Here is a 57,545-nt window from a genome sequence, read left to right on the forward strand (position 1 = left end):
CACATAGGATCTCCGGGTCCTGCGATACCGATGACCGAGATATCTTGTCTAAATTTAAATAGATTTTCTACGTATTCCACGGCCTCGTCCGGGCTTTGCACCCTCCCCGTTACGCCGGGGCGATTTTCGTTGGCGCAGTCGTAGATGCGGTTGCAAAAATTGCATTGGATATTGCAATGTGGCGCTACGGGAAGGTGCACGCGCCCGTAGGCGGCGGACGCCTTTTTGCTAAAGCAGGGGTGGTTGTCGAAAGAGGGTTTGGCGAAAAAATTCATCAATCTTTTTTCCTTCCGAATTTGATGGCGTCCACGTGGCAAACATCCATACAATCGCCGCAGTTCGTGCAGTTCATCTCGTCGGGCCTAGTGCCCATTTCGCATTTGCGCAAACAGGCGTTGCAGTTATCGCAAGCGTCTGTTTTATAAACGCGAAATATTGAAATTTTACGCAGCAGCTCCATTATGCCGCCGCTCGGACAGGCGAAGCGGCACCATAAATTTGCGACGATCAAGGACGCGGCGATGAGGGCCACGACGACGGCAGTGCGAACCGCCCAGTACCAGTCGGAAAATTTAAAAGACATGATAACGGCGTTTAGGTACTCGTCGCTGGTGCGGATAGGGATCATGACGCGAGGGTTACCGTAGATAAAATATACGCCCGCGCTAAGCAAAACGGCTAGAACCATGCCTATTTGCGCATATCGTAGCTTTCTATTATTTTTTAGCTTAAGCTTAAAAGCGGCAAATTTGCCGAGCATTTGATTTACGAATCCGCCCGGGCAAAGCCAGCCGCAAAACGCGCGCCCAAGGAAAATAACCAGCACGGGGATAAATAGCCAAAAGCCGAAAAACACAGTCGCGATCCGCCCCCAGCACGTAACGATCGGACAGGATTGGCAGTTTACGAAAGGCACGATAAAAGGGCATCTAAAAATCCCGTAATACGCCCATTGTCCGATCGCGCCTATAAAAATCAGCTGGACCAAGCGACGAATTTTAGTTAGCCTAGAGACTTTTTTCATCTTTGCCATATTTACTATACTAAACATCTTTTACACCAAACCTTTCTATGAGTTCGAGCCCGCGCGCCGAATGGATGGAGGTAAAGCCGTGTCGCTCGAAAATTTCCTGCCCCTCCACGGAGCAAACGAAGTCCGCGAAGTCGTCGGCTAGCTTCTCGTCCTTTACATACTTCATGATATTTAGCGTAAAGGTAAGCGGCCCCGGCGGGATGAGTTTCTCGTCGATAGGCATATATTCGATCTTGTCTTTAAACCTATCGTGCGTCGTTAGGCGCTTTTCGATTATGGACGCATCGCCCTTTCCCTCTACGAGATCGCACATCATCTGGATGACACATGAGCCGTTGGCGACCATATTTTTCATAACGGGCCCCGTGAGACCTGAGTTTTTCAAAATTCCCTTTACCGGTCCGCTACCCGGAGGCGAAGCCCTTAGCGGCAGCATCACCCGCACGCTGGGCTCTGCTAGATCCTTTAGATCGCGAATACCCGCGGGATTTCCTTTCGGCACTACTAAAACGTAGTCGGTAAAACACAGCGGTCTAAAGCGGAGGCTAAGCCCTGCTTTGCGTAGTTTTTGAGAGAGCTCCAAAACGCGAGCGCCGAAAACCTCCGTCTTACCCTGCAAGGCCAGTAGCGACTTCCCGAGCGCACCCGCAAAGGCGCCGGTGTACTGGATATTATGTCCCGTTTTGGACTCGTACGCTGCGTTTATCTGCGCAAAAGCCTCGGATAGTCCTCCGCACGACCAAACCTGCAACGAATCGGGCTTAAACGGCGTATAGCCTGCGAGCATCGCTTCAGGTCCGGCGATGGCTGCCGCTGCCAAAGCTCCTTTTAAAAAGCCGCGACGAGATTCATCTATCTCTTTAAATTTCATGCAATCTCTCCTTTCTTTGGATTGTTAAATTTACAAAGCTCTTTATTTTAAAATTTAGAGCGACCCGCTTAAAGCAGTTCTATAAACGCTTCTAGACGCGTGCGAATTTGCCCGACGTCCTGTTTGGAGTAGTCGGTCTCCAAACTCATATAGTTCGCTCCCGCTTCGCGGCTTGCCTCCTTTATTTTTTCGTCTCGATCGCGTAGGTGTGGCAGTCCACGACGTCGACGACGCCGTCCGCTTGATACTCGCGGATAAATTCCTTGATAATATCGCCTCTGGCGTCGTTTTGATACATCACCGAACATGGAATTTTAATGTAGCGCTCGGCGATATTTGCGACCAGATCGCCCTTTGTTTGCACTTAGCGAGGACGGTCTCGGCAAAAACAGTGCATAGGGGCTTAGTTTGATCGCGGGATTTTTGCGGGCGGTTTTGTAAATTTCGCTTAATTCTAGCCCCAGGCGGCCCGCACTGATCTCTAAAAATTTACCCGTGCCCGCCGAGCACTTGTCGTTCATAATAAAATCCGCTGGTTTGCCGTTTTCTATTTTGATCGCTTTGGTGTCTTGCCCGCCCACATCGATGACGGTGCAGTCTTGCTCAAATAAAAAGTGTGCCCCAGGCCCGTGGCATAAAATTTCGCTCATGCTAAGCTGCGCGTACTCCACGCTAACGCGTCCGTAGCCCGTAGCCGTCACGAAGCCCCCTGCGTAGCCTTTTTGCTCCAAATTTTGCTTGATCTGGTGCACGACCTTGACCGCGCTAAAGCCGCTTGGCAGCAAAAATAGCTCACAAAATTCGCCGCGCTCGTCCATAACGGCGACCTTTGACGAGGTAGAGCCGATGTCGATACCGATAAAATGCATAAAATTTTAAATCCGTCGAAAAATATTTCTACGCCGTAGAACTTTGATTTGAATGTTAGTCTTTTTAAGCTTTTAGACTGCTGAAATTTAGCGTAGGCTTGCGGCGCGGATAAAATTTAGCTTTGCGCCGCATTTGAATTGGTTTTAAATTTAGATTTAAATTTAGCGCTCGCGGGCGATTAAAATTCCGCTTAAAATCACCACCGCAATGCCTGCTAGCACGATCGGACCGGGCAGCCGGTCGCCTAGCATAATGCCGAGTGCCATGCTAAATAGGATGTCGCTGTAGCTGATCGCGGCGACTATGCCCGCTTTGCGTGAAGCGGCGTAGGCGCGCGTCATGTAAATTTGAAAGTAGATACCGCTGACACCCAGAAGCGCCACGAGCACCCAGCCAAAAAGGCTTGGCGGGTTGAAGTAAGCGAGCTTCGCTAAATCCGCGCCGCTGAAAAGTCCTAAAATTTTAACCTCGCTACCTTCAAGCACCCAGCCCGTTATCATCATCGTAGCACTTAGAAAGGTGGCGGACGAGACGAAAACCAGCACGATGAGGTTGGTGGCGTAGTGTTTGCGAAGCTCGCGCACGCTCGTGTATGCAAGCCCCGCGCACATGCCGCCGAAGATTCCCACCGCGTCGGTTACGCTGATGCCGATGTGCGGGCGCACGACGAGTAAAATTCCGCCAAAGCCCAGCAGTATCGCGAACCATGCCTTGGAACTTAGCTTTTCGCCTAAGAAAAACGCCGAAAATAGCGCGGTGAAAATGGGTGCCGTCTTTTGGAAGGTAAAAGCGGTGCCAAGATCGATGTGAGCGATATTATAAAAGGTCGCTAAGATACCGCAGCTGCCGATAAAACCGCGAAACGCGAGTAGCCACGGCTTGCCGCCCGGGCCCAGGTTTTTTACCCGCCGTAGCGAAAATAGCACGATCGCGATGCCTACGACGTTACGGAAAAATACGATCTCGGCGCTACTCATCCGCTCCGCCATCACCTTGGCTAGCGCGCCGTTTAGCGCGAAATAAAAGCTCGCTACGAGCATATAGTAAACGCCAAGATGTTTCAGCCAAAACGCGGAGTAAAGCTTCTGCTTCATCGCGCGCTACTTTCGGTTCGCCACGAGCGCGCCCGCGACGATGATGAGCGCCATGCCCCCAAGCGCCATGAAACTGGGCAGGGCGTCGCCTAGCAGCAGCCCAAATAGCGTCGAAAAGATGATGTCTGCGTAGCTGATCGTAGCTACTATGCCCGCTTTGCGCGTCGCGGCGTAGGCCTTGGTGACGTAGGTTTGATAAAACAGCCCCAGCAGCCCCAAAAGCACGGCAAAGAGCCAACCCTGCGCGTTTGGAATTTTAAATTTGCAAAGCATAAAGCTCAGCGCGGGCGCGTCTATAAATTCCGCCGCGATCATAAGCGCTACGGGCATCAGCGTGCCGGCAAGAAGCGCAGAGAGGATGATCGTATCGGAGCTATAGTATTTACGTAGCCCGCGCACGGAGGTAAACGCCATCGCGGCGAATAATCCGCTTAAAATTCCAAAAATATCGCTCGGTTGCAAGCCAAACTGCGGCTGAATTACCAAAACGATGCCCACAAATCCGAGACAGACCGAGAACCAACCCATCGCGCCGAATTTTTCGCCGAGGGTAAAGTACGCGATGATCGCCGTCCAAATGGGCGCCGTTTTTTGAAAGGTAAATGCCTCGCCGAGGCTGATATTAGCGACGTTATAAAAAAATACTATTAGCCCCAAAATCCCGATAATGCCGCGAAACGCGAGCGTAAAAGGATGACCGCCCTTGTTTGCGAAGCGCGCCGTACGGGGACGAGCCTTGATTTTATAAAGCAGGATCAAAAGTCCGGGCAGATTGCGAAAGAGCACGACCTCAAGCGATGAAATTTGCGCACCCAAAAGCTTGGCAAAAACGCCCGTAAGAGAGTTGTAAAAGCACGCCATCAGCATATAATACACGCTTAGATGGTGCAGAAAGAAGTTGTTGTATTTCATCGCGACCCTTTAAATTTGCGGAATTATACACGCATAATGATTAAATTTTAATATCCCGCCGTTTTAATATTTCGTCGCGCCATCTGCTTTTGCGCGCTTGGACGTGACGGCTCGGTTTTGCACTTCGGCGCTTGTATGCGCAAAGCAGTAAAATTTACGCAGCTGCGGGTTTACACGCCTTCGCGCGTTCTCGCCCGTTTTTGTGCTTTGACCGCTAGCTTTCGCACTTAGACCGAGGTTTTAAAATTTTATAAAATTTCGTGTAGCCCCAGTTTCGCGTCGTCCGCGGCGACGGATCGCGCGTTTTGATGCCTTGCGTCCGTGCGGCGTCCCGCTAGTGCCGCTGCTCGCGTATGTGAGCCGCAAGCGCATCTCGTCGAATGCGTCCGTCGCGCTGATGTCTATGCGAGCTGCGGTAAAATTCCATAAAATTTAGCTCTTAAATTTTATAAAATTTTGCCGCTTAGCTCCGCGAGCGAGCGCGTAGAATTTGGCTTTAATCTATTTTTGGTTATAATCACGCCAAAAACTACAAGGACGAACGTGAAAAGTTTGATCATCATCGGGCGCCCCAACGTCGGCAAGTCGAGCCTTTTTAACCGCCTAGCGGGCGCTCGCATCGCCATCACGAGCGACGTTGCGGGCACGACGCGCGATACCAATAAAGCAGAAGCTGAAATTTTCGATCGTCGCGTGCGCGTGATCGATTCGGGCGGTCTGGACGACACCTCCGAGCTGTTTGTGCGCGTGCAGACTAAGACGCTAAGCGAGGCAAAGAGCGCGGATTTGATAATCTTTATGACGGACGGCAAGCTGCTTCCAAGCGATGATGAGCGGCGGATATTTTTCTCGCTGCAAAAGCTCGGTAAGCCCATTGCCCTAGCGGTCAATAAGATCGACGGCAAGCGCGATGAGGAGCGCAGCTGGGAGTTTAACGAATTCGGCGTTAAATTTTTCCCGATCTCCGTCTCGCACAACAGCGGCATCGACGAGCTCAAAGAGTGGATATACGGCTTTTTGGATCCCGCGCCCGTGCAGCAGGACGAGGATGAAATTTTTGATGATTTTATAGAGGGCTTTAACGACGAGGGCGAGCCGAAAGAGGGGCGCGACGAGGAATTTTATGCAGACAAGACCATCGGCGTGGGCATCATCGGGCGGGTGAACGTCGGTAAATCGAGCCTTCTAAACGCGCTTGTCGGCTCGCAGCGCTCGGTCGTGAGCGATTATGCGGGTACGACGATCGATCCGGTGAACGAAAGCACGGAATTTGGGGGGCGTACGCTTGAGTTTATCGACACGGCGGGCATTCGCCGCCGCGGTAAGATCGAGGGCATCGAGCGCTTCGCGCTAAATCGCACCGAAAAAATTTTACAAAACTCCGACATCGCGCTTTTGGTGCTTGACGCAAGCGAGCCGCTAAACGAGCTGGACGAGCGCATAGCGGGGCTTGCGGCTAAATTTGAACTAGGTCTAATCATAATTTTAAACAAATGGGATCTTTGCGAGCGCGATTACGACGAGTTTTGCCGCGATCTGCGCGATAGGTTTAAATTTCTTTCCTACGCGCCGATCATCAGCGTCAGCGCGACGGACAGGAAGCGGATACATAAAATTTACCCGCTCATTTTGGAGGTTTATTCAAATTTCACGCGCAAGCTCGGCACCGCAAGGATCAATGAAGCGGTAGAAGCCGCGATAAAGGCGCATCCGATACCTCGCGAGCGGGGCAAATCGGTTAAAATTTACTACGCCGCGCAGATCGGCTTTGCGCCGCCGAAGATCGCTCTTGTGATGAACCGCCCGCAAGCGCTGCATTTCAGCTACAAGCGCTATTTGATGAACAGGCTGCGCGCGAGCTTTGCTCTTTCGGGAAGTCCGCTAGTGCTGCTGCCGCGCAAAAAAGGGGAGAGCGATGAAGAGCGGTAATATCGTGCTCATCGGCTTTATGGGGGTCGGCAAGGGCACGGTAGCACGGGCTCTGGCTGCGCAAAGCGGGATGTTTGCGCTTGATTGCGACGATATGATCGAAAGCTACGCCAATAAAAAGATCGGGCAAATTTTTAAAGAGCAGGGCGAGCAGAGCTTTAGAAAGATGGAAGAGGGTCTTGCGAAATTTTTAGAAAAGTCCGTCCGCTGCGCCGTGATCTCCACGGGCGGCGGCTTTTACGCCGTGAAAAATTTAAATAAAATCGGTACCGTCGTGTATCTGAAATCAAGCTTTGAGGGGATCATTAATCGCTTAAAAAATAGCGAAAACGCGGAGAAAAAATTTGCCAAGCGTCCGCTGTTAGCGGATCTGCAAAAGGCCGCGGCGCTGCACGCTCAAAGAGACGGGGCATATGAAAAAAAGGCCGATATCATAATCGACGTCGAAAATAAAAGCGTAAAAAAGATCGTAAAAGAAATTTGCTCCGCCTGCGACGGGCTGAATTTAAAGGGGAAAAAGATGTCTAAGCAGAAGTGCTCCGGCGGCGGCAAAAATTCCGAGCCGCACGGCAAAGAGGGTAAAAACGATAAGCTTAAAAAGAAAGAGGCGCTAAAGCAAAAGCTGCGTGAGCTGCTGGAGGGCTTAGAGCGCGAGGAAATTCCAAAGCGCGTAATCGCGTGGCACTTCGATCTTTACGAGCCTTACGCGCTGCAGCTGGCGGGATCGAGCAGCTACGACGGGGATGACGACGACTGGGCGTGCGAGGACGAGGATGAATTTTATCCCGAATATTCACGCCTGCAGCTTGAATTTTTAAATGAGCTTTCGTGGCGACAGGTTTTAAAACTGCTCGTGCAGGCTCTGCGCGAGCTGCGAGAGCAGATGCCAGATGCAAAAATTTTTAAGTGCAAGCACGTCGCTGCGGGCTTCGTAGACGGCGATCTGATTTTGATTTAAAGGAGCAACGATGAGAATTTTAACGGGTCTTCAGCCCAGCGGCAAGCTGCATTTGGGCAATTACTTCGCGAGCATCAAGCAGATGGTAGATGCGCAAAACGCGGGCGAGCAGATGTTTATGTTTATCGCAAACTACCATGCGCTCACGTCCGTAAGCGACGGCGCAAAGCTTAAAAATTCTACCTACGAGGCCGCCGCGGCGTTTTTGTCTCTCGGGATCGATCCGAAAAAGACGGTATTTTGGGTGCAAAGCGACGTAAAAGAGGTGCTGGAGCTTTACTGGATTTTAAGCGGATACACGCCGATGGGGCTGCTCGAGCGGGCGCACGCCTACAAAGACAAGATCGCCAAGGGCTTTGAGAGCAAGCATGATCTATTTAGCTACCCCGTGCTGATGGCGGCGGACATCCTGCTATACAGCGCAGAGGTCGTGCCTGTGGGCAAGGATCAGATCCAGCACGTCGAGATCGCCCGCGACATCGCGCTTAAATTTAACAACGCCCACGGCGAAATTTTAACTATTCCGCAAGCGCGCGTAAACGATGAAGTGGCGATCGTGCCGGGCACGGACGGCGCCAAGATGAGCAAGAGCTATGGCAATACGATCGATATTTTTGCAGATGCCGCAACGCTAAAGAAGCAAATTTCAAGTATCGTAACGACCTCCGAGCCGCTAGAGGCGCCTAAGCAGTGGCGGGGGTGTAATGTCTATAATATCGCGAAGCTGTTTTTAAGCGAAGCGGAGCAGGCGGAGCTGCGGGCTCGCTACGAGCGCGGAGGCGAGGGGCATGGGCATTTTAAGGCGTATCTGAACGAGCTCGTGCTTGGCTACTTTAAAGACGCGCGAGATAAATTCGAATACTATCAAAGCCACCGCGAAATTTTGGATGAGATGCTAAGACAGGGCGCGCAAAGAGCGGCTGCGACGGCTGCTTCATTGATGCAAAAGGTTCGCGCCGCCGTGGGGATTTATCGCTAAGGAGAGTGAGATGACGGATTATGCTAGAGAAATTTTATCTGACGGCAAGTTGCTTCGACAGAAGCTGGAAATTTTCTTGCAAACTCCTAGCAAGGTTGAAATTTACGCACGCGCCTGCGAGAAATTTTTCGCCGCGGGCAAGCAGCGCGAGTTAAATTATGTAAGCACGTGGAGTTGGTGGGGATTTTTCGGCACGCTGTTCTTTTTTCTGTACCGCAAGGAGTATAAAATTGCCGCAGCCCTATTTGCCGTTGTATTAATTTCCTGCTTTATTCCGTTTTTGGATGAATATGATAGAAGTATAGGAATGGCAATTAGCGTCAGTAGCGGAACTATGGCGAAATATTTCGTTTGCGATAGTTTTGTTTCATTGTTAGATAAGCAGGACGACGAAGCCCTAAGACGGGGCGGCGGCGTGAATAGATGGGCAATATGGCTCGCGGTAATATTTTACGCTTTTGTCGCAATTGTGTTTGCGCTAATAATTTCAAACGGCGGCAAAATTCAGTAGTTTTAAAGGGCTTCCGCACTCAAAATAGCTAAATAAATTTTAAAAAGGAGTAAGAGTGAAGGCGATCGTAACGGTGATCGGTAAGGATAAAGTTGGCATTGTGGCAGGCGTTTCGGCTAAGCTCGCGCAGCTTGGGCTAAACATAGACGACATCAGCCAGACGGTTTTGGATGAGTTTTTTACGATGATGGCGGTGGTTTCCAGCGAGGAAAAGCAGGACTTCACGGCTCTAAAGGGGGAGCTAAACGAGCTAGGCAAAAAGCTAAAAGTAAAGATCAACATCCAAAGCTCGGCGATTTTCGACGCCATGCACAACATCTAAGGCGCACAAATGGACATCAAAAACGTAACCGAAACGATCGCGATGATCGAGGAGCAAAATTTCGACATCCGCACGATCACGATGGGCATCAGCCTGCTTGACTGCATCGATCCCGATATAAACAAAGCCACGGAGAAAATTTACGCCAAGATCACCGACAAGGCGCGCGATCTAGTAAAGGTCGGTAATGAAATTTCAGCAGAGCTTGGCATCCCGATCGTAAATAAGCGCGTCTGCGTAACGCCGATCGCCATCATCGGCGCGGCGACAAACGCTACCGACTACGTCCCGCTTGCTAGAGCGATGGACGAGGCGGCGCAAAAGGTCGGCATCGATTTTATCGGCGGCTTTTCGGCGCTAGTGCAAAAGGGCTACGCAAAGGGCGATAAAATTTTAATCGACTCCATCCCCGCCGCGCTCGCCGCGACGCAAAAGGTCTGCTCGTCGGTAAATATCGGCTCGACCAAGACGGGCATAAATATGAGCGCCGTCGCCGACATGGGGCGCGTGATCAAAGAGACGGCGAGACTTTCCGATCTTGGTGCAGCAAAGCTAGTCGTGTTTGCCAACGCCGTCGAGGATAATCCCTTCATGGCGGGCGCATTTCACGGCGTGGGCGAGGCCGAAGTCGTCATAAACGTGGGCGTATCAGGCCCCGGCGTCGTTAAGCGCGCGCTTGAGAAGGTGCGTGGAGCGAGCTTTGACGTGGTCGCCGAGACCGTGAAAAAGACGGCGTTTAAGATCACGCGCATTGGACAGCTCGTCGGTCAAATGGCGTCCGAGCGACTGGGCGTAAAATTTGGCATCGTCGATCTCTCGCTAGCCCCAACCCCGGCGGTGGGCGATTCGGTCGCGCGCGTGCTTGAGGAGATGGGGCTAGAGCGCGTCGGCACGCACGGCACGACGGCAGCTCTAGCGCTGCTAAACGACGCGGTCAAAAAGGGCGGAGTGATGGCCTGCAACCAAGTAGGCGGGCTTAGCGGCGCGTTTATCCCCGTCTCCGAAGATGAGGGCATGATCGCTGCAGTGCGCGCAGGATCGTTAAGCTTAGAAAAACTCGAAGCGATGACCGCGATCTGCTCGGTGGGGCTTGATATGATCGCGATCCCGCAGGATACGCCTGAGCAGACGATCGCCGCGATCATAGCCGACGAGGCCGCGATCGGCGTCATAAATCAAAAAACGACCGCCGTGCGCATAATCCCCAAAGGCAAAGAGGGCGACACGCTGGAGTTTGGCGGGTTGCTCGGTAGTGCGCCTGTGATGAGCGTAAATAAAAACTCATCCGCCGATTTCATCGCTCGCGGCGGCCAGATCCCAGCACCCATTCATAGTTTTAAAAACTAAATTTAACCCGCTTAAGGAGGAAAGATGAGAGCGTTTGCGTTATTTGCGGCGGCTTTGCTTTTTAGCGGCTGCTCCATAATCTCGGCATTTTATAGCAAGGAGAAAAAATTCGAGCTGGCGGGCTTGGGGCAAGACGGGGTCTATAGGACTTCGGACGGCAGCGCAGACACGCTAATAAAAATAACGTCCGCCCGCACAAAAGAGGGCGAGCCGTATCGTATAATCCACACGCTGGAAATTCCTAAAAATTCTACCCAGACGGATTTTGATAGCAATGATAAAGAGGTATTTAAAATAGACTGCTCAAAGAATTATTGCGAGCCTAAATACGACGAGGAGCCGAAAAGAATCGCCATTTCTTGGCCTGCGCCGAATGGGGGCGGCGTTTTTGACGGCGTCATATATCTAAAAAATTTACGGCTCGTAAAGGCGTATTAAATTTGCGGATTTAAAAGCGAGTAAAATTCTAAGTCGCCGCGATGGAATTTTTGAGCTTTAAATTCTGTGCTGCGGACGTGGAATTTTGAGTTAGAATTTCGGCTTGAAATTTCGGCTTGAAATTTTACGGCGCGATCCCCGTGGCGAGCTAAAATTTTAAAATTTCGCCGTAAGGCGAGGCGTCAAAATTTCATCGCCGCTTGCGGCGGACAGCGGCGGGACTTTTGAAATTTTAAAGCGGCTTGCATTGAAATTTCAAAATTTAAAAGCAACCTGCTTTGTTATCATTGCTCGCTCGCTTAAGAAGCGGCGAAATTCTATTTCAGCGGGGATTAAACACAGCGCGCGAAAACGGGCACAGCATCGAAATTTTAAAAAACGACGCGAAAATACGAGGCGGAAATAAATGCAAAAAATGGCTTGGGAATTTGGCGAGCTTGAAAAGGTCGCGACGGACGAGGGCTTTATTTGGTACGCGGAACTGGCGCTAAAAAGCGAAAGCTTCGGCGAGGTGCTGTTTTGCCTCGTGTCCGCAGATACGGCGGATGTGGACGATGAGACGATTTCGCTTGCTCGGCGGATCGCCCGAGACATCGATCGGTACGTAAAAGATGCTCTTGTCTTCCTGCGAGACGAGCTTAGGCGCGAGTATCGTTTGGGCGAGGATGAGCTTAGACTGCTTGACGTGCCCGTTTGCGATCTGCCGTTTGGGTTGCCGCAATGCACGTTTTACGCGCGCGATACGCAGTGGCTGATGAGATTTGCCGAGGGCGTGCTTGATATTTGCGAGCCTTTCGGCATCGGGGTGATTTTCGAGGGTGAAAGACCGCTGCGCGTGGAAAATTTAGAGCTTAGCAGAGAGTATTAACTGCGGATAAAATTTTAAATTTAGAGGCGATTTTGAAATTTATACAGCGCGAAAATCGGCGCACTCTCGCGGATAAATTTAATTGCGGCTCGTTGTCGTTTTTGAAATTTTGTGGCGCACTGTAGCGGCTAAATTTCATTTCCCGCGCTGTGTCGCGCAAATACTTCGTTCGTGCCCTTAAAAGCGAGCGTTTATGACGGCGGCGCAAATTTAGGTGCAGGCAGTCTTGGAATTCTGCGAAAAATTTTGAAAGTATCCGCGCACAACGGCGCGTAAAAAGTACGCGCAAACTCGGCGTCTGGGTGCATAGCCGCTCATAGCCACTACGGATTGAGTGAGCGAAGTAACAGAATTTAAACGCGGGGCGCGCGCGGGAAAAAGTCGAAGATAGGTGCGGAGAGATGCAAAAAAAAGCGAGAAAAAAGCGTAAAGGCGCGCGGCGGTATAGAGTGGGGTAGTGCGACTGCCGCAAATCGGGCTCGTAAATTGCGGATCGAAAGCGAGCTGAAACAAAAAGTTCGGCGCGCAAATTTGCGGATAGGGAAGTCGACGAGAGCAAAAAGTTCGGCGCATAGATTTACGGATCGGGCGTTTAGGAAAGGACGGTACGCGCGCCGCGAATTTAGCGATTTGGCGCGTAGAACGCGAATCAAAAGGCGCCGTAAGCAAAGAGGCGCGCAGCGAAATTTTGCGCTCCTTGAAATTTTATAAAATTTTGCCGCAAAATTTACGCTTTTTAAAATTCTATAAAATTCTGCTTGCAGAGCTTGCCCGTGAAATTTTTAAAGCTCTTGGCGGTCTGTTTTGAAATTTATAGATGAGATCGCTACGCAGGGGCCACCCCGCAAAATTTAAGATCAAAGCGGGCCGAAAGTAAAATTTAAAACGCAAGTAAATTTAGCTTGTAAATCGCTGATCAAGTGTCCTGCGCGGCAGTGGGCGCGGAGTGAAAATTTAGCGAGAAAATCGATGTATAAATTTTGCGCGTAAACCATCTTAAATTTAACGAGTAAATTTTAAAACCGCTCTCGCAGAATTCACGCCCAAATTTACGCTCTATCTCGCAGCATTTAACGCGTAGATCGCGTAAATTTATGTTCTGCCTGAGACGGCATTTGGCGCGTAAATTTCGCTCTGTGCTACGCCTGCAAATTTCACGCTCCGCCAGATGGAATTTAACGCGCAAATTTCACGACGAAATTTCAGGGCGTTTTTGAGCCTTGTGGCTTATAGCTTCCTAAGCTTTGCGATCTCATCGCGCAGCGCAGCGGCCTTTTCAAACTCCAGCGCGGCCGCGGCGTCGAGCATCTGCTTGCGAAGCTCCTTTACGATCTTGGCGCGCTCGGCAGCGGGCATCTTCTCTAAATTGGCACCCTTTCTTAAAATTTCGGTGCCGTCCTCGATCTTTAGGCTCTCTTCGATATTGCGGCTAGCAGAATGCGGCGTTATGCCGTGAGCGCGGTTGTATTCATCTTGAAATTTACGGCGTTTTTGGGTGATGTCGATCGCCTCTTGCATCGAGGCGGTGATCTTTTTGCAAAACATCACGACCTGTCCGTTCACGTTTCGCGCGGCCCGCCCCATCGTCTGAATGAGGCTCGTGCGCGAGCGCAAAAAGCCCTCCTTATCGGCATCCATGATCGCGATAAGGCTTACTTCGGGCAGATCGAGCCCCTCGCGGAGCAGATTTATACCGATTAGCATATCGTATTCGCCGCTGCGCAGGCCGCGGATGAGCTCGTTGCGCTCGATCGCATCGATGTCCGAGTGCATATATTTGACCTTAAGCCCAAGTTCCAGATAGTATTTGCTCAGCTCCTCCGCCATCTTTTTGGTTAGCACGGTCACTAAAATCCGCTCGCCGCGCGCGATGACCTCCTTTGCCATATCGTGTAAAATTTCGACCTGGTTGTCGCTGTCTTTTAAGATAATCTGCGGATCAAGTAGCCCCGTCGGGCGCAGTATCTGCTCATATACAGCTCCACGGCTAAGATCCAGCTCGTAATCATTGGGCGTTGCGGAGACGAATAGGAATTTAGCCTTTTTATTGATAAACTCATCAAACATCAGCGGGCGGTTATCAAGTGCACTAGGCAGGCGAAAGCCGTATTCTACGAGCGTTTCTTTGCGGCTGCGATCTCCTGCGAACATACCGCGAAACTGCGGCAAGCTCACGTGGCTTTCATCGACGATGACGAGGTAGTCCTTGCCCTTGCTCTCGTAGTAATCAAAGAGCGAATAGGGCGTCTCGCCCGGCTTTTGACCGGTCAGATAGCGCGCGTAGTTTTCGATCCCCTTGCACATCCCCGTAGCGCCCAGCATCTCAAGGTCAAACTCCACTCGCCCTTTCAGCCGCTGCGCCTCTACGAGCTTGCCCGCGTCCTCGAAAAATTTCAGTCTCTGCTCAAGCTCCTCCTCGATCCCTTTGATCGTTGATTTCAGGCGCTGCTCGCCCACGATGAACTGGCTCGTCGGGTAGAGAATAAATTTTTTGACGCTCTGAGTCTTTTTGTTTTCGAGCACGTCCAGATGATACATCGCCTCTATCTCGTCGCCGAAAAACTCGACCCTAAACGCCTCATCGTTAAAATATGCAGGGTAAATATCGATCACGTCGCCGTTTACGCGAAAATTCCCGCGATCAAAAAAATCGTCGTTGCGTTTGTAACCCATATCGACGAGCTTGCGAAGCAAAAATTTGGTGCTAAATTTTGATCCGATCTCAAAAAACAGTACCATGCCTTTATATTCGGCGGGATCGCCCAGGCCGTAGTTTGCCGAAACCGACGCTACTGTGATGATGTCGTCGAAGCTTAGCAAGCTCGCAGTGGCGCTTAGCCGCAAGCGCTCGAGCTCTTGGTTCACGTCGCTGTCCTTTTCGATGAAAAGATCCTGCCTGGGGATGTAGGCCTCGGGCTGATAGTAATCGTAGTAGCTGATGAAATACTCGACGTGATTTTGCGGGAAAAAGCCCTTAAATTCGCTATAAAGCTGCGCCGCGAGGGATTTATTATGCGTCATTACGAGCGCCGGAATTCCAAGGCGCTTGATGATATTTGCCATGCTGAAAGTCTTACCTGAGCCGGTAACTCCGAGAAGAGTTTGGTATTTGTTGCCGCTTTGAAAGCCCGCCACGATGCCTTCGATCGCTTTTTCTTGATCCTCGCTCGGAGAGAATTTGCTCTCGATTTTAAAATTTTGCAAAATTTTTCCTTTTTTAAAGCCAAAATTGGGTAATATTTTCATTTAAATTATATCAGAAAAGGCGAAATAATGGAATCAATCTTTGACGAAGAGAAAAAGGTCGAGGGCTTAAGCAATAAAGTAGCTGAGCTGATTAGACGCTATAGCGAAGCTAGAGACGAGAACGAAAAACTACGCACAGAGCTAGCGACGGTCAAGGCGCAAAACGAGGCTTTGGGAATGCAGCTTGGCACGCTTGAAAATGATCTGGCATATCGCAAGATGAGCGATGAGGATCTAAGCAAGCAGATCGACGATATTTTGGCAGGCGACAATTTAGGCGAGAAATGAAAGAAATTTCGGTTCAGCTGACGAGTAAGTCTTTGACGAAAAAATACGCGATAAGCCTGGATGATGACTTTGCGAAGGTCTTCGGTAGGGACTGGCGGATTTTAACTCGCGGCAGCGATCATTTGGATGCGGGCGAACTGCTTGAAGCCTATATCCAAAAAAGCTATGAAAATTTTATGCTGAACAAAAAAATAGATGCCTTGGTAAAGGACATCGACGAAGGAGTAAAATGATGAAAATGAAAAAAGGTGCGGCAGTAGGCGGCGGCGTTAGCGGAATAATATTTTTAGCGATCATAATTTTCGTGATAGTAAAAATAATATATCCTAAATTAAGCGGTGCTAAGGATGAGGTTTTAGTAAAAGCTTATGCAGTCGAGCTTGAAGGTGTATTTAAGGATATACAACGCGACTACTTAAATCAAGGAAATTTTCGCGAGCTAAAGAGCATGACGGGCTCCAGACAGTTTAGTGATAGCGATCTAGAAAAAACCGTCACTTTAAATCAATCCTTTGACTACGGCGTAGGACCGAAGTTAAAAAACGATATGATCTTTTGCGCGACGATCACCTTGCGTCAAGATAGTGATGGATATTTTTTCGAGACCTCGAATATCAACCGCAACAGGGAGCGATGCGAAGCATTTCATAAAGATACGACTTATATGAAGCTAAACGGCTTTAGGATAGGCAAATAATTTTTAAAATTTAATCGCGTTACTGCTATGGATTCGTAAAGCATCCGTGCAGCATAAGCGCGATAGTACTAGTGAAGTGCGTAGCCGTACGTCGGCTCGCACCTCGTGTCAAAAACATGCTAAGTCTCAAGAATTCATCTTTATAGGTATTTTTTTAAAATTTAGCTTTAAAATCGGCATTTTTGCATTTATATTGACAGCTTATCGGCTAAAATTTTAATCATATTTTAGTTTATAATTTATAGCGGTCGTGATTTATGCCATTGCGGTTAAATTTATGAGATGGGTGCTTTGAAGCTATGCCCCTCGCATTGCGCGGCGATGTGAGCTGTGGCTGGATCTGCGAAAAGCGCCTTATAAAACAAGCGTATTAAAGCAAAATATCAAGATCATCTTAAATTTATGAAATTTGTACCCCGAAAACGCGCGGAATTTTATCGGCGCGGGCTTGGGCGTGAGTTTTAAAATTTTCATATAATTTTTATCAGAGATTCTCAATTGCCGATTTAATCCAACTGCGTAAATAATCTAGCTGCTGCGGCGTATGGAACCAATGCTCGCCGTTTTTCATAACGCTTAAGTCGCAGTCGAACTTCTGCGCAAAATTTCTAACGATACAAAGAGGCGTCATATCGTCGTTTTCTGCATATAGAATTCTACTGGGCGTTTCCCACTTAGTGATCGGATTGTTCAAAACAAAACTCCAATATTCCCAAAAAAGCGGTTGCCAGACAGGGGTCAAAATCATCCGCTCTTGCTTTAATCGCTCCTCGCTGACGCCAGCCTTACGCATAATATTTGAAATAACGTATTTCATATCAAGTATCGGCGAGAGGAAGAGGCAGTCGCTAAGCTTTTCGTCGCGGAAGCTTTGCAGGCCGAGCCATGCCCCTAGGCTAACGGCAAACAGCGCGACCTCGTCCCAGCGCTTCTTTGCATACGATAAAATTTCACGAAATTCCAAAATAGCGCGCTGCGGATCGCAAGAAGTGGGCTCGTGTCGCCTCTGTCCGTGCCCGGGCAGATCAAAGCTAATAACCTGCCAGCCTTGCTCGCAAACAACGGAAGCCAAAAGCTCCGCATCCTCCTTGCTTCCGCATTGCCCGTGAGCGTAGATATAAACCTTTTTCGAGCAGCTCCCCCAAACGGCGGCGGGAACGCCACGTATCTCAATCGCGCTCTTTTGCATTTTTCGTTCCTTTAAATTTTTTGCGTCGATACCCGCATTTTGCGGCAATGCTACAAGAAAAACCATAAATATTGCCAAAAATTTAATAGCACACCCTGCTAGACTGCCTGCGATTAGCGATAAATTTTTAAAATTTTACGCGCGAGCTGCGTCTAGCGCTTTGTTTTAAAATTTAGCCGCACAAAATTTTAAGCGGCGGAATTTTTGCGCTGCCACTAAACGCGCCGTATCCGATAAATGCGCTATGTTCCAGACAACCGTGCAGCGTCCGCAAACGTGCTGTGTTTGCTGCGATCCCCCCAAAAAAAAGCTTAAAAAATCAATCCTGCGGCGCCGAGCTTGACCCCCAAAGAGATAACTATCAAAACTCCAAGTCCTGCGAAAAAGCCCGCCAGCACGTCATCTAGCATCACGCCGAGCCCGCCTGGTACGTCGCGATCCACGCGTCCGATGATCGAGGGCTTGCAGATGTCAAACGCCCTGAAAAACAGCAGCGCCAAAATCATCGCGACGATCGATATCCTGCTGCTCTCAAAGCCCGCGATCAGCTCCCGCAGCGGCAGCGAAAAGATCTCGCCCGCGGGCGCGGCGACGCACATCGCGATCCACACCCCCACGACTTCGTCGATGACGATCTCGCTGTTATCGTGCGAGCAGGTCCGCTTCTCGTAATCGCCTACGATCTTAAGCGAGACGAAAAAGACGAGGCCGGCGCACAAAAACAGCGTCACCTCGCCCGCTAGCATCAAGACCGCCAGCCCCGCTATCCAGCCTGCGATGCTGCCCCAGGTGCCGGGCGCGGGCTTTAGCAGCCCCGCGCCGAAAAATGTAACGAAAATTTTATCCATAATTGTCCTTTTAAATTTTGCTTTTTAAAATTTTACCGCTTATTTTAATTAGGGCATCTGCTCGCGTGCGAAAATTTTAAATTTCGTTCGTGCATGTAAAATTAATTTGCCCACCCGCACAAAATCAGTTCTACCCGCTCGTCACAAAAATTTCGCTCACTAACGTATGAATTTTAAAATTTTAAAATTTTGCTCGCCTGCGTGGAGATTTCAAACCCGTCCGCAAACGCACGGCATTTTGCGCGAGCGAGCAGTCGTTGCGCCTCGCCCAAATTTATGCACTGCGACTTACTGCGAGCATCTGGCTAAATTTAAACTTGCTCGTCGAAAGCTTAAAATTTAGATCCGCTACACTGCTAATTTACGCATATGCCGCACCTTAAAATTTTAAATCCGCTTCGCCGCACGAATTTATTGCGTCGTTATAAATTTGCTACGTACCCGCGTCTTTAAGATTTAAAACCTCTTTTATCGCACCACTAATGCTTTAAAAATTTAGCTTCGTTGCGCCACAAAATTTTACGCCAAATCTGCATTCGCCGCTCTTTATGCTATAAAATTCCACACAGTCCTTTCTTTCCGCACTATGAAATTTTACTTTACGTCTAGCCGCCGTAAATTCTAACGCCGCGAAATTTTACCTTCTGCCTAGATGCCGCGAATTCCTCGTCATTTTTGCGTTGCGCCCTCGAGAGCTACGTCTTTAGCGCGCTGGTTTGGTACAGCTGCATCAGCTGCTCGTAAAACTCGCTCTCGCCGTGGCTCTGCAAGATCCCGCTATTTGGAAAAAGCTCGTCGTAGAGCTTTTGTAGATCTGAAAACCGCGCGGGAAAAAGCTCGCTTAAAATCATCGCCGAGATCTCTTTACGCATAAAAATCGCGGGCGGCAAAATCCCCGCGCGCAGCAGAGCTTTGAGATTTTGAGTGCGGTAATGCACGTGATGATGAGCGCCGTGAGGGCAGTTTTTGGTGCTTACGAGCACCTTGCACTTCTCGCAATAGACGTATTCTGGCATCAGCAAAATCTCTATTTCGCCGCGCTTTTGATACTCGTCCAGCACCGAATGCACGCCGCCGCCTTCGAAAAATAGCTCCATATTTGCGTGATTTTGCCCAAAAATTATTTTGTTTATACCTAAATTTTTTGCGATCGCGCATTGCAGGGCGGGCTTGTCGTCAAAAATCGCAAGCGAGCCCAGATCGATCATCATGGCGCGTTGTGCGACCAAAAAATTTTGCAGCAAATAGCTTAGCGTTTTTTTGCGTAGTTCGTAGGGCAGGGCATCCGCGCTGCTCGTGCCGGTTAAAAAAATCACCACGAAATCCGCCTTATCGATCATATGCCTAATCAGCCGCTCATGCACGCGGTGGATCGGATCAGCGCAAGTAAAAAACGCTGAAATTTTAGGCGCAGCAAGCGAGCTTGCGACTTTTTTTATGCGCGCGATTTGCTCTGCAAGCTCATTTTTTAGCAGCGTGATGCGCCCTTGCACCGCAGTTTGCTCTGCGTACGCGTTTTGAAACACCGAGCCTGCGATCTCGCTTGCGCTTGGAGCATAAACGTCGCTAATTTCTATGCGCGCTACAAGCTCGCAATAGGTGGGATTTGCAGCGGAATTTTTGATGAAATTTTCGGTGGAATTTGAGATAAAATTTCCCGCTGAATTTGCTACGGATTTTGCATCTGCGCTACAAACGCGATTTATCGCAGAATTTTCGGCAATGCTCCGCGCGGAATTTGCCGCAGAATTTACACTGGAGCTTTTCGCCGAATTCAAAGTGGCGTTTTTCGCAGATTTTGTATCTGCGCTGCAAGTAAAAGTTTGATCATAGCACGCAGCAAGACTTTCTATATGGTCTAAGCCCTCGCTTGTGGCGTTTATAGCGCTTTGCGCACTTGCAGTGCGCGCGAAATCCGTGCCGCTTTTCGCAAAGCTCTGCTCGTTTTGCGCCGCGGCAGAAACTCCATCCTGCAAGTTGCGCGATTCTTTAGCTAGCAAATACGCACCACTTTCGCCGCTAAGCGAATTTTTGGCGCATTCGGCTATGCCGTCCTTTCGGAGATAAAGCTCCAAAATATCGCCCTTTTTTGCGTCCGCGCAGGAAAAAACGAAATTTATGCCGCATACGCTTAGCTTGCTTGGGCGCAGTAGCTCGCAGCTCTTGCCGAAAGCGCCGTTTGCGAGTAGGCTCAAGACGTTTAGGTCGGAGCGCGAGATCACTATCTTGCGGATTTGCGTTGCGCTATTATTTGCGCCTTTGCCCTCGCTTCCGGCTTGCTCTGCTTTTAAATTTCTTGCCGCGCCCTTAGCTCGCGCCTCGTCTTTTCTGGCATTACTAGCTTTTGACATTTTTAAATTCCGCATCGTTTTTAAATCACGCTTTGCTTTTGAGTTCCGTGATGCTTTTAAATTTTGCTTCGCTTCTAAATTCTGCGCCGCGTCACTCGAAGCTCTTGCGGCGTTTAGAGTTTTTGTGCCGCTTAAAATTCCTTCACTTTCAAGCGGTTTTATTTCGTGCAAATCGTCCGCATCGTGCGAAATTTCTATCTCGCCTGCGATCCGTACCGGATGCGCGTGGCTATTTTTTTCTTGCGATGCCATATTTTTTCCTTTTCTCCCAAAGCGATTTTCGAGAAATCCCAAGTGCCGCCGCCAGATCGGAGTCGAAATACTCGTCTTGGTGCGCTACGATCGTGAGCTTTACGTATTCTTCGATGCTTAAAATTTCACTGCGTTCTTTGCTGTTGCCAAGCGTAATTTCGTCGTTAAAGCCCTTTTGCGCGCCGATGGATCCGGCAATTAGGCGCATGGATTTGGTTTTGCTTATAAATTTTTCCTTCTGTGCGCCGCTTAGGCTATCAAAATCTGGTGCGTAAAAAATCTCCGCGCCGCGTTCTAGCGGCTCAGGGTCTTGTGCGGATAAAATTTTAAGGCGCGATTTTAGCGCAAGCGCGATCTTAAATACCGCCGCAGCTCGCGCTGCCGCATCGCCGCGCAAAAGAAGCGGAAATTTTATCTGCGCTAAACGCGCGGGCGGTATTTCGCACGAAAGAGAGATCTCTTTAAGCAACGCTTCGTAGGCTTCGTTTTGTGATTTTAGCGAGCGAAACTGCGCGTAGTGCTCGATCTTTTTGATGAGCTCCTCTATCATAAATGGCTTTTGGATATAATCCGTAGCGCCCGCTTTTACGGGGCTTAGCACTGTTTCGCTATCGACGTAAGCGACCATTAAAATTATGATCGAGCGCCTAAATTTCTCGATCAGCGGATAAAAACTCGCGCCGCTCCAGCTCGTAGAGAGCAGTACTGCCTCAAACTCCTCTGCAAGGCCCGCTGCGGCCGCCAAACTCGCCACGTTAGTGCATTCATGCCCCAGCGCGCCCAGCTTGTTTGCGATACTTTGAGCAAGATAGCTTTCGCTTTCGATTATTAAAATTTTCATGCGCCCCGCACCTTTGCTGCGTGCTTTTGCCAGTTGTAAAATTTCAAGCTTACCGCAGCCTGCGCGGCGATGCCTTCGCTTCTGCCCGTAAATCCCAGCCCTTCGGTCGTGGTCGCTTTGACATTGACGCGCGCGCAGTTTAAAATTTCGCTTAAAACCTCCTGCATCTGCGCTTTGTAAGCGCCGATCTTCGGGCGTTGCGCGATGATCGTAATATCGGCATTTACGAGTTCATAGCCGTAGCCTCTGACGCGCCGCATTACCTTTTGTAACAGCTCCTTGCTGTCCGCGCCTTTAAATTTGACGTCGCTGTCTGGGAAGAGCTCGCCGATGTCGCCCAGCATCGCTGCACCGCAAATAGCGTCGATTAGGGCGTGGATCGCTACGTCGCCGTCGCTGTGCGCGATCAGCGCGAACTCACACGGAATTTTCACGCCGCCGAGCACGATGCCCGCGCCTTTTTCAAGCGCATGCACGTCGTAACCCGTACCGCAGAAGATATCACGCGAGCAGGGTTTTAAATTTAACGCCGCTAGATCGCTTACGCGCGTGATCTTAAGCGCGCCCGCTTCGCCTTTTATAAATTCCAACCGCCCGCCCGCGCTACCGACTGCCGCGCTATCGTCGGTAAAAATTTCGCTTCCCTCAAGCGCCTTTTTAAGTAGCGCCGTGCGCGAAAGCTGTGGCGTTTGGATGAGGCGTAGCTCCTCTCGCTCCACAATGCGCTCGCCGAGATAGGTCGTATCATTTACGCCAAGATATGGGCTGATACAGTCCGCACTGCCTAAATTTTGTATCAGTGAGGAGATCAGCTCGGGCGAAATTTGCGCGCGGGCCACGTCGCTTACGAGCACGAGCTCGCTCTCTACGAGCCGCAGCGCGTTTTTTAGCGAGCTTTGGCGATTTGCGCCACCTGGGGCGAAGTGAAATTTTAAATTTGCAGAGCCGCATTCATCTGCGTCGCATTCGACTTGAGCTTTAAAATTTTCCGCGCCCCGCGGCTTGCTTGCGTCGTTTAGATCATCTGCGCCGCATTCGATCCTGCCCTGCTTTCTTTGAAATTTATACTCGCTCGTGTCGTACTCCGCGCTTTTGCCGCGCGCCGAAGCCGAGCTGCACGCATAGAGGCGCTCGCAATAGCTCACGTCCTCCTCGTTCACGGCGATTACGATCTTTTTAAATGGGTGCGCCCGCGCAATGCTCTGCGCGACGTATTGCCAAAGCGGCAGCTCGCCCACGCGCAGCCACTGCTTTTTGACGCTCAGCTCAAACCTGCTTGAATCGCCCGCGGCGAGCAAAATCAGCGATATATCTTTCAAATTTTATCCTTGAAATTTTGTTACGAAATTATACGTATTAAAAATGAAAGCAAAATTAATCGCGGCTTGCGCGCTGAAATATCTTAAGCTTAAGCGTAAATTTACGCGGCGCGGCGCGAAATTTCAGCTTACGTTACGAAAATAAATGGCAAAAGAAAAGTAAGGATTAATGAAATTTGTTATATTATACGCGCATTTTTAAGAAGCGAGGCGAAAATGACCGAAAGCTGCGTAACGCAGATCTATTTTGCAAAAAGAGGCGAAGTGACGCCGCAGATGAGAGAGGTCGCGCAAAGCGAGCGCATGGACGTGCGGGCCTTGTGTGATCTTATCGCGCAAGGAAGAGCGATCATCCCCGCAAACGTTAATCACAAAAGTTTAAAGCCCATCGGCATCGGACGCGCGCTGCGGTGCAAGATCAACGCAAACATCGGCTCTTCGGGCACGACGAGCGATATTGAGGGCGAGCTGGAAAAGCTTGAAGCGTGCTTAAAGTACGGCACCGATACGGTGATGGATCTAAGCACGGGCGGCGATTTGGATGAGATCCGCGCTGCCATAATCGAGCGCTCGCCTGTACCCATAGGCACGGTGCCGATCTATCAGATGGTCCATGAGCTGGGCGATATCAAAAATTTAAAAACGAGCGCTATTCTTAGCACGATCGAGAAGCAAGCGCGGCAGGGAGTGGATTATTTCACGATCCATGCGGGCCTTAAGCTCGAGTTTATGCCGCTGCTGTCCCGTCGCAAGATGGGCATCGTAAGCAGGGGCGGCTCGCTGATAGCGTCGTGGATGATGAAATTTCATAAGCAAAACCCCTTCTACGAAGCGTTTGATGAAATTTGCGATATCTGCGCCGCCTACGACGTATCGCTATCTCTGGGAGACGGCTTGCGCCCGGGTTGCTTATACGATGCGACCGATAGGGCGCAGCTTAGCGAGCTTGAAATTTTAGGCGAGCTAGCCCTGCGCGCGAATGAAAAAAACGTGCAGGTGATGATCGAGGGTCCGGGACACATTCCGTTTAACGAGATTGAGCTAAATATGCAGCTAGAGCGCAAGATCTGCCGCGACGCGCCGTTTTACGTGCTGGGGCCGCTTCCCACCGATATCGGTGCGGGCTATGATCATATCAGCTCGGCTATCGGCGGGACGATGGCTGCGTATTGCGGTGCCAGCATGCTCTGCTACGTAACGCCCAAGGAGCATCTGGGGCTTCCCAATGCAAGCGACGTCAGAGAGGGCATCATCGCGCATAAAATCGCCGCTCACGCCGCGGACGTCGCGCTAGGCAAAGCGGGCGCGATAGAGCGCGATCACGCGATGAGCGATGCGAGGTATGGTTTTGATTGGAACAGGCAGTTTGAGCTTAGCTTCGATCCTGCGCATGCGCGCGAGCTGCATGATGAGAGCCTGGGCGATGAAATTTACAAGGGCGCGGAGTTTTGCTCGATGTGCGGACCGAAATTTTGCGCATATAAAATCAGTAGAAATTTAACCGAAAATAAGGAGAAAGAATGAGTAAAGACGAAGTCTTAAATTTGCTTAAGAGCGTGATCTATCCAGGCTTTTCTAAAAGCATCGTGGATTTTGGATTTGTAAAAGAGGTCGAGATCGGCGATAGAATTTTCGTAGGGATCGAAATCCCCAGCGCCAAGCCGGAGATCGCAGCAGAGCTCAGATCGGCGGTGCAAAAGGCGCTCGGCGCGGACGTAGAAATTTTAATCAAACAGCCCAAGATCGCCGAGGAAAAGAGCAACTCTCGCAGCGGCAAAAATATCGCGCCGCAGATCAAGCATTTCGTGATGATCAGCAGCGGCAAGGGCGGCGTAGGCAAGAGCACGACGACGCTAAATTTAGCCATCAGCACGGCAAAGCTAGGCAAGAGGGTGGGGATTTTGGATGCCGATATTTACGGGCCGAATTTGCCGCGAATGATGGGCGAAGATAAAACGCAAGCAAGCGTCGTTGGGCAGAAGCTAAAGCCGATCTTAAGCCACGGCGTGGAGATGATGAGCATGGGCGTGCTGATGGAGGAGGGCGCGAGCCTCATCTGGCGCGGCTCGATGATAATGAAGGCGATCGAGCAGCTGCTAAAAGACGTGGCGTGGAGTGATCTGGACGTATTGTTTTTGGATATGCCTCCGGGTACGGGCGACGCGCAGCTTACGCTCGCTCAGAGCGTGCCGGTGACGGCGGGCGTGTGCGTTACGACGCCGCAGACGGTCGCGCTGGACGACAGCGCGCGCGGGCTTGATATGTTTGAAAAGCTCCACATCCCGATCGCAGGCCTTATCGAGAATATGAGCGGCTTTATCTGCCCCGATAACGGCAAGGAGTACGATATCTTCGGTCGCGGCGGCGCGCAAAAGCTGGCGCAGCGATACAATACCGAAGTAATCGGCGAGATTCCGATCGAGATCGCTATCCGCGAGGGCGGCGACAGCGGCAAGCCGGTAAGCTTCTACGCGCCGGATTCTTTAAGTGCGAAGCGCTACGAAGAGGCCGCGCGCAAGCTGTGGGAGAAGATCGAGAAGATCGATCGCGAGGAGCTGGCGGATAACTCCGCAATCCAGCCGGTGATGGACGGCAAGAGCGCCTGCTCGAATTAGGACTTTAGCGGGCGCGGCGTCAAATTTTGCGTGGAATTTCTCTTGAATTTTGCAGATTGAAATTCAACGTGGAATTTCATAGTTCGAAATTTCACGCCTAATTTCGCTGTAAATTTTATAATGCTCGCAAAATTCCGATATGCAATCCGTCATAGAATTTTGCCCGTAAATTTCGCGGGCAAAATTTCACGCGGGTTTCGCGGCTTGGGATTTTGCGCCGAATTTTATAGCTCAGAATTCTGCGTTAAAATTTTGCTATAAAATTTTTGTGTATAGAATTTCGTGTAGAGGTTGTAGCATTAAATTCCGAGCTAGAATTTTACCCAAGCTTCGTTGCGTGAGATTTTAGATAAAATTCTAAGCGTGAAATTTTGCGGTGGAAGTTAAATTCCAAACGGACAATTCAGAGAGGTAAAATTTGCCGTAGAACTTCGCTTTGGAGTTTTAAATGTAAAATTTTAAGCATAAAGCTTTGCCGCGGAATTTTAAAATGTGAAATTTTATCGCTAAAACTTTGTTTTAAAATTTTAAGATGGGGCTTTAATATGAATTTTAGGTTTGAAATTTATCGCGCCTAGCTTTTTAGTGGTAGCCGCAGCATTGCGCTGGTTTAAATTTTATTTTGCCGGGTTTCATGGCGGTGGAGTTTATCTGCGAAAGCTTCCGCAAAGCTTATTTAGGATGGAATTTTATCCGTAGCGGTCGCGGCAAGGAAATTTCTCGCGCAGCTGAAATTTAAACAGCTGGAATTTATTCGTATAGGCTGTGGAGCCAAGGCGGCAAAATCCCTAAGCCTAGGGCTTTTAGGTTTAGGAATTTTACTTTTATACGAAATAAGAAAGGTCGGTAATGAGGTTTTTGATTATTTTGGTGCTTGCATTTGCGGCGTTCGCGCAAGAGAGCAATATGCAAAAATGGGCGAAAGAGATTACCGCGGACGCGCAGATCCCGCAGGATAAGTTTTTGGCGTTTTATCTGAATAAAGATGAGCCTAAGAAGGTGATTTTCTCTGAAAACGTCGATCGCATCAGCGTCAATTACGAAGGAAATTCTTTCCATGAAATTCCATCTCCAAATCTTATGGCGTATTGGGTCGGTGAGTTTAATTTCGACGCAGATGTCGAAAAGATGGTGCTAGGAGATTACGGCTGGTCCACGCTGGTAATCGCTGTGGATGGCTCGGACGTGCTGGGTGGGACTTCGAGCAATCAAAAGCGCCCGCTTACGTATAAATTTAGCAAGGGCAAGCACAAGATCGAAGCGTGGTTTTTAAATGACGCGCATTCCAGCGAGCTTTTCGTGGATTTTAAAGACGTAGAGCCCTTTTATCGTCAAAAGGATGCCGTGGCTAAGATCCCTGCGGATAAGGACTACGATCTGTGGCTGGGCGCGATCTACGAAAGCGCGCAGATGAATAATCGCGTCAAGCTAAATTTAGCCAAATCTGCAAAGCCTATCGTGCTACTGCTTAGCTCATATCGCGCCGTGGAGTGGGAGATCTCAAATCCGCAAAAGAATGAAATTCTAGCCGTGTTAATTTACAACCCCATAAGTAGTGTCCGTGGCGTAAGCGGTGCGCTTTACGTCGAGGATTATAGATACACAGAGGCTGCGGATGGGCTTAAATGCGAGTGCATCTCGGGCAATGTCTTTCACTGCGACGGCAGCGAGATTTATGATATGAACGGGCGCGTAAACGGGATATTCGGCAGAGGCCTGGGGGCATTTGCTGGCAAGCACGCCGTAAATTCCTTAGACCTACCGGGGCTTGTTATTACTCCAAAAATTTTAGACGAAAGCAAAGCTCGCCTGCTCTCTGTAGAAGCTGACCGCAAGAAATGCGAAAGCACACCGATGGATGATGTGTTTAGGTAGGATGAAATTTATGAGTGTTTGAAAGATAATTAAAATTTTATAACTTAATTGATTTGTATTTTATGGGAGAAAAAGATGTCAGGAAAATTTTCTGATAAATTAAATGAAATTTTAGGTAAAATTTCACCAACTTTCAATTTGATTTCTTCGCTAGCATGTATCCCTCTTGCAGGCTTCATATTTAACGTAACCTATATGAGAGCTAACGGCTTTTTTAGTTACGAAATTTTTAGTATAAATTTTATGTGGATTTTCTTGCTTATGGGTATATTTTTTGTGTTAATATTGTTAATAATACATGGATTTTATATTCTTGGTGCATATTTACGTATAACCCATCAAAGAACTGAAACAATTCAAATAATTAAAGATCAAATAATTATACCGACCAGAAATCAAAAAAATTGGTATTGCCTTTTATATAATGTCTGCATCATTGCAAACATAACAATAGCTATTATGGCTTTTGCATTTTTGGCATATTGTCATAAGTTGTATAATAATACCATTTTGATAGATTTTAACTTTTTATTTATTTCCATTTTTCCTATTTTTGAAATTTCAATAGTCATAATTTCGTATGTAGCTATTGATATCAAAAGATGGTTTGCAGCGTTTAGCGTGATATTTATTGGTATATTTTATATATTATTTTTATCCGCAATTCTATATCCTGAATTGCTTGGGAATATTTTTAAAAAGGCTTTAAAGTCTATAAGCTTAGCTTCCGATCATGTTGAAATTTATCTAAAAGATAAAAATGAATCCATTAACGGCGAACTGATTTTTGACGATGGCAAATATGCTTATGTGAAATTTGACCGTACGGTTAGTAATTGCGGCGATGTCGGCGATTCTTGCATTAAAACTATAAAAAAGAAAGTTCCTAGCGAGGACGTTAGCATTATTACCAAAGTTAAAAAAAATACTAAAGCAAGTGTTCCGAAATAAAACTACAAGAAGCCAAGCAATATAAAACAAAATAATCAAGAATTTAAAAGCGCGTGTTTTTGCTTTTAAATTCCATTCATGTGCATTTTCAAATCCCCTTTTAAATTAAATTTAGCTATACTCCCGCGCAATTTTGCGATTAAGGATTAAATATGAAAGAGATTAAATGCCTAAGCGAGCTGAGAGCTTTTGCAGATAAAGTTCGCGCCAAAAAGGGCTATCGCGATCCGATCATGTGGGCGGTCGGGCGCGTGTTTAAGGGGCGTGCGGAAGGGCATAAAAGCTTAAGCGTGAATTACGCGCACGTAAATTTTAAAGATGGGCTAGTAAGCGCAGCAGCGCTAATCCATGCTCTAACCGAATGCGGCGAGGTCGTGGATTTTAGCGGTAGTGAGTGCGTCCTTCCGCTAACGCACAAAGCCCTAAAAAAGGCGATCGAGGCTTTAAAATTTCTACAGCCAGACGCCAAAGAGGGCGCGCACAAAAATCTACAGGTGCTGCTTGCGGTTAAAGAGGCGATGAAATCGGACGAGCACGCGAGCTTTTGCGCTAGTTTTATCTTTGAGGATGCCGCGCCAAAAAGCGTCGAGAGCGCCTATCTCAAGCTTTACGCGCTTTCGCTAAATCTCTGCGAGCCGCGCACGCTCAATCTAGATGGCGCATTTAGCGTGCTTCCGAACGTCGCATGGGATGAAAACGCCCGCCCGATCGAGCTTTGGTGGCTGCGTGAAAACGAAATCCATTTAAAAATGCAAGGCCGCTATCCACGCATAATCAGCGTCGATAAATTTCCGCGCTATCTAAGTCACGTCGTACCGCCGCAAAATGTTCGGATTTTAGACGATGCGAAAGTGCGTTTGGGTGCGCATATCGCCGCGGGTACGACCGTGATGCCGGGTGCTGCGTATGTGAATTTCAACGCAGGCACGACCGGCAGCGTTATGATCGAGGGGCGCGTCAGCAGCTCGGTCGTCGTGGGCGAGGGCAGCGACATAGGCGGCGGCGCGTCGATTTTGGGCGTGCTAAGCGGCACCAACGGCAATGCTGTGAGCATCGGCAAGCACTGCTTGCTGGGCGCAAACTCCGTAACGGGTATTCCGCTCGGCGATCGCTGCATCGTGGATGCCAGCATCGCGGTACTTGAGGGCACGAAGGTTTTTATCGCGCAAAAGGATCGCGAGGCGCTAGCAGCGCTAAATCCAGGCTTTGCGTTCGATCGTGAAATTTATAAAGGGCTTGAGCTTGCCGGGCTTAGCGGACTGCACTTCCGTCAAAATAGTCAAAGCGGGCAGATTACGGCAAGCGTTAGCAAGCGTGCGATCAAACTCAACGCGGAACTGCATTAAATTTATAAATTTAAACGGCGGGCGCGGATTGGCTGGAGCTTTTTTTAAACTGCGTTAAATCTATAACTTAAACGGCGAGTTAAAAAAGATTTGGATGACCTCGCTATACGTGCTTCGAGCGATAGCATGTGATCATCACAAAAATTTCCGCTCATAGAATTTACGCGGAATTTAAAGAATTTTTGCCGCGATTTAGAAAATTTCTAGCGGTGATTTATGGAATTTACGCCGCTATTTTAACGTAAGTAATTTTGGCGGCTAGCGGATTTTTGCCGCGCAGAGGGTTCTTAAATTTTAAAAATAGATTGAATTTAAAATTTTAATATGATAGATTTCAAATAAAATTAGGAGGTTAAAATGAAAAAATTTATATTCGCCCTGTTTGGCGTATTTATCTGTAGCGCAGCGCTTGCGGGAGATGCCGATACCGATGCACAGCGCTGCAAATTTTTGGCGGACGCTGTAAATGGGCACAGTCACCCAGAGACTGAAGATATAAAGTTGGGCGCGGCTACGTGCGAAGGCGATAAATTTATAGTTTCCATGACCCTAAAAAACATAATTTGGGATAAAGTAGATCCTAAAATAAAGCAAAATTTTGAGAGAGTTTTGCGCGCCGATAGGCAAAAGGACGTTTGCGCGACGATGAAAGCGGGCGGTCTAAAACGCATAGGCGTGCGACAATTTCTGCAAAGTGGCGAAAAAATCGCCGATCTGACCTACACGCGCAGCGATTGCGGCTTAGAGTAAAATTTCAAAGGAGAGATAATGGAAGTGCCTCAAGCGGCGTATAGCAGGGATAAAATCATCATTCGCACCGGTGCGATCGGTATCGTTTCAAATGTAATTTTAGCGGCATTTAAGGGCGTCGTGGGGCTGATTTCTGGCTCGATCGCGATCGTGCTTGATGCCGTAAATAACCTAAGCGACGCGCTTTCATCCGTAATTACGATCGTGGGCGTACACCTTGCTAGCAAGCAGCCCGATCGCGCACACCCCTTCGGACACGGCAGGATCGAGTATCTAAGCGCGATCGTAATCGCCGTCATCATTCTCTACACCGGCGGCGTCTCGCTCGTCGAATCGATCAAAAAGATCATTCATCCGCAAGCGGCGAATTATAATGCGGTTTCGCTCGTAATCATTGCCGTAGCCGTCGCGGCAAAATTTAGCCTAGGGCTTTACACACAAAAGACGGGCGAGCGCGTGAACTCGGACTCGCTCATCGCTAGCGGCGTGGACGCCAAATACGACGCGCTCGTATCGCTAGCCACCCTCGTAGCGGCTTTGATTTCGCTTATTTTCGGGCTGAGCTTGGAGGCGTATCTGGGCGCGATAATTTCGACGCTTTTGATCAAAACGGCGTATGAAATTCTGCGCGATACGATCAGCAAGCTTTTGGGCTCGCGTCCGAGCTTGGAGCTTACAAATGAAATTTACGACGTCGTGCGCGGCTTTGAGGGCGTCATCGGTGCATACGATCTGATGTTTCATGACTACGGACCCGATAAAATGGTAGGTTCAGTGCATATCGAGGTCGCAAGTGATACGACCGCGGCGCAGATCGACGCTCTTACGCGCCGCATCCAAAACGCCGTTTTTGCGAAATTTAATATCATCTTAGACACCGTAGGAATTTACGCGTTTAACAGGAACGATCCGCGCGCCGCCGAGATCTACGAGCATATCAAGCAGATGGCGTTTTCGCACGAGTTCGTCTCGCAGATACATGGATTTTATCTCGACGAGGAAAAGCGCTCGATCAGCTTCGATGTTATCGTCGATTTCGCAGCGCCCGATATGGAGGCGACGTTTCGTGCGGTCTGTAAACAGGTGCGCGCCGCGTATCCGAACTACACGCTCATCATCACTCGCGACAGCGATTACAGCGGCTAAACTTTGGCGGTCTAAATTTAATCGCACCCGCCCGCGCGCTTTCGGCGAAATTTCAGAATTTTAGGCTACAATAGGAGAAATTTATCGCGGTTCGCCGCGGCGTAAAAGATGCAATAAACCGCGAGATGAAATTTGCGCGCAAAATCCGGCAAAAGTCCGCGCGCAAGCAACGCAAAGAGAAATTTAAAAGGAAAAATATGGTTGAAATCAAAGATCTAACGATGCGCTTTGGCAAACAGCTGCTTTTTGAAAACGTAAATTTAAGCCTCGATAAGGGCAGGCGCTATGGCCTCATCGGCGCAAATGGCGCGGGCAAATCGACACTACTTAAAATTTTAAGCGGACAGATCGAAGCAAGCAGCGGCGAAATTTTAATACAAAGCGGGCTTAAAATCGGCGTTTTGGGGCAGGATCAATTCGCCTTTGAAAGCTTCAGCGTCAAAGACGCCGTGCTCTACGGCAACAAGCGCCTCTATGATGCCGTGCGCGAAAAGACGCGGCTTTACGAAGCGGGCGAGTTTAACGACGAGATAAACGAGCGCCTCGGCGAACTTGAGATGATCTGCGCCGAGGAAGATCCCGCTTACGAGTACGAAACGCGGATCGAGAAAATTTTAAGTTCGCTGGGGCTGGGCGACTTTGATAAAAAGATGAGCGAGATCGAGACGAGCGATAAATTTAAGGTCCTTCTCGCGCAGGTGCTCTTCCCGCGCCCCGACGTGCTGTTTTTGGACGAGCCGACCAATAACCTCGATATCGACGCCATTTCGTGGCTCGAGTTTGAGCTAAATCGCCACGCGGGCACGCTCGTAGTCATCAGCCACGACCGCCACTTTTTAAACCGCGTCTGCACGGACATCCTCGACGTTGATTTTAGGCGAGTGCGCGAATTTAGCGGTAATTACGACGACTGGTTTATCGCGTCCAATCTTATCGCCAAACAGACGCAGTTTGAGCGCGAAAAAAAGCTCAAAGAAAAGGCTGAGCTTGAAAAATTTATCGCTCGCTTCAGCGCCAACGCAAGCAAAGCTAAGCAGGCAACGAGCCGTCAAAAACAGCTCGACAAGCTCGATCTTAGCGAGCTTGCTACCTCTTCGCGCAGAGAGCCTAGCATTTTATTCAAGCCCGCGCGCGAGATCGGCAATGAAATTTTAGAGCTAAGCGGCGTGGATATGAGCTTCGGCGAGATTCAGATTCTGAAAAATTTTAACCTCAAGCTCGCTCACGGCGATAAGATCGGCATCATTGGGCGAAACGGAGTGGGCAAAAGCACGCTTTGCAAGATCATCATGGGCGAGCTCGCGCCGCAGCGCGGCAAGGTTCACATGGGCGCCACGATCGAGTCTGGGTACTTCGCGCAGGATACGAATAATAAAATTTCAGGCGAGCTCAAGCTCTACGAATATTTGCAGAGCCCGCAGAATAGGGATCTGGATGAAATTCGCAAATGCCTTGGGCGCATGCTTTTTAGCGGCGCGGAGCAGGAGAAAAGCGTGGGCAGCTTAAGCGGCGGCGAGAAACACCGCGTGATGCTAAGCAAGCTAATGCTGCAACGCCCGAACCTGCTGGTGCTAGATGAGCCCAACAACCACCTCGATCTTGAGGCGATCATCGCGCTCGGCGAAGCGCTGTATAACTTCGCGGGCTGCGCGATCTGCGTGAGCCACGACCGCGAGCTCATCGACGCGTTTGCAAATAGAATTTTGCATCTCAAAGGAGACGGCGAAATCGTCGATTTTAGGGGCACTTACGAGGAGTATCGCGAGAGCTTGGGAGCGAGCGATGATTGAGATCTGCGTAAACGGCGAGTCGCTGCAGCTCGCGCAGGATATGAGCGTGAGCGAGTTTTTGCGCTCGCGCGGACACGATCTGCGCCTAGTGGCGCTCGAGCGCGACGGCGAAATTTTAAAAAAGGAGGCGTGGGAGCGCACGCAGATCTCAAGCGGCAAAAAATATGAAATCGTCGAGTTCGTAGGCGGCGGCTGAGATCGGAGCTTTGAATTATGTTAAAATTATAGCGGCTGAGGTTTAATCCGCGCGGCGGCCGTTAAATTTTAAGCGGCGTAGCGACACAGCGACTGGGGCTTAAAATTTGCACGCGCGTCGTTAAAATTTTAAACGGTACGGCAGAGCGGAGACATAGCGCGTTTGGGTTTTTAAATTTATGAGGAAGCCGCGGTAGCCTGGTGCCTGCGGCGAGCTTTTAAATTTTGCAAGCGAATTGAGGCGCGGTAGCCTAACGCAGGAGTTTTAAAATTCGCTCTGCGGCGATAGAGTTTAAATTTTATTGCGGCTGCGAAACGTTAATTTGCGCCGCCAGCTGCGGCGGTCGGTCGTGGGCTTTAAACTGCATCGGCGCTGCAAGCTTGAGCGCGGGGCATTAAAATTTATCCCGAAGTTGCGGGATTTGCGCGCGCGGTTTTTAAAATTTATCCCGAGATTTCTGTCGCCATGCACATTGCGATGCATACTGTTGCGTGTCGCTTTTTCGTCGGTCGGGCTTGAAATTTTAAATTTAGCCGTAGCGCGGGTTTATTTAGGCGTTTAGTAGCTTTTAAGTTTGGCGGATCGCTCTAGCGCTTCGCGACTTAAAATTTAACCGACAAGCGGGAGTTAATGCGCTAAATTTGGCTTGCGTTGCGCATTCTGTACGGAGACTGTGCGACGCGCCGTATTAGCCGAATGAAATGCGCGCATGAGACTAAAAGATTACGCGTTAAAAGCACGATGAAATTTGCGGATTAAAATCACTAGCGATGCGCTCGGTGCGCCCCGCGTGCATCGCAACTCGTGCGAGCGTTTGTGCAGTGCGTCTTAGCTGCGTAGATCTCTATCGCGACCGTGCCGCAATATCGCATAGATGCGTACCCAGTTCGCATAGATATGAGACGCCGCGCGCAAGTTGGAATTTGCGCGATAAATTTAGACGGCAAAAAGATAAAATTTAGGATCAAAATGCAGATAAAATTAAACGGCAAAGCTTACGAAACGGGCGCGAGTGATCTTGAGGGGCTGAAGCGCGAGGTTAAATTTAGCGGCGAGATCGCCGTGATAAACGGCTATGCGAGCACGCAGAATTGCGAGCTGAAGGCGGGCGATGAGCTCTTTTTGCTCGCGCGCGGTGCGGAGCTGGCGCCGCAGGAGCTTCGTGCGCTGATGCTTGCTCGCAACGCCCCCGCCGTAAACGAGGCGCTACAAGGCTCGCGCGTGGCGATCTGCGGGCTCGGCGGGCTCGGCTCAAACGTCGCGATCCTGCTTGCGCGCGCAGGCGTGAGCGAGCTCTTTTTGATCGACTTCGACGTCGTCGAGCCGACCAACCTCAACCGCCAGCAGTACGAGATCGGCGATCTTTATAAGCCTAAGACGGTCGCTCTGCGCGAAAAAATCGCGCGCATAAACCCGTTCGTGCGCGTGCGAACCTTAAACGAGCGACTTACCGCGCAAAACGTAGCCGAAATTTTAAAAAACGAGCGTATAATTTGCGAGTGCTTCGACGACGCGGCGGCGAAAGCGATGATTTTTGGCGCATTCGGCGGTACGGATCGCTTTTTGATCTGCGCTAGCGGCATGGCGGGCAGCGGCGACGCCAACGAGATCCGCACGACGCGGCTCGGCAAAAACGTCTTCGTCTGCGGCGACTGCAAAAGCGCCGCAGCTCAAGGCGTGGGACTGCTTGCGCCGCGCGTGGCGATCTGCGCCGCACATCAGGCAAACGTCGCACTTAGACTGATTTTGGGCGAGGAGAGCTAGCTTGGTGCTAATCGCGCGCCTGCATTTCTAAATTTACGCGCCTTGCGCATTGCCGCCAAATTTAAGCCTCGCGCGATTGTTTTGAGAAGCAGGCGAGCGTTTCGGCGGGTATACAGCGTGTTTAAAAGCGGTGTAAAATTTTACCGCGCGCCGCGTAAATTTAGCCGCGATATGCAAATTTAAACCATTTGCCGTGTGCAGCTCGCGGATAAGTAAAATTTTAAAATTTATTCGGCGCGAGCAAGCTACTTTTGAATGTAGGATTTAAAATTTCGTGTAGTAAAGCGAGCCACAGTCTGCGCGTGAAATTTTAAAATTTTGTGTCGTGGCGTAAAATTTGACGAGAAATTTTAAAGCTCTGGCGCGGCGTCGTGCAGCGGTAAAGCGACGAATAGAAGCAAGCAAAGCGCGCATATCTCGCGCTGTATATAATGCACTGCGAGCGCCGATATGCGCCATTTGCGCTGCGCATAAAACGAAAATTTAAACTAAAGAGGATAGAATGGACGATAAACTGATCTTAGGCGGCAAGGAGTTTAGCTCGCGCCTGATAATGGGCTCTGGCAAGTTCGATCACGCGATGATCGACGCCTGCGTGCGGCATGCGGGCTGCGAGATCGTCACGCTTGCGCTGCGCCGCGTGAACGAAAGCAAAAGTCGCAATATCTTGGATTTCATCCCTCGCGGCGTCACGCTGCTGCCAAACACCAGCGGCGCACGAAATGCCGAGGAGGCGCTGCGGATCGCACGGCTCGCGCGCGAGCTGGGCTGCGGCGACTTCGTAAAGATAGAGATCATAGGCGACAGCAAATACCTTCTGCCCGATAATGCCGAGACGATCAAAGCCTGCGAGGCCCTAGCGCGCGAGGATTTCGTGCCGCTTGCCTACATGCACGCCGATCTGTGCGTCGCGCGCGATCTAGTAAGCGCGGGAGCCGCCGCCGTGATGCCTCTGGCCGCGCCGATCGGCTCCAATCGCGGGCTGATGATGCGCGGGATGATAGAAATTTTGCTGGGCGAAATCGACGTGCCGATCATCGTAGATGCGGGGCTCGGCGCGCCTAGTGAGGCCTGCGAGGCGATGCAGATGGGCTGCGCTGCGGTGATGGTAAATACGGCAATCGCCACGAGCGGGGATCTGGCGCTGATGGCTCGGGCGTTTGCGCTCGGCGTGCAGGCGGGGCGCGATGCCTATCTGGCGGGGCTCGGCGCCGTTTGCAAAACGGCCAGCGCAAGCTCGCCGCTAACGGGATTTTTGCGCTAGCGGTTAAAATTTTAAGCGCGCTTGGTTGCGCGAGCCGTGTTTTTTGCGCCGAATTTGCCTTTCTTGAGCCATAAATACATATCGCGCAAGGTTTTTGCGCCATGTGAGTTAAATTTTAGCGCGCTTTGTTAAGCCCTATGCCGAACGACCTAAATTCCGCACTTCGCTAGGCATCTTAAAGTGTAGTGGCGAAAAGTATAATTTGGCAGCGGTACAATGCGCGGCAAGCTCGGCGATGAAATTTTAAAATTTCATCGCGCCAAGTAGCCCGATCGAAAGAAGCCTTATTAATAAGCGGGCTATTTTAGTATGTCGTATTTGTCGCAGAATTCTTGTAAATAGTCTTTAAGGTAGCCGAATAGCCCTGGGTCATTTTTACCCATTTCGCAGGCTTTTTGATAGTATTGCGCCGCTCTTGCTCTGTCACTACCTGCTTCAAGGACTGAAGCGAAATTCCCGCACGCTACCCAGCTCCCCGCATCGCAGGCTCTTCTACCATACCCCATAGCCCGCGTTACATCTCTTTTTACCCCTTTACCATTTGCATACATATAACCTAAATTGTTGCAGCCATCCGCAAACTTACCGTCGCAAGCTTTATTATATAGTTCGACAGCCTTTTTATAATCTTTTTTTACCCCTTTGCCGTCGAAGTACATTGCTCCCAAATCCGAGCAAGCCATATAATCATTTACGTCACAAGCTTTTTTGTAAAAATAAAGCACTTTTTTATAATCCTTATCGGATGCGTTTGCTCCGAATACCGTTGGGTGTTTATAAAGGGTGCCAGCATAACCGCAGGCTTCAAGGTTGCCCGCTTCACATTTTTGCTCAAATTGTTTTCTTAACGATTGAAACTCCGTTTCACTAAAAGCCAAAGAGCCCAACAGGGCTAAACCTAAGATGATTTTTTTCATTCTTTCTCCTTTAAAATTTTTCGTATTATTTCATTTTTCGTAGTCAAATATTGTCAATTTACATAGCTAAAATTTTATTCGCCTCCTCGATTTAAGAAATTTCGCAAAATTATACCCCCCCCCCCTTAATAATCACTAAAATTTAAAATGCGAATAGGCGCCCCTCGTTTTGCAATTTTTTACCTAAATCCTGCTAAAATGCACCTTTAGACCAAATGATGAGAAATTTGCGCGGCAAGAATTTTCGCACAAAAGCGTGCCGCGTAAAATTTAAATGAAAATTTAAAAGGAAAATTTAAAAGATGAATAAAACCGGCTATTTAGCGGGCATGGAGGATATCGGAAGCGAGATGATGGAGCGCACGCTTGCTCTGCGCGAGGGCTTTTGCGAGGAGGCGAGCGAGGCTGACGTGCAAAGGGCGATCAGCACGAAAAACAGAGGTCTGCGCGATTTTGCGGCGCTACTAAGCGTGCGCGCAGGCGAGCATTTGGAGCAGATCGCGCAAGCCGCAGCGCGCGAGAAGGCGGCGCATTTCGGCAGCAACGTTGCCGTTTTCACGCCGATTTACATTTCAAACTACTGCGACAATCTCTGTGTTTACTGCGGCTTTAACTGCAAAAACAAAATCGCGCGCGCAAGGCTTGATGAAGCGCAGCTAAAGGCGGAGTTTGAGGCGATAGCGGCGAGCGGGCTAGAAGAAATTTTGATCCTCACGGGCGAGAGCGAGAAAAACAGCCCCGTACGCTACATCGGGCGCGCCTGCGAGCTCGCGCGGCAGTATTTTAAGGTGATCGGCGTCGAAATTTATCCGATAAATTCCGCTGATTACGCCTATTTGCACGCTTGCGGCGTCGATTTCGTCACCGTCTTTCAAGAAACCTACGATCCCGCACGCTACGCGCAGCTGCATCTTGCGGGCAACAAGCGCGTTTTTGCGTATCGTTTCGCAGCCCAAGAGCGCGCGATTAGAGGCGGTATGCGCGGCGTGGGCTTCGCGGCGCTTTTGGGGCTCGGGGACTTCCGCCGAGATGCCTTTGCCACGGGCGTGCACGCGTGGCTGCTTCAGCGCAAGTACCCGCGCGCCGAGATTGCCTTTTCGGTGCCGCGCCTGCGCCCGATCATCAACAACGACAAAATAAACCCGAAAGACGTCGGCGAGCGCGAGCTACTGCAGGTCATGTGCGCGTATCGACTGCTGCTGCCAAGTGCGCAGATCACGATCTCTACGCGCGAGAGGGCGGGCTTCCGCGATAATGCGATCAGGATCGCGGCGAGCAAAATTTCGGCAGGCGTAAGCGTCGGTATCGGCGGGCACAGCGAGCAGAGGGGCGACGAGCAGTTCGAGATCAGCGACGCGCGCAGCGTAAGCGAAGTCTGCGAGGCGATCCGCGCAGGCGGACTGCAGCCGCTAATGAGCGAGTATATCTATGTCTAAAAGCGCGGATATGCGAGCTTGCGCCGCGAAACTTCAGCACGAGAGGCTTGCTTCGGCGGCGAAATTTTTAGAATTTTATGCGGCGAAATTCTGCGCTCGCATGGGTAAAATTTGCAATGCCTTTTTAAGAGGCGAGATTTGCGGTGCGTTACTTGCGGGCAGATTTGGTGCCGCTAGACGCAGCAAAATTCGTAGCGCAAAATATGGTGCTGAGTTTTGCAGTGCTGCACGCCGCGATAAAATTTATGGCGTTATGGCGGATAATAAAATTTTAGGCACCGCGTTAGCGAACGTTAGGAATTCTGGACTCAAAAATGCGCGTGTAAATTTGAGGCCTAGGAACACATACGAGGATTTAAAATTTAAAGGTAGCGCAAATTTCGAGCCCGCGGGTGACGTAAATTTTAAATTTAAAAACGGCGCGAGCTTTGGGTTCTTATGCAGCGGCAACGCAAAGTCGATAAAATCTAATGGTTCGGCAGATGCTTTAAACCCTAGCGGCGCAAACAAAATTTTAGCCTCTGTCTGGACGGACAGAATTTTAAGCTCCGCCATCTCGGCTGTGGATTTAGTTTTCAATGCGGCGGCGAAGAATTTTATCTCTAGCGCGGAGACAGGGATTTTGGCTTCAATCCTGGTGAATGAGATTTTAAACCTTAGCGCTGCGGGTGAAATTTCAAAGCCAAATGCTACGGGCAAAATTTTAAACCTCAGTGCTGTGCCGCTCGCGGATTTTGGACCTAAAGGAGCGGGCGGATGCTAGATTTTGAGCTTGCTTCGCGCATTACGATCATCACAAATCGCGCGCTCTGCGGCGGCGAGACGGCACTGCTTGCGCGTATAGCGGATTTTGCCGCAACGGGCGTAGGCGAGATCGTTGTACGCGAAAAAGACTTGAGCGAGAAAGCTTACGCAGCGCTGTTTGGTAAAATTTTACGCGCCTGCGAGAACGGGTTTTGCACGGATACGGCTCGCTCGGACGGAATTTTCGCAGAGGAAGTTTGCGCGCGCACGATTCCGCATAAAATTTACGACGATCGAGCCTGCGCCGTCCAAGCCCTCGTAGGCGGATTGAACGCGAGCGCGGCCTACGCGGATAAAATTTCGCTCTACGAGCGCAACGAGGACAAAATTTTATTAAAAAAGCTCCATTTGGGCGGCGGCAGGAGCGAGCTTTGCGCGGATACAGCCTGTAGGCACGGTGTCGCTACAGATGAGATACAGTCTAAAAATTCCGCTCGTGTTTTAGATGAAATTTTGTCTGAAAATTTTACTAGCGCTGCAAACTGCGAGAATGATAGCGCGCCGGGTGAAATTTCGCTTCACGGTGTCGTATGCGAAACGAAATCCGCGACAGAAGGCGTATGGGGCACAGAAAATGCGGAAAGTATGCAGGGTGCGCAAAGTACAGAAAATGCGAATGATGTGCATAGTGCAAAAAATGCGGGGAGCTCGCGGAGCGCGCAGTATACGGAAAGCTCGGAAAGTATAGAGGGCGTAGAAAATTCACAGAGTGTGAAAGAGGCGGAAGGCTCGCAGAGTACGAAGGGCGCGCGGAGCGCAGAGAGTGCAAGGCGCTTGCCCGCGATCTTTGTGCATAATTTCGCGGATTTTGCGCTGAACGCGGGAGTGAGAAATTTATGGCTGCCGCTTGGTGTTTTGCGGAGCTTTAGCGCGGCGCACGGCGCGGAGTTTTTGCGTGCAAATTTCAAAAAACTGGTCGCTTCCTGCCACAGCGAGGCGGAGGCGCGCGAGGCGCTGGAGTTGGGCGCGAACGCGATCTGCCTAAGCCACATATTCGCGACCGATTGCAAGGCGGGGCTAGCGCCGAGGGGGCTAAATTTGATCCGCGCTGTGCGTGGGTTTTATGGCGGCGAAATTTACGCGCTGGGTGGCATAACGCCGCGAAATTTCGCCTCCGTTCTAAGCGCGGGAGCCGATAGGATCGCCGTTATGAGCTCAGCGATGGCAGTGCGGGGCGCGAGCGATTTCATAAGAAAATTTAAGAAATAAATCGATCCAAAAACGCAGTTTGTTTCCGTTGCCGCGCGCCTTGCTGCCGTCATTTCGCGCATGCGGCGCGATGCAAAACACATTTTAAATAAAATCAAAAGCTCACGAAATGGGCGCGATTTATTGCGATTTAAGCCCAAAGTTATAAAATACAAGCGATTTAAGCTTAAGGATATTTTTTGGATAAAGTGCGGCTTGAGGAATCTAAAAAGCTTCTAAACGAACAGCGCCGAAATTTAAAACAAAAGCTGCGAAAAGGCGCTAACGCTGACATCTTTGACGATACGGATTTCAGCGATACGGCGGATCGCAGATCATTAAATTCAAACGATGCAAATTTGAGTAGCAAAAACTTTAAAAATACGAATTTTGATCAAACAGACCCCAAATTGCAACCCGATTATCTTTGCGGCGCAAATTTCCGAGATAGAAATTTAAACGACATGAATTTAAACTCAAAAGATGAGGCAAAATTTCAAAATTTAAACCCGGGCGGTATTTCATCGCGGGGCGCTAAAACTCGTGATTACGACAAAGAGCCGATAATCATAAAAGACTATATGCCGATCGTAAATATTATAGCTATAGTAGCGTTGCTTTGTTTTGCTATGTTTATAAATTTAGTATTTAATATTCCCTATGATAGAAAAGTTGCGAATATTCTGCTTACTGGACCTTTGGTTGCTAGGGCTCTTAAGGGTTTTTCGCAGCATTACGGAAGGAAATTTATATTTTTAAACTCAAGCATAAAATGTATAAAATCAGGCGAGCAGCTCGTAATGAAATTTGATGATATTTTATATTTTAAAAAAACTTTCGCACTTGTTTATGAAAGCGAGACACGAAAATATACGGAAACGGAAAGAATCATAGGAAAAACCTGCCTTGCCATATACGTAATCGCTTATATTTATGGTGCGATATTTGATGATTCTATGATAGTTTTTATAATGTTATTTTGCTGCATGGGAGCGGTTATCTTTCTTTTCATACCGCAAATGATTTTTCATCTGTTTAAGGGCGGCTTATTTTCATGTAGGTTTGTCGATGCTTTAATTATAGACGCGCTTTACAATAAATTTTTTATATTTATCCCCACTAATAAAGAATATAACGAGCTTAAAAAATATATGAAACTAAAATTTAATAAAGATCTAGACGCGCCAAATTATCTTTTAAGAGTTAAAAATTTTTAACTCAGGCATTTTTCGAATTTACGAAGTCTCATTCCACGAGCCGCGCGCGGATGTCGCCGAAGAGCAGCACGTCCTTCAAAACGGCGCGATCGGCGTAACCGCGCTCGTTTAGACTCAGGTGCAGCTCGCCTCGGCTGCTCGAAAATATCGGCTGGTTTATGAAAACCACGTAAATCGCCGCAGCCTGCTTATCCGCGCCCGCGCCGCGCCCTTTAAAATTTGCGTCCGTTGCGCCGGTTTTCGTATCTGCTCCACTAGAGCTTGCGCTTGCCGTTGCGCTGGAGTTTGCATCCGCATCGCTAGGCGGCGCGACGCCAAGCTCGCTCGCGATATTTGCAGCGGCGCTTCCGCGCGGCCTTTCGATGTCGATCCTTCCGTCGGCGCTTTTTGCGCCCGCGGCTCGGACGAAAAATTTATCGCCCGAGTGCGGGATTTTAGAGAAATTGAAAAACAAACTCAGCAGGTCGTTCGTCGCAAAATAGGGCAAAATTTCATCGCTTACGAGCTGTAGCTCGCCGCCCGTGCCCTTGAACTTTTGAAATTTTATCGTTTTGCGCGCATAGTCGAAGGCGTAGGTTTTGCGCTCGTTTTTCGTCGTTTTGCCCTTTTTGCGCGAGACCTCGTGGACGTAGAGATCGGGCATCAAAAGCCCCGCCACGACGCGCCCCTTTGAGCGGAAGCTCTCGCGCCTTTGTCCGCTTAAGCTGCCCGCGACGCCCTGCGCAACGGCATCCATGACGATCTCGTAGCGATCGCCCTGCCGCACGAGCCGCGTGTTTGCGCTGCCGACCGCGCCGAAAACACCGAACGAAATCTCATATTTCGCGCTGATCGTCTCGCCCAAAAGCGCGCTCGCGCACAAAATCAAAGTAGCAAAAAATTTCATCCTTACCGTCCTTTCGCTTTGCGGCGCTCCATCATACGGCGCCCGTTAAATTTACACTCTGCGCCACTCTATTGTATTGTGCTCGTAAAACTCGCGCGATAATCTGCGCCGCGTTCGTAAAATTTACCATAAAAAGCAAAACTCGCGCCGCCTATTTCATTTTCTCCATAGTGCGATTATTGAATATCGGCCACCACCGCTCGCCGTCGTGAAAGGCCGCGCCGTGTGCGCCTAAAGACGCCGACTGTCGCCGCTTTTATATTTATGGCGCGTATACGGCTTGGCGCGCGCTTGCCAGAAATCGGAGCGATTTTATATTTCGTGCAGGCTGCTTCATCGCAAAGCGTGCCTGTGAATAAAATCAAAATTTCATATTGCGGCTATGTTTGTACTTTGCGCTAGCCGCTACGCCACGCCCGTTAAATTTACGCTCTTTGCGCCGCTTTATCGCATTGTGTTCGTAAAGCTCGCGCTTAAAATTTGCGCCCGTTCATGCGCTTGCTAGCTTGTACTTCCGCGAGGCGCCGTTTTGTGCTGCAAATACAGCCTTATCGGTCGTTAGTAAATCCGCTCAAATTTAAACGACTTGCGCGGGTCAAATTTGAAAATTTAATCCTTCCAAAGCCACCATTTCAGCTTGGCTTTGTCGGGACGGGGCGTGCTGGCGTAGTAGCTGGCCTCAGTAAACGTAGAGGATGCATCTGCCGCGCCCGAGCGCCTTTGTACGCCCATACATCTCGTCTGGATCCGCGCCCTTTAACGAAGCGATGCCCTCGTAGCCTAGCGCCAACAGATCTGATTCGGTCGCCTCGCCGACATAGGGGATTTTCTTAAAATCGCTCAAATTTACCTCAATTTTCGTTTAAGCTCCGCCAAACTCGCCGCTTTAAATGAAATTTTAAATTTCATTTGTGCGCTACGAAGCTTGCCAAATTTTATCTCGCCGCCTTGTCGGCTCGCCGCTCAAGCCGCACTCGCGCGATGATTTAATTAAAATTCTCACACTCAGAAAACTGGACTAAAATAATTTGAGACTAATTTTTACGCAAGCTTTGGCGCTAAATTTGATCCAAAATCCGCTCGCAAATTTCGCGCGGGTTTTGTGCCTGATAGATCGGGCGACCGACTACTATAAAATCAGCCCCCGCTTCGTGCGCGACGCCTAGATCCGCCACTCGCTTTTGATCTGTCACGCTCTCGCCAAACGGCCTTACGCCCGGGCAAAGCGTGATAAAATTTGCGCTCGTGGCGTCCTTGATTAGGCGGCTCTCGAACGCCGAGCAGACCATGCCGTCAAGCCCCGCTTCATAGCTCATCACGCTAAATTTACGCACCGCGTCGCTTAAATTTTGCTCGTAAACCGCGCTAAATTCCGCCTGATCAAAGCTAGTTAGCGCCGAAACCGCGATCACTAGCGGGCGCGAACCGAGCTTGTCCAGTCGCTCCATAATCGTAGCCATCGCGCGTTTGCCGCTGCTTGCGTGCACGTTTATCATATCAACGCCGAGTTTAGCGATCTCCTCGGTGGCGTCGGCCATCGTGTTTGGGATGTCGTAGAGCTTTAGATCGAGGAAAATTTTAAAATTTCCGAGTTTTTTTAGCTCCTCAACGAATCCCGCACCGTCGCGCAGATAGGCTCGCAAGCCCACTTTTAGCCAAATTTTATCCGAAAAGTCCGCAAGCCCCTCCGCTAGCTGTAAGCACTGCTGCTTTGAGCCCAGATCAAGCGCGACGCAGAGCTTCACCGTTTATCCTTGCCGCGTACTGCGCCTTTGTTGCCAACGGGTCTTTTCGAGAGAGCGCCTCTGCCGTCCGTAGGTCTTTTTGAGACGGTGCCTCTGCCGTCCGCAGATTTTTTCGGCGCGATAGAGCTTTTGCGCCCAGCGCTACTTTTCGGCGTAGTATTTTTACCAGAAGTGCCCTTTTTTGGTGCAGCGCTTTTGCCGACTCTGAAATTTCTATCCGCGCCCTCTTTTTTTGGCGCGGCGTCTTTGCCTCGTTCGCCTGCCTTAAAATTTTTGCCTCGCTCGCCCGTTTTGAAATTTTTGCCCGTTTTCTCCGTCTTAAATTTATCTCCGGTCTTGAAATTTCTCTCCGTTTTAAATTTTTTGCTCGCGGTGGATTCGGATTTTTTTGCGGACGCGCTGCGAGTTTTCAAATTAGCGGGCTTTTTAGACGGTCTACTTCTGCTCGCCGTAGAATTTTTCAGCGTGCCGCTCCTCTTTGCCTTAGTAAAATTTTCCGTCTCGCCGTCTGAAGCTGTAGGGATGAAATTTTTCGCCGCATCGTTCGTATCTGAAACAGCGGAATTTCTCACCGCAGCGGGCTTGGAATTTTCGCTTGCCGTCGAGGATAGCTCGGAATTTACGCTTGCTGCCGTATTCGGCTTGGAAATTTTATCCGCCGCGATGTTTACGGGGCTATCTTTTAGCGCGTCCAGCACGCCGTTTATAAATCTTGGCGAGATGCCAAGCTCCTTGGCGGAGTTGATCGCTTCGTTTATGACGATGCCCGCGTCCGTGTCCGTAAAGCGCAACTCGTACGCCCCAAGCCGCAGTATCGCGCGCTCCAGAGCCGAAATTTCGGCGAGCTTGAATTCCTTTAAATTTTCATCTATCAGTGCATCGACCGCGGCAAGATTTTCGCTAGCGCCGTGCAGAAGCGCCAGAGTCCAGTTGCGCTGCTCGTTGCGAATGCGCTTTTCTTCCAGATATTCGTCCGCAAAGTCCTCGCTGCCGCCGTTCATATCTTTAGAGTAAAGCAGCGAGATCGCAGCGAGCCTGGCTTGGTGTCTGGTGGCCATTTTACGCCTTTATGTTGCGAAATAGACTTAGAAGCTCGATCGCGCCGCTCATCGCCTCAAAGCCCTTGTTACCGGCCTTTGAGCCTGCTCGCTCGATCGCTTGCTCGATATTATCGGTAGTCAGCACACCGAAAGTCACGGGAGCGCCGTATTTTAGCATGGTATTTGCGATACCTTTGCTTACCTCGGCGCTTACGTAGTCAAAATGCGGAGTAGAGCCGCGGATCACCGCACCTAGGCAGACGACGGCGTCGTAGAGCTTGGAAGCTAGCGCCTTTTCAAGCGCGAGCGGGATCTCAAAAGCGCCCGGCACCAGCATCAGGCTTAAATTTTCCTCCTTGCCGCCGTGGCGCAAAAACGCATCGTGCGCCCCCTCGACTAGGCGATCGGTGATGATGTGGTTGAAGCGGGCGTTGATGATTAGGATCTTTTCGCTGCCCTTAAGAGCAAGCGAGCCTTCGATGATTTTCATGGTTTTCCTTTGCGTTAAATTTAGCGCTAAGCTTAGCTAAATTCGCCAAAATTCTAAATTAATTTCAGCATCGCGGCGCTTGAAATTATGAGAAATAACAGGCGCTTTGCGCGCAGAAATTTTCTCGCGGTGGATGAATACGCCCAGCATCACGGCGCCGATCGTGCCGATACCTGTGCATAAGCTTAGCGTGAATATAAAAAATATGCGAAGCAGGCTAATCTCCAAGTCCTCTTTTAGCGCGATAGCAGTTTCAAGAAAGACGATAAAAAGCGCGCCGAGCCCCGTGTCTAGGACGTATGCGAGCACCGCGCTATGTATTAAAAGCAAGCATAGATATAAAAAGCTCACAATCGCGCAGATGACGGTAAATAGCCGCTCGTGCGCACCGGCAGCGCGCTTAAGCCCGTACGTCCGGTCGCACATAAAAAGCGCTCCGATGAGGATGAAAGCAAAGCTTTGGCGTTAACAAACCGCCTAAATTTTAAATTTAAAGTGCGATTAAGATGGCTTAGATTGAAATTCGTCTTAAAATTAATCCTAAATAATAAATTTTATTATTCGTTTAGAAATTTTAGGCTATAATCGCTTCAAAATTCATTTCAAGGAGAGAAAGATGTTTAAACTTAGAGAGTTGCCGTTCGATGCGGCGCACAACGCGGTCGTAAGCAAAGAAACCTGTGATTATCACCACGGCAAGCACCACGCGACCTATGTGGCAAATTTGAATAAACTTACCGAATCGGGCGAGTTTGCGGGCAAGGGGCTTTACGAGATCGTAACGGCTGCTAGCGACGGGCTTTTTAATAATGCCGCGCAGGTTTACAACCACGATTTTTACTGGGATTGCATCGCAAAGCCTAGCGAGCCGTCTGTGGAGCTAAAATCGGCGCTGGCGGAAAATTTCGCGGATTTTAAAAGCGAGTTTTTGGCTGCTGCTACGGCGCATTTCGGCTCGGGCTGGGTGTGGCTCGCTTACGATCCGAAATCAGGCAAGCTTTGCATCAAAGCGACCCAAAATGCCGCCACGCCGGTGACCGAGGGGCTCGTGCCGCTTCTAGTCGTGGACGTTTGGGAGCACGCGTATTACATAGATGAGCACAACGCGCGCCCGAAATATCTGGAAAAATTCTACGAGGGCATCAACTGGGAGTTCGTCTCAAGCGCCTACGAATGGGCTAAAAAAGAGGGTCTCGGCTCTGTGAAATTTTATATGGGCGAGCTTCACGGCAGAGATTAAATTTTAAAATTTAAGCGCACGCGGCGAGGCGATGCTACACAAAGCCAAAACCGCCTAAACGCGCTGTAGGTTCGTTGCGGACGATAATTGCCGCGACGTTTAGCGTACGCGATCGATCGCTTAAAATTTTAACTCAAAGCTAACGGCTAAATTTCGGGATTTATTCTCGGAATTTAGCCGCAGCAATACCACTTTTCAATCTATCTTTTAAATTTAAAAATTTCATCAAAGCTCGGGCGCTAAATTTAATCAAAATTTTAGCCCAAAATCATCCACAGCCCGATCGCACACATCAGTACCGAGCAGAAAATTTCGAGGTATTTCAAATGGGTTTTCAGAAGATTTTTTAGCACAGCTCCGCCCAGCGCGTAGATGCTAAGGCAGATACTTTCGCTTACGCACAGCGTAGCGACGAGGGCGAAGGTGCGCGCGCCGAAAAGGTTGTCCGCGTCCAAAAACGGCGGAAAGAGTGCGGTGAAAAATATCCACGCCTTGGGGTTTGAGACTGCGACTACGAAGCCTTGTAGGAAGATATTTTCGCTGCGCTTTTGTTTTTGCAGCTTAAAATTTCCGCGCGCTAAAAAGGTCGCGACGCCCAGATAAAAAATATACGCGCCGCCTAAAATTTTAATCGCGCTAAGCGCCGCAGGGTGCGCAAGCAGAATGCCCGCGACGCCGAATATACACGCAAGCGCCACGAGCGTGACGCCCAGCACCTGCGCGAGTAGCGCGGGCAGCGCCTTAAGATAGCCGCGCGCGATGCCGAGATTTAGCGCGTAGGTCATGTTGATGCCCGGCATCAGCGATATCGGAAAGATCGTAAGAAAAAATAGAAGCATTGCAAACCCCTAAATTGCGGCTAAATTTTAAATTTTATCTCTCGCGATACGGCGCCGCTGCGATAGATTTTAAAATTCTAAAATTTAACGCGCTGCGCTGAGGCGAATAAAATTTTAAAATTCCGCCGCGCCGCCCCCAAGCTTTTCTTGGGGCGGGAAGGGGGCTTGGATTGCGAGATCGCTCCCCTTCCCGTCCCAAACCCCACCTAACCCCCGACGACGCTTTACAAGGGGCAGGCTACGCCTGCGCTGAATTTATATTATAACTGCGGTGCGGTGTCTCGCACCTAGTCGCAAGACCGCCGTGCCGCAAGTTTCAATACAATGTGCCGCACCGCGTAAAAACCCACGCCGCAGTGTGTGGTGTAACAGAGCGAATGAAAATTTAAAATTCCGCCGCACCAGCCGCGGGTAAATTTAAAATTTAAAACTCTCGCGGTTTTAAATTTAGCCGAAAATCCCGTATCCGAAGATCACCGCGATGATAAGCGGCAGGATAAATTTGACGTACAAAAACCAAACTCCCGCGAGCCTCGCGCTCAAATCGCCTTCGTTGGTGAGCTCGTAGATCGCGTCCTTTTTCAGCACCCAGCCCACGTAGATGCAGCACAGCAGCGCCGTTAGCACGAAAAATACGTTTGCGCTTACGAAGTCGAAGGCGTCAAAAACCGAGCGCCCCAGAATTTTAACGTCCGCAAGCACGCTGCTTGAGAGTATGCAGGGCAGGTTGCCGAGCACGAAGACGCTGCCGAGCGTTAAATTTACCGCCTTTAGCGTTGAAAAGCCGAAGCGCTCCTCGACGAAATTTATGATGACCTGATAGATCGTGATCGACGTCGTAAGCGCGGCGATGAGCAAAATCGAGAGAAAGACCACCGCGACGGCGTTGCCGAACGGCATGTGCGAAAACGCGATCGGCAGGCTCTTAAAAACCAGCGACGAGCCGCTGCTCGGCTCAAGCCCCGCGCTAAAGAGCGATGGGAAGATCATAAAGCCCGCAAGCACGGCGATGAGCGTGTTTACGACCGCGGTGATGGTGGCCGTTTGCATCAGCTTCTCGTCTTTATTAAGGAAGCTAGACAGCGTGATCATCACGCCGAATCCGAGCGAGAGCGCGAAAAAGACCTGTCCCAAAACGTCGATCAAAAGCTTAGGCGTGATCTTTGCAAAATCAACGCCGAGATAAAATTTCACGCCCTCCTTTGCGCCTTCTAGCGTTAAATTTGTAAGGATCACCGCGATGAAGCACAAAAATAGCGCGGGCATTAGAAATTTTACGAATTTTTCGATCCCCTCGATGATGCCGTTTTTCAAAATGTACCAGTTGATCGCTATGAAAACGATCGTGTAAGCTCCGACGCCGAGCGGGTTATTTTCGATGTGATCTGCGTAGAATTTCTGCGTGAATGCGGGGTCTGTGATCCGCGCGGAGAGGTCGAAGTTACCGCTTACGATGTTTACGATGTAGGTTAGCACCCAGCCGCCAAGGACCATATAGTAGGCCAAAATTCCAAACGCGCCGATTACGCCCATGATGCCTACGATCTTCCATACGGGCTTTATGCGTGAGCCGTCCTTTTTAGGCGCTGCAAAGGCATCGACGCAGTTTCTTAGCGCGCGGCGTCCGATGACGTTTTCTACCAAGATCATCGGGATTCCAAGCACGATCATCGCGATGCAAAATATGAGCACATAGGCGCCACCACCATTTTCGCCGACTAAATACGGAAACCTCCACGTACAACCAAAGCCGATCGTGGCGCCCGCGACGGTTAAAATATATGTGAGCTTGCTGCTCCAGGTCTGTCTCGGCACGCTCCCTCCTTAAAATTGCTCTTTTTTGAGCTTGTCGAGGAAGTCCTCGATATTGTATTTGGCGCGGTAAGTCTCGCTGATGAGATGGACTATGATGTCGCCGAGATCGACGACGCTCCACTCATCGCCGCTTTCGATAGCCAAAAACTCCTCCCCAAGCGGCTTGAGCACGCTTTTTAGCTCCTCGATGAGCGAGGCTGCGTGGCGGGCGGTCAGCATAGTGGCGATAACTACGAATTTCGCAATATATTCGCGCCCCTCCATATCGATGATCTGGACGTCTTCGGCTTTCTTTTCGTTTAAAATTTCGGCGATCTTTTCCGCCCTTTGCTTTGGATCTTGCATATCTTTCCTTTTATAAAATTTTATGACCTCTGCTGCGATCTTGGGCGGGATTTCGCCTTTGAAATCTCGCCTAAAACCGCTTGAGCTCGCATCTACGGCAATCTCGATCCGCTTTAGACCCGTCCACTGCCGCGGGATCTCGTAGCCGGGCCGCGTAAGCACGACAAACTCCGCCATTTTCTGCAGCTCGCCAAAATCGCGCCATTTATGAAGCTCGGCTAGGTTGTCGGCGCCCACGATGATGTAGAGCTTTGAGACTGTATCCGTGCCGCTTGCACTATTTGCTTTGCTTGCTTCATCTGTACTGCTCACATCGCTCACATCGCTCACATCGCTCACATCGCTCGCGTCATCTGCGCCGCCTGTGTCACCTGCACTATTTGCGCTACCCACGAAATTTGCGCCGCCTGCGTCAGCCATGCAATTCGCATTGCCGCTTGAAATTTCGCTTGTGCTTGGAATTTTGTCCGCAATGGCATTTAAAATTTTGCTCACATCGTTTGCGCTACCCGCCTTATTTCTACCGTCGGCCGAAATCTCACCCGCCTTGCTTTGCGAAATTCCGTCCATTTCGCTTTTGCTACCAACCAAAATTTGATCCGCCATTCCGCCCTGCAGAGCTTCGTTTTTTGCGTTGGCAGAGATACTTACTCTATCCGTATTAACGGCGGTGCAGGCATCGTCGCTTGAAATTTTAGCTATGCCGCACGGCAAAACCATATCTGCCTTGCCGGGTAAAATTTTGCCCGCGCTGCCCGAAATATGAGTATCGGCGCAAATTTCTCTCGCGATATTTGCGCCGTTAGATAAAGCCCTATCCGTTACGGCTGTCGGGGTTTCGCTTGCCGCGGCTGCCGTCTCCGCCGCGATTTTGCCGTTTCCGCCGTATTTTTCGAGCAGAAATTTCACGCTTTGTATCGTGGGTACCGAGTGGTTTTGCGAAATTTCATAATCGCTCACCTCCACGTGCGGGGCGTCGCTCCACAGCGCACGGCACCATCTAAGCCGCAGCTGCGGCGGCGCCGAAAAGCTCTTTTTAAACGGGTTTAGAAATGACGGCATTATGACCAGCAAATCGGGCTTTAGGCTTGATAAAATCGCCCTTACCGCGGCTTCGTGTCCTGCGTGCGGCGGATCGAAACTGCCGCCGAAAAGCGCGATCTTCACGCGTCCGCTCCGTGCCGTTTTGCGCCGTAAAGCTTCTCATCCTTCGCCGCAAATTCTGCGGCATAAAATTTTGCGCGGCACAATCTTGCTTTATGAAATTTCATGTCGCAAAATCCTGCTTCGCTAAATTTTGTTTCAAAAGATCCCGCATTTTGCGGCGCGGTAAATTTAAAGGGCGCGGCGCAAAGGCTAGAATCGCGCTGTAGCCCTTTTGCGGCGACAAATTTGAAAAGCGCGCCGCCGTGGAATTTTACCCCGCCGAATTTCGCTGCGTCAAATTTCATTTTAAGCTCTAAATTTGGCGTCCGGGACCTCATCTCGCTAAATTTCGCGCCGTGAAATTTAGCCGCATAAAATTTTGCGGTGCGAGCTAAAAAATCGGTCTCGCGCAATTCTGCTTTGTAAAATTTGACGCTGCGCTCCCTAAATTTAGACTTGCAGAATTCCGTGCCGCGAAAGGTTGCCCCTAAAAATTCTGTTCCGCAGGTCGCAAAATTTGCACCATTAAATTTCTCGACATTAAATTTAAAATGCGAGTACCGTGATTGTGGAATTTGTCGCGCATGAAGAAGCCTTTCATTGCGAAATTTAAAATCGCGAAGCTTGGCATCGTGCGCCTCAGGTTTTGCGCCGCAAAATTTCGTGCTACCAAATTTTGTTGCAAAAAATCCTGCGTTTTGCAGCGCAAAAAATTTAACGCCGCGATCCATAAATTTTACCGCGCAAGACCCAGCGGCTGCGAAGCGGGCGTTAGAATTTGGGTTTTTCCAAAGCTTTCGCACGGGCCGCCTACATATATTTTTCTAAAACGCGCGGAATTTCGATGCTGCCGTCCTTGCGCTGGTAGTTTTCCATCACCGCGATCAGCGTGCGGCCGACCGCGAGCGAGGAGCCGTTTAGCGTGTGAACGAGGCTGTTTTTCTTGCCGTCTTTGAAGCGGATCTTGGCTCTGCGCGCCTGAAAATCGCGGCAGTTGCTGATCGAGCTGATCTCTCGGTATTGGTTCTGTCCCGGTAGCCAAACCTCCAAATCCACGGTCTTTGCGGCGCTAAAGCCCAGATCGCCGCTGCAAAGCAGCATATGCCTGTGCGGAAGACCTAGGCTAGCTAGCAGATCGCTCGCGCATGAAATCATCTCCTCAAGCATCTTTGCGCTATCCTCTGGGCGCGTGATGGCGACGAGTTCGACCTTTTCGAACTGGTGTTGGCGGATCATGCCGCGCGTATCGCGCCCCGCCGAGCCCGCTTCCTTGCGAAAGCAGTGGCTGTAGCTGGTGAGCTTGATCGGCAGCTCCTCGCTGCGTAAAATTTCATCGTTAAAGAGATTCGTCGCCGTAACCTCGCTCGTAGGGATGAGGTAGAGGTTTTGCTCCTCGTCGTCAACGCGGTAAAGATCGTCTTTAAATTTAGGCAGCTGACCCGTGCCGTAGAGGATCTGATCGCGTACCAAAAACGGCATATTTACGAGCTCGAAGCCGCGCGAGTTGTTAAATTCGATCATGTAATTGATGAGAGCCATATTCAGTTTTGCGCCAAGACCTCGGATCGCGGTGAAGCGGCTGCCGCTGAGTTTGACGCTGCGCTCGAAATCAAGCCATCCCAGCGCCTCGCCGAGCTCGAAGTGCTGCTTGGGCGCGAAGTCGAACGTGCGCGGCTGCAGGACCTTTTTGATACAGACGTTTTCGTTCTCGTCCGCACCGATCGGCACGTCGTCGTCGATGATATTCGGCACGCACGCGGCGATCGCTTCTAGGCTCTGCTCGCGCTCGTTTACGAGCTCGCTTAGGCTTTGGATCTTTTGCTTGTTTTCCTCAAGCTGCGATTTTAGCGCGCCTACGTCCTTACCCTCGCGCGCGGCGAGGCCGAGCTCCTTGCTCTTTGCGTTTTGTACGGCTTGAAGGTTTTCAAGATCGCTCTTTTTAGATTTTAGCTCGTTGTAGGCATCTAGCAGCGTTTGTAGGGTCTGCGGCGGGACTTTTTTGGCGATAAGTTTTTTATTAAATTCGTCGAAATTCGTCTCGATAAGTTTTAAATTTATCATTTTCTGCCTCTTTTTGGTAATTTAAATTGCGACATTTTAACCAAAGTTTGCTTTAAATACTCAAAATAAACCCACATTTAAGCAATACGGATGAAAAAAAGTGATACAATTCCGTAATATTTTATTATGAAAGGTATTACATGAAGGCAAAATTTGCTTTTTTAGGAATTTTCGCGGCGAGCCTTGCGTTCGCACATTTCGGCGTTCTTACGACGGATAAAAATGTCGTAGAGGATCAAAAAGACGCTATCGTGAAGCTAAATTTGGAATTCTCCCATCCGTTTTTGCAGGAGTCTATGAATCTACAAAAGCCCGCAGAATTTGGCGTTTTTATTGATGGTGAGAAAAAATCGCTCCTAGGCAGCCTAAAAGAGCAGAAAAAGAGTGAAAATTCCTATTTCACGGCGGAATTTAAAGCTGACAAGCCATCGCTTTTGGCGTTTTATTTCGATCCGAAACCCTATGCCGAGCCGGCTGAGCGCAAGATGATCCGCCATATCACCAAAACCTACGTCGATGCTTACGGCGCGGGCGAAGGCTGGGATAAGCCGCTCGGGCTAGAGGCGGAGATCGTGCCGCTAGTGCGGCCTTATGCGCTGTATGCGGGAGAGATATTTAGCGGAGTTTTTTTACTGCACGGAAAGCCCGTTCCGGGCGCGGACGTGGAGATCGAGCTATATAACGATAAGGGCTACAAAGCCCCTAGCGAGGCGCATGTCACACAGGTCGTTAAAACCAACGGCGCGGGCGAGTTTAGCTTCGTAATGCCGGTTGCCGGCTGGTGGGGCTTTGCGGCTCTTAGCGAGGAGGAAGCCGCCAAAGGAAGCGAGCAGCCCGTAAATGAGCTGGGAGCCGTGCTTTGGATCAAAGCAGACGAGTTGAAAAAGTAGGGGAGCGGCTCGGTGAGATCTCTTTTTTTGGGCGAAATTTGCGTCGCTGCGGATAAATTTAAATTTACGCTTGAGCGGAGCTTTGAAATTTTATTTTCGCGCGTTTTGCTTGGCGACGTAAAATTTCCATCGAATTCTGCAGTTAAAATTTTAAATGGCAAAATTCCGCCGTGTAAAATTTTAAGTAACGAAGCTCTGCTGCGTAAAATTTCATATCCGTGGTTTTATGAGCGTAAAATACCCACGCGCAAAATTTCGTTTTTTGAAATTTTGCAAACTCCGACTTTTAAAATTTCGCAAGCTCTGTTTTACCGCATAAGCATCGCACCAAGATCGCTCGGAGCCTCAAATTTTGCGTCGCGAAATCCATTTGCCGCTCCTGCAAATGTAGCAAACGAAAATTTTTGCGCCATGCGAGCTGTAAAATTTATCAAATTTACTGGTTCCGCAAGCAGCTCCGAGACCGTTCCGAGTCTTGCGCTGACAGCCGCCGCAGATAGGACGCAAGCCGCGAGTTTTACAGCCGCAAATTTTGCCGCGACTAAAGCTGCAAAGGAAAAACCTGTAGCAATCAAGGCAATTATCGCAAAGGTCACAAATGCCTTAAATTTAACTAGCTCCCGCGTTTTTGCGCGTCTAAAAAACGGGAGCGATTTAAAGGAGGCGAGCCGTGCACATTAGCGAAGGAGTTTTGAGCGCGCCCGTGCTGCTTGCCGGCTGGGCGGTTACGACGCCTGCGGTAGCGGCGATTTTATGGCGCGTAAGGCAGTCTGAAATCCCTAGGATCGCATGTTTTAGCGCGCTATTTTTCGTCGCCTCTTTCGTGCACCTGCCCGTGGGCGTCAGCTCCATGCACCTGATGCTAAGCGGGCTCGTGGGCGCGTTTTTGGGCTCACGCGCGATCTTGGCGATTTTCGTTGCGCTGTTTTTGCAAGGGGTGTTTTTCGGCTTCGGAGGGCTTAGCGTGCTAGGCGTAAATACCACAGTCATCGGCTTTCCAGCGGTTTTGGGCGGGCTCTTTGCCGCCGCCGCAAAAGCGCAAGAGCTAAAAGTGCGCACGCAAAAAATTTATCTGTTTTTAGCGGGTTTCGTGCCGATCGTCTGCTCGATGCTGCTTCTTGATCTCGTGCTTTTCATCAGCGGGCGGGAGTTTTTTGCTATCGCGACGCTCATCTCGCTCGAAGGCGCAATTCTAGCTGTTTTGGAAGGGATCATCACCCTTTTTGCGCTTAGCTTTATTGCGAAATTTTACGGCGGACAAAGGCGATGAGAGCACTATTTTTCTTAGCGGTTTTGAGCTCTTTTGCATTTTCGCATGCGCTTCATCTTTTCGCGACGCAAGAGGGCGATAGAGTGGCGATTTATAGCTATTTTTATAAAAATTCTCCCTGCATGGAGTGCGAAGTTTTAATCAGTGCGGACGGGCGCGAAATTTTGCGCACTAAGACCGATAAAGAGGGACTTGCGAGCATACGAATACCCGCTAAAAATTTTACTATTCAAATTTACGGAGGTGCAGGGCACGGTGCACAGATGGAATTTAGCGCCGAGGACTTTACACCGCAGGATTCCGGTGATCCTGAAAATTCCACGCCACAAAATTCTGACGTTTCTGAAAATCCTATGCCGCAAAATTTGAACGCCGCTAAAAATTCCGCGTCCGAAGACAGCGCGTCCGAAAATATCGTGCCGAAAGCTAGTACGCCTGAAAATAAAATTTCAAGCACTTCCGAGCCTTTGGAAAATTCCGCCTCGCGAAGCATCTTGCCAAAAGAAAGCCCTAAGGGCGATATTAGGAGCCTGGCGTTTCAAAGCCAGTCCGCCGAGGCGCCTAAAATCGCGCTTTGTTTGGCCTTGATTTTCGGCTTTTTTGGCTTAATGTGGCTAGCGAAAAGAGCGCGCAAATGAGCCCCGCCGTATCACTGCTCGCGTTTTTCATCTTCAGCTTCGGCGTCGGACTTAGCGGACAGCTTTACGCAGCGTTTTTTGCCCCGCCGCTACTTCTTTTTGCGCTTAAAATTTCGATTGCGCGTGCGGTCTGCACAAGGCTTGCAGTATTAAATATCTTTGCTATTTTAAGCGCGTTAAGCCCCGCCATAGTCGGCAACTACGAGCTTGCGGGTGTGATATTTTTGCGCGCGAATTTGATAATGGCGTTTGCGATTTTGCTATTTTACGGCAAGGATGAATATTTTTTCGCGCGCGGATTTTACGGGCTCGGGCTCGGCGAAAAGCTAAGCTCTTTGGTGTATTGCTGCGGGCGATTCGTAAATTTTTTACGCTCTGATCTAGCGAGGCTGCAAGCACTTTTGCGGATGCGCGGATTTGTAGGGACGAGCGGAATTTTCACCTATAAAATTTATGCAAATTTAGTTGGGATTTTAGCGATTTCGGCGCTTGAGCAAGCAAGAAATTTAAGCCTGGTGATGAGCGCGCGAGGGTTTTGCGGTAGGCTATTTTACGAATGTCGCGAGGGCTTGAGCGTCTCGGAGGCCTCGTTTTTGGCGTTCGTGCTGGCGTGCGTATCTGTTAAAATCGGAGCTATCTTATGAGCTGCTCGCTTAAGGCGCTGGATTTAAGCGCTAAAAACGGCGAGCGAGAAATTTTTCGCGGTGTAAATTTGAGC

At 49.7% G+C, this 57,545-nt stretch carries 53 protein-coding genes and 5 pseudogenes (1 of these 58 running past the window's edge); 33 read left to right on the plus strand and 25 right to left on the minus strand.

Annotated elements, in window-relative coordinates; all coding sequences use genetic code 11:
- From Q0144_RS09780 to Q0144_RS09810, 7 genes and pseudogenes are all read right to left on the minus strand, one after another.
- Positions 1-275: pseudogene (locus Q0144_RS09780) on the minus strand (radical SAM protein); the annotation flags it as partial.
- Positions 275-1,051 (minus strand): 4Fe-4S binding protein, encoded by a 777-nt coding sequence (locus tag Q0144_RS09785; protein WP_297920880.1) that lies wholly within the window; start codon positions 1,049-1,051, stop codon positions 275-277. The pseudogene Q0144_RS09780 and the gene Q0144_RS09785, both read right to left, overlap by 1 nt.
- A complete protein-coding gene (locus Q0144_RS09790) occupies positions 1,044-1,904 on the minus strand; it encodes a substrate-binding domain-containing protein (RefSeq protein ID WP_298063829.1) in 861 nt (286 codons plus the stop codon). The genes Q0144_RS09785 and Q0144_RS09790 overlap by 8 nt, the downstream gene beginning before the upstream one ends.
- A 68-nt stretch (positions 1,905-1,972) precedes the next feature.
- Positions 1,973-2,202 (minus strand): annotated as a pseudogene (locus Q0144_RS10620) (2-hydroxyacyl-CoA dehydratase family protein).
- 16 nt (positions 2,203-2,218) lie between these two features.
- Positions 2,219-2,773: an acyl-CoA dehydratase activase gene (locus tag Q0144_RS09800; RefSeq protein WP_298063834.1), complete on the minus strand. Its 555-nt coding sequence runs from the start codon at positions 2,771-2,773 to the stop codon at positions 2,219-2,221.
- 162 nt (positions 2,774-2,935) lie between these two features.
- On the minus strand, positions 2,936-3,868 hold the full coding sequence (locus Q0144_RS09805) for a DMT family transporter (RefSeq protein ID WP_298063836.1): 933 nt from the start codon (positions 3,866-3,868) through the stop codon (positions 2,936-2,938).
- A 6-nt stretch (positions 3,869-3,874) separates the two neighbouring features.
- Positions 3,875-4,780: a DMT family transporter gene (locus tag Q0144_RS09810; RefSeq protein WP_298063837.1), complete on the minus strand. Its 906-nt coding sequence runs from the start codon at positions 4,778-4,780 to the stop codon at positions 3,875-3,877.
- A 543-nt stretch (positions 4,781-5,323) separates the two neighbouring features.
- Here Q0144_RS09810 and der point away from each other — a divergent pair.
- The 8 genes and pseudogenes from der to Q0144_RS09850 all read left to right on the plus strand — a co-directional run bounded on the left by der (position 5,324) and on the right by Q0144_RS09850 (position 12,132).
- Positions 5,324-6,709: a ribosome biogenesis GTPase Der gene (der, locus tag Q0144_RS09815; protein WP_298063838.1), complete on the plus strand. Its 1,386-nt coding sequence runs from the start codon at positions 5,324-5,326 to the stop codon at positions 6,707-6,709.
- Positions 6,696-7,190: pseudogene (locus Q0144_RS09820) on the plus strand (shikimate kinase); the annotation flags it as partial. The gene der and the pseudogene Q0144_RS09820, both read left to right, overlap by 14 nt.
- Positions 7,191-7,677: 487 nt before the next feature.
- Positions 7,678-8,646 carry a tryptophan--tRNA ligase gene (trpS, locus tag Q0144_RS09825; RefSeq protein WP_297989502.1) on the plus strand — a complete coding sequence of 323 codons (969 nt, stop codon included), beginning with the start codon at positions 7,678-7,680 and terminating at the stop codon, positions 8,644-8,646.
- A gap of 10 nt (positions 8,647-8,656) precedes the next feature.
- On the plus strand, positions 8,657-9,157 hold the full coding sequence (locus tag Q0144_RS09830) for a DUF2628 domain-containing protein (protein ID WP_298063840.1): 501 nt from the start codon (positions 8,657-8,659) through the stop codon (positions 9,155-9,157).
- A gap of 55 nt (positions 9,158-9,212) precedes the next feature.
- Complete coding sequence (locus Q0144_RS09835; RefSeq protein WP_298063842.1) at positions 9,213-9,479, plus strand: ACT domain-containing protein; 267 nt, start codon at positions 9,213-9,215, stop codon at positions 9,477-9,479.
- A 9-nt stretch (positions 9,480-9,488) separates the two neighbouring features.
- A complete protein-coding gene (locus Q0144_RS09840; RefSeq protein ID WP_298063845.1) occupies positions 9,489-10,826 on the plus strand; it encodes a PFL family protein in 1,338 nt (445 codons plus the stop codon).
- A gap of 24 nt (positions 10,827-10,850) precedes the next feature.
- On the plus strand, positions 10,851-11,264 hold the full coding sequence (locus Q0144_RS09845; protein WP_298063848.1) for a hypothetical protein: 414 nt from the start codon (positions 10,851-10,853) through the stop codon (positions 11,262-11,264).
- A gap of 406 nt (positions 11,265-11,670) precedes the next feature.
- The gene (locus tag Q0144_RS09850) at positions 11,671-12,132 is read left to right on the plus strand and encodes a hypothetical protein (protein ID WP_297948553.1); all 462 of its coding nucleotides are present in this window, start codon (positions 11,671-11,673) and stop codon (positions 12,130-12,132) included.
- Between the two features lie 1,227 nt (positions 12,133-13,359).
- On the opposite strand, the gene uvrB is transcribed toward Q0144_RS09850, so the two are convergent.
- Positions 13,360-15,336 (minus strand): excinuclease ABC subunit UvrB, encoded by a 1,977-nt coding sequence (uvrB, locus tag Q0144_RS09855; protein WP_298063852.1) that lies wholly within the window; start codon positions 15,334-15,336, stop codon positions 13,360-13,362.
- Positions 15,337-15,405: 69 nt separating this feature from the next.
- On the opposite strand from uvrB, the gene Q0144_RS09860 reads away from it, so the two are divergent.
- Genes Q0144_RS09860 through Q0144_RS09870 form a run of 3 tightly spaced genes read left to right on the plus strand, consistent with a single transcriptional unit; the run spans position 15,406 to position 16,363 of the window.
- Entirely contained in the window at positions 15,406-15,666 is a 261-nt protein-coding gene (locus tag Q0144_RS09860) for a hypothetical protein (protein ID WP_177388007.1), read from the plus strand.
- Positions 15,663-15,899, plus strand: coding sequence for a hypothetical protein (locus tag Q0144_RS09865; protein WP_005871317.1), 237 nt, complete (start codon positions 15,663-15,665; stop codon positions 15,897-15,899). The genes Q0144_RS09860 and Q0144_RS09865 overlap by 4 nt, the downstream gene beginning before the upstream one ends.
- The gene (locus tag Q0144_RS09870; RefSeq protein WP_298063857.1) at positions 15,896-16,363 is read left to right on the plus strand and encodes a hypothetical protein; all 468 of its coding nucleotides are present in this window, start codon (positions 15,896-15,898) and stop codon (positions 16,361-16,363) included. The genes Q0144_RS09865 and Q0144_RS09870 overlap by 4 nt, the downstream gene beginning before the upstream one ends.
- Before the next feature lie 484 nt (positions 16,364-16,847).
- Here Q0144_RS09870 and Q0144_RS09875 read toward each other — a convergent pair whose 3' ends face one another.
- From Q0144_RS09875 to ispF, 5 genes are all read right to left on the minus strand, one after another.
- On the minus strand, positions 16,848-17,552 hold the full coding sequence (locus tag Q0144_RS09875; protein ID WP_298063860.1) for an alpha/beta hydrolase: 705 nt from the start codon (positions 17,550-17,552) through the stop codon (positions 16,848-16,850).
- A 311-nt stretch (positions 17,553-17,863) separates the two neighbouring features.
- Positions 17,864-18,400, minus strand: a complete 537-nt coding sequence (locus Q0144_RS09880; protein ID WP_298063862.1) for a phosphatidylglycerophosphatase A — start codon at positions 18,398-18,400, stop codon at positions 17,864-17,866.
- A gap of 695 nt (positions 18,401-19,095) precedes the next feature.
- The gene (locus Q0144_RS09885; protein ID WP_298063864.1) at positions 19,096-21,003 is read right to left on the minus strand and encodes a hypothetical protein; all 1,908 of its coding nucleotides are present in this window, start codon (positions 21,001-21,003) and stop codon (positions 19,096-19,098) included.
- Positions 20,981-21,844, minus strand: coding sequence for a response regulator (locus Q0144_RS09890; RefSeq protein ID WP_297948569.1), 864 nt, complete (start codon positions 21,842-21,844; stop codon positions 20,981-20,983). The genes Q0144_RS09885 and Q0144_RS09890 overlap by 23 nt, the downstream gene beginning before the upstream one ends.
- Entirely contained in the window at positions 21,841-23,163 is a 1,323-nt protein-coding gene (gene ispF / locus Q0144_RS09895) for a 2-C-methyl-D-erythritol 2,4-cyclodiphosphate synthase (RefSeq protein WP_298063866.1), read from the minus strand. Before ispF ends, Q0144_RS09890 begins: the two co-directional genes overlap by 4 nt.
- Positions 23,164-23,379: 216 nt before the next feature.
- Between ispF and thiC the strand changes: the two genes are divergently transcribed.
- The 11 genes from thiC to Q0144_RS09950 all read left to right on the plus strand — a co-directional run bounded on the left by thiC (position 23,380) and on the right by Q0144_RS09950 (position 36,860).
- Positions 23,380-24,687, plus strand: a complete 1,308-nt coding sequence (thiC, locus tag Q0144_RS09900; protein WP_298063868.1) for a phosphomethylpyrimidine synthase ThiC — start codon at positions 23,380-23,382, stop codon at positions 24,685-24,687.
- On the plus strand, positions 24,684-25,778 hold the full coding sequence (locus Q0144_RS09905) for an Mrp/NBP35 family ATP-binding protein (RefSeq protein WP_298063870.1): 1,095 nt from the start codon (positions 24,684-24,686) through the stop codon (positions 25,776-25,778). Before thiC ends, Q0144_RS09905 begins: the two co-directional genes overlap by 4 nt.
- A gap of 849 nt (positions 25,779-26,627) precedes the next feature.
- Positions 26,628-27,653 (plus strand): hypothetical protein, encoded by a 1,026-nt coding sequence (locus Q0144_RS09910; RefSeq protein WP_298063872.1) that lies wholly within the window; start codon positions 26,628-26,630, stop codon positions 27,651-27,653.
- 75 nt (positions 27,654-27,728) lie between these two features.
- Positions 27,729-28,604 (plus strand): hypothetical protein, encoded by an 876-nt coding sequence (locus tag Q0144_RS09915; protein ID WP_298063874.1) that lies wholly within the window; start codon positions 27,729-27,731, stop codon positions 28,602-28,604.
- 152 nt (positions 28,605-28,756) lie between these two features.
- Positions 28,757-29,950, plus strand: coding sequence for a tetrahydrodipicolinate N-succinyltransferase N-terminal domain-containing protein (locus tag Q0144_RS09920; RefSeq protein WP_298063876.1), 1,194 nt, complete (start codon positions 28,757-28,759; stop codon positions 29,948-29,950).
- A 357-nt stretch (positions 29,951-30,307) separates the two neighbouring features.
- Positions 30,308-30,700 (plus strand): hypothetical protein, encoded by a 393-nt coding sequence (locus tag Q0144_RS09925; protein ID WP_298063877.1) that lies wholly within the window; start codon positions 30,308-30,310, stop codon positions 30,698-30,700.
- 18 nt (positions 30,701-30,718) lie between these two features.
- Positions 30,719-31,846, plus strand: coding sequence for a cation diffusion facilitator family transporter (locus tag Q0144_RS09930; RefSeq protein ID WP_298063879.1), 1,128 nt, complete (start codon positions 30,719-30,721; stop codon positions 31,844-31,846).
- A gap of 197 nt (positions 31,847-32,043) precedes the next feature.
- The gene (locus Q0144_RS09935; protein WP_298063881.1) at positions 32,044-33,636 is read left to right on the plus strand and encodes an ABC-F family ATP-binding cassette domain-containing protein; all 1,593 of its coding nucleotides are present in this window, start codon (positions 32,044-32,046) and stop codon (positions 33,634-33,636) included.
- Positions 33,629-33,832, plus strand: coding sequence for a sulfur carrier protein ThiS (gene thiS, locus Q0144_RS09940; protein WP_298063883.1), 204 nt, complete (start codon positions 33,629-33,631; stop codon positions 33,830-33,832). The genes Q0144_RS09935 and thiS overlap by 8 nt, the downstream gene beginning before the upstream one ends.
- Positions 33,833-34,801: 969 nt before the next feature.
- Entirely contained in the window at positions 34,802-35,596 is a 795-nt protein-coding gene (gene thiF / locus Q0144_RS09945) for a sulfur carrier protein ThiS adenylyltransferase ThiF (RefSeq protein WP_298063885.1), read from the plus strand.
- Positions 35,597-36,098: 502 nt separating this feature from the next.
- Positions 36,099-36,860 carry a thiazole synthase gene (locus tag Q0144_RS09950; RefSeq protein ID WP_298063887.1) on the plus strand — a complete coding sequence of 254 codons (762 nt, stop codon included), beginning with the start codon at positions 36,099-36,101 and terminating at the stop codon, positions 36,858-36,860.
- A 299-nt stretch (positions 36,861-37,159) separates the two neighbouring features.
- Here Q0144_RS09950 and Q0144_RS09955 read toward each other — a convergent pair whose 3' ends face one another.
- Positions 37,160-37,777, minus strand: coding sequence for a tetratricopeptide repeat protein (locus tag Q0144_RS09955; protein WP_298063889.1), 618 nt, complete (start codon positions 37,775-37,777; stop codon positions 37,160-37,162).
- A gap of 302 nt (positions 37,778-38,079) precedes the next feature.
- Between Q0144_RS09955 and thiH the strand changes: the two genes are divergently transcribed.
- From thiH to Q0144_RS09975, 4 genes are all read left to right on the plus strand, one after another.
- Positions 38,080-39,213, plus strand: coding sequence for a 2-iminoacetate synthase ThiH (gene thiH, locus Q0144_RS09960; protein WP_298063891.1), 1,134 nt, complete (start codon positions 38,080-38,082; stop codon positions 39,211-39,213).
- A complete protein-coding gene (locus Q0144_RS09965) occupies positions 39,206-39,976 on the plus strand; it encodes a hypothetical protein (protein ID WP_298063895.1) in 771 nt (256 codons plus the stop codon). The genes thiH and Q0144_RS09965 overlap by 8 nt, the downstream gene beginning before the upstream one ends.
- Positions 39,970-41,226, plus strand: a complete 1,257-nt coding sequence (locus tag Q0144_RS09970; protein ID WP_298063898.1) for a thiamine phosphate synthase — start codon at positions 39,970-39,972, stop codon at positions 41,224-41,226. The genes Q0144_RS09965 and Q0144_RS09970 overlap by 7 nt, the downstream gene beginning before the upstream one ends.
- Before the next feature lie 179 nt (positions 41,227-41,405).
- Positions 41,406-42,422 (plus strand): hypothetical protein, encoded by a 1,017-nt coding sequence (locus Q0144_RS09975; protein WP_298063901.1) that lies wholly within the window; start codon positions 41,406-41,408, stop codon positions 42,420-42,422.
- A gap of 28 nt (positions 42,423-42,450) precedes the next feature.
- On the opposite strand, the gene Q0144_RS09980 is transcribed toward Q0144_RS09975, so the two are convergent.
- From Q0144_RS09980 to Q0144_RS10005, 6 genes and pseudogenes are all read right to left on the minus strand, one after another.
- Positions 42,451-43,308 carry a DUF3108 domain-containing protein gene (locus Q0144_RS09980; RefSeq protein WP_298063903.1) on the minus strand — a complete coding sequence of 286 codons (858 nt, stop codon included), beginning with the start codon at positions 43,306-43,308 and terminating at the stop codon, positions 42,451-42,453.
- Between the two features lie 609 nt (positions 43,309-43,917).
- Positions 43,918-44,152 (minus strand): annotated as a pseudogene (locus Q0144_RS09985) (helix-hairpin-helix domain-containing protein).
- Between the two features lie 214 nt (positions 44,153-44,366).
- Entirely contained in the window at positions 44,367-45,053 is a 687-nt protein-coding gene (gene pyrF, locus Q0144_RS09990; protein WP_366111487.1) for an orotidine-5'-phosphate decarboxylase, read from the minus strand.
- A 683-nt stretch (positions 45,054-45,736) separates the two neighbouring features.
- A pseudogene (gene nusB / locus Q0144_RS09995) lies at positions 45,737-46,111 on the minus strand (transcription antitermination factor NusB); the annotation flags it as partial.
- A 1-nt stretch (position 46,112) separates the two neighbouring features.
- The gene (gene ribH / locus Q0144_RS10000) at positions 46,113-46,583 is read right to left on the minus strand and encodes a 6,7-dimethyl-8-ribityllumazine synthase (RefSeq protein WP_298063905.1); all 471 of its coding nucleotides are present in this window, start codon (positions 46,581-46,583) and stop codon (positions 46,113-46,115) included.
- 36 nt (positions 46,584-46,619) lie between these two features.
- Positions 46,620-47,009, minus strand: a complete 390-nt coding sequence (locus Q0144_RS10005) for a hypothetical protein (protein ID WP_298063908.1) — start codon at positions 47,007-47,009, stop codon at positions 46,620-46,622.
- A 190-nt stretch (positions 47,010-47,199) separates the two neighbouring features.
- On the opposite strand from Q0144_RS10005, the gene sodB reads away from it, so the two are divergent.
- Positions 47,200-47,823, plus strand: coding sequence for a superoxide dismutase [Fe] (sodB, locus tag Q0144_RS10010; RefSeq protein ID WP_298063910.1), 624 nt, complete (start codon positions 47,200-47,202; stop codon positions 47,821-47,823).
- Positions 47,824-48,080: 257 nt separating this feature from the next.
- On the opposite strand, the gene Q0144_RS10015 is transcribed toward sodB, so the two are convergent.
- The 5 genes from Q0144_RS10015 to serS all read right to left on the minus strand — a co-directional run bounded on the left by Q0144_RS10015 (position 48,081) and on the right by serS (position 54,029).
- Positions 48,081-48,662 (minus strand): LysE family translocator, encoded by a 582-nt coding sequence (locus Q0144_RS10015; protein ID WP_050715070.1) that lies wholly within the window; start codon positions 48,660-48,662, stop codon positions 48,081-48,083.
- A gap of 447 nt (positions 48,663-49,109) precedes the next feature.
- Positions 49,110-50,477: a sodium-dependent transporter gene (locus Q0144_RS10020; protein WP_298063913.1), complete on the minus strand. Its 1,368-nt coding sequence runs from the start codon at positions 50,475-50,477 to the stop codon at positions 49,110-49,112.
- Between the two features lie 9 nt (positions 50,478-50,486).
- A complete protein-coding gene (gene rsfS, locus Q0144_RS10025) occupies positions 50,487-51,989 on the minus strand; it encodes a ribosome silencing factor (RefSeq protein WP_298063915.1) in 1,503 nt (500 codons plus the stop codon).
- Positions 51,986-52,771, minus strand: a complete 786-nt coding sequence (locus tag Q0144_RS10030) for a hypothetical protein (protein ID WP_298063917.1) — start codon at positions 52,769-52,771, stop codon at positions 51,986-51,988. The genes rsfS and Q0144_RS10030 overlap by 4 nt, the downstream gene beginning before the upstream one ends.
- A gap of 7 nt (positions 52,772-52,778) precedes the next feature.
- Positions 52,779-54,029 carry a serine--tRNA ligase gene (gene serS, locus Q0144_RS10035; RefSeq protein ID WP_298063920.1) on the minus strand — a complete coding sequence of 417 codons (1,251 nt, stop codon included), beginning with the start codon at positions 54,027-54,029 and terminating at the stop codon, positions 52,779-52,781.
- A gap of 140 nt (positions 54,030-54,169) precedes the next feature.
- Here serS and Q0144_RS10040 point away from each other — a divergent pair, with 140 nt between their 5' ends.
- The 6 genes in view from Q0144_RS10040 to Q0144_RS10065 are tightly spaced (at most 12 nt apart) and all read left to right on the plus strand, a layout consistent with a single transcriptional unit that may run on beyond the window.
- On the plus strand, positions 54,170-54,919 hold the full coding sequence (locus tag Q0144_RS10040; protein WP_298063923.1) for a DUF4198 domain-containing protein: 750 nt from the start codon (positions 54,170-54,172) through the stop codon (positions 54,917-54,919).
- A gap of 12 nt (positions 54,920-54,931) precedes the next feature.
- Positions 54,932-55,600: a hypothetical protein gene (locus tag Q0144_RS10045; protein WP_298063926.1), complete on the plus strand. Its 669-nt coding sequence runs from the start codon at positions 54,932-54,934 to the stop codon at positions 55,598-55,600.
- Positions 55,590-56,189 carry a cobalt transporter CbiM gene (cbiM, locus tag Q0144_RS10050; protein WP_298063929.1) on the plus strand — a complete coding sequence of 200 codons (600 nt, stop codon included), beginning with the start codon at positions 55,590-55,592 and terminating at the stop codon, positions 56,187-56,189. The genes Q0144_RS10045 and cbiM overlap by 11 nt, the downstream gene beginning before the upstream one ends.
- Positions 56,186-56,827, plus strand: a complete 642-nt coding sequence (locus tag Q0144_RS10055) for a hypothetical protein (RefSeq protein WP_298063931.1) — start codon at positions 56,186-56,188, stop codon at positions 56,825-56,827. Before cbiM ends, Q0144_RS10055 begins: the two co-directional genes overlap by 4 nt.
- Positions 56,824-57,471: an energy-coupling factor transporter transmembrane component T gene (locus Q0144_RS10060; protein ID WP_298063934.1), complete on the plus strand. Its 648-nt coding sequence runs from the start codon at positions 56,824-56,826 to the stop codon at positions 57,469-57,471. Before Q0144_RS10055 ends, Q0144_RS10060 begins: the two co-directional genes overlap by 4 nt.
- A protein-coding gene (locus tag Q0144_RS10065; RefSeq protein WP_298063937.1) for an ABC transporter ATP-binding protein crosses the window boundary here: on the plus strand, positions 57,468-57,545 show its 5' portion. 699 nt of this gene lie beyond the right edge of the window; the window shows 78 of its 777 coding nt (coding positions 1-78); it begins with the start codon at positions 57,468-57,470; its stop codon lies beyond the right edge, outside the window. Before Q0144_RS10060 ends, Q0144_RS10065 begins: the two co-directional genes overlap by 4 nt.

This window comes from uncultured Campylobacter sp. (genome assembly GCF_938045345.1).
Lineage (GTDB): Bacteria > Campylobacterota > Campylobacteria > Campylobacterales > Campylobacteraceae > Campylobacter_B.

Bases quoted from the DNA above. Each gene is read 5' to 3' on its own strand.
- Q0144_RS09785 (WP_297920880.1), bottom strand. From the start codon at position 1,051: ATGTTTAGTATAGTAAATATGGCAAAGATGAAAAAAGTCTCTAGGCTA.
- Q0144_RS09790 (WP_298063829.1), bottom strand. From the start codon at position 1,904: ATGAAATTTAAAGAGATAGATGAATCTCGTCGCGGCTTTTTAAAAGGA.
- Q0144_RS09800 (WP_298063834.1), bottom strand. From the start codon at position 2,773: ATGCATTTTATCGGTATCGACATCGGCTCTACCTCGTCAAAGGTCGCC.
- Q0144_RS09805 (WP_298063836.1), bottom strand. From the start codon at position 3,868: ATGAAGCAGAAGCTTTACTCCGCGTTTTGGCTGAAACATCTTGGCGTT.
- Q0144_RS09810 (WP_298063837.1), bottom strand. From the start codon at position 4,780: ATGAAATACAACAACTTCTTTCTGCACCATCTAAGCGTGTATTATATG.
- trpS (WP_297989502.1), top strand. From the start codon at position 7,678: ATGAGAATTTTAACGGGTCTTCAGCCCAGCGGCAAGCTGCATTTGGGC.
- Q0144_RS09830 (WP_298063840.1), top strand. From the start codon at position 8,657: ATGACGGATTATGCTAGAGAAATTTTATCTGACGGCAAGTTGCTTCGA.
- Q0144_RS09840 (WP_298063845.1), top strand. From the start codon at position 9,489: ATGGACATCAAAAACGTAACCGAAACGATCGCGATGATCGAGGAGCAA.
- Q0144_RS09845 (WP_298063848.1), top strand. From the start codon at position 10,851: ATGAGAGCGTTTGCGTTATTTGCGGCGGCTTTGCTTTTTAGCGGCTGC.
- Q0144_RS09850 (WP_297948553.1), top strand. From the start codon at position 11,671: ATGCAAAAAATGGCTTGGGAATTTGGCGAGCTTGAAAAGGTCGCGACG.
- Q0144_RS09860 (WP_177388007.1), top strand. From the start codon at position 15,406: ATGGAATCAATCTTTGACGAAGAGAAAAAGGTCGAGGGCTTAAGCAAT.
- Q0144_RS09865 (WP_005871317.1), top strand. From the start codon at position 15,663: ATGAAAGAAATTTCGGTTCAGCTGACGAGTAAGTCTTTGACGAAAAAA.
- Q0144_RS09870 (WP_298063857.1), top strand. From the start codon at position 15,896: ATGATGAAAATGAAAAAAGGTGCGGCAGTAGGCGGCGGCGTTAGCGGA.
- Q0144_RS09875 (WP_298063860.1), bottom strand. From the start codon at position 17,552: ATGCAAAAGAGCGCGATTGAGATACGTGGCGTTCCCGCCGCCGTTTGG.
- Q0144_RS09880 (WP_298063862.1), bottom strand. From the start codon at position 18,400: ATGGATAAAATTTTCGTTACATTTTTCGGCGCGGGGCTGCTAAAGCCC.
- Q0144_RS09885 (WP_298063864.1), bottom strand. From the start codon at position 21,003: ATGGCATCGCAAGAAAAAAATAGCCACGCGCATCCGGTACGGATCGCA.
- Q0144_RS09890 (WP_297948569.1), bottom strand. From the start codon at position 21,844: ATGAAAATTTTAATAATCGAAAGCGAAAGCTATCTTGCTCAAAGTATC.
- thiC (WP_298063868.1), top strand. From the start codon at position 23,380: ATGACCGAAAGCTGCGTAACGCAGATCTATTTTGCAAAAAGAGGCGAA.
- Q0144_RS09905 (WP_298063870.1), top strand. From the start codon at position 24,684: ATGAGTAAAGACGAAGTCTTAAATTTGCTTAAGAGCGTGATCTATCCA.
- Q0144_RS09910 (WP_298063872.1), top strand. From the start codon at position 26,628: ATGAGGTTTTTGATTATTTTGGTGCTTGCATTTGCGGCGTTCGCGCAA.
- Q0144_RS09915 (WP_298063874.1), top strand. From the start codon at position 27,729: ATGTCAGGAAAATTTTCTGATAAATTAAATGAAATTTTAGGTAAAATT.
- Q0144_RS09920 (WP_298063876.1), top strand. From the start codon at position 28,757: ATGAAAGAGATTAAATGCCTAAGCGAGCTGAGAGCTTTTGCAGATAAA.
- Q0144_RS09925 (WP_298063877.1), top strand. From the start codon at position 30,308: ATGAAAAAATTTATATTCGCCCTGTTTGGCGTATTTATCTGTAGCGCA.
- Q0144_RS09930 (WP_298063879.1), top strand. From the start codon at position 30,719: ATGGAAGTGCCTCAAGCGGCGTATAGCAGGGATAAAATCATCATTCGC.
- Q0144_RS09935 (WP_298063881.1), top strand. From the start codon at position 32,044: ATGGTTGAAATCAAAGATCTAACGATGCGCTTTGGCAAACAGCTGCTT.
- thiS (WP_298063883.1), top strand. From the start codon at position 33,629: ATGATTGAGATCTGCGTAAACGGCGAGTCGCTGCAGCTCGCGCAGGAT.
- thiF (WP_298063885.1), top strand. From the start codon at position 34,802: ATGCAGATAAAATTAAACGGCAAAGCTTACGAAACGGGCGCGAGTGAT.
- Q0144_RS09950 (WP_298063887.1), top strand. From the start codon at position 36,099: ATGGACGATAAACTGATCTTAGGCGGCAAGGAGTTTAGCTCGCGCCTG.
- Q0144_RS09955 (WP_298063889.1), bottom strand. From the start codon at position 37,777: ATGAAAAAAATCATCTTAGGTTTAGCCCTGTTGGGCTCTTTGGCTTTT.
- thiH (WP_298063891.1), top strand. From the start codon at position 38,080: ATGAATAAAACCGGCTATTTAGCGGGCATGGAGGATATCGGAAGCGAG.
- Q0144_RS09965 (WP_298063895.1), top strand. From the start codon at position 39,206: ATGTCTAAAAGCGCGGATATGCGAGCTTGCGCCGCGAAACTTCAGCAC.
- Q0144_RS09970 (WP_298063898.1), top strand. From the start codon at position 39,970: ATGCTAGATTTTGAGCTTGCTTCGCGCATTACGATCATCACAAATCGC.
- Q0144_RS09980 (WP_298063903.1), bottom strand. From the start codon at position 43,308: ATGAAATTTTTTGCTACTTTGATTTTGTGCGCGAGCGCGCTTTTGGGC.
- ribH (WP_298063905.1), bottom strand. From the start codon at position 46,583: ATGAAAATCATCGAAGGCTCGCTTGCTCTTAAGGGCAGCGAAAAGATC.
- Q0144_RS10005 (WP_298063908.1), bottom strand. From the start codon at position 47,009: ATGTGCGACCGGACGTACGGGCTTAAGCGCGCTGCCGGTGCGCACGAG.
- sodB (WP_298063910.1), top strand. From the start codon at position 47,200: ATGTTTAAACTTAGAGAGTTGCCGTTCGATGCGGCGCACAACGCGGTC.
- Q0144_RS10015 (WP_050715070.1), bottom strand. From the start codon at position 48,662: ATGCTTCTATTTTTTCTTACGATCTTTCCGATATCGCTGATGCCGGGC.
- serS (WP_298063920.1), bottom strand. From the start codon at position 54,029: ATGATAAATTTAAAACTTATCGAGACGAATTTCGACGAATTTAATAAA.
- Q0144_RS10040 (WP_298063923.1), top strand. From the start codon at position 54,170: ATGAAGGCAAAATTTGCTTTTTTAGGAATTTTCGCGGCGAGCCTTGCG.
- Q0144_RS10055 (WP_298063931.1), top strand. From the start codon at position 56,186: ATGAGAGCACTATTTTTCTTAGCGGTTTTGAGCTCTTTTGCATTTTCG.
- Q0144_RS10060 (WP_298063934.1), top strand. From the start codon at position 56,824: ATGAGCCCCGCCGTATCACTGCTCGCGTTTTTCATCTTCAGCTTCGGC.